This is a genomic window from Massilia sp. 2TAF26, assembly GCF_052115005.1.
Classification (GTDB): domain Bacteria; phylum Pseudomonadota; class Gammaproteobacteria; order Burkholderiales; family Burkholderiaceae_D; genus Telluria.
This window is the reverse complement of sequence record NZ_JBFRFV010000034.1, coordinates 1-45,642: the sequence shown is the minus strand read 5'-3', so window position 1 is coordinate 45,642 and position 45,642 is coordinate 1. Positions and strand designations below refer to the sequence as shown.

The 45,642-nt window shown below is 65.0% G+C and carries 31 protein-coding genes and 3 pseudogenes; 19 read left to right on the top strand and 15 right to left on the bottom strand.

The genetic code is table 11. The features are described 5' to 3' along the window. Both AB4Z32_RS24200 and AB4Z32_RS24195 read right to left on the bottom strand, forming a co-directional pair. The coding region (locus AB4Z32_RS24200; RefSeq protein WP_442124423.1) for an acyl-CoA dehydrogenase family protein at positions 1-410 on the bottom strand (410 nt) is incomplete at its 3' end. A 145-nt stretch (positions 411-555) separates the two neighbouring features. After that, positions 556-1,074: a flavin reductase family protein gene (locus AB4Z32_RS24195; protein WP_442124422.1), complete on the bottom strand. Its 519-nt coding sequence runs from the start codon at positions 1,072-1,074 to the stop codon at positions 556-558. A gap of 121 nt (positions 1,075-1,195) precedes the next feature. On the opposite strand from AB4Z32_RS24195, the gene msrA reads away from it, so the two are divergent. Further along, positions 1,196-1,729 (top strand): peptide-methionine (S)-S-oxide reductase MsrA, encoded by a 534-nt coding sequence (gene msrA / locus AB4Z32_RS24190; protein WP_442124421.1) that lies wholly within the window; start codon positions 1,196-1,198, stop codon positions 1,727-1,729. 38 nt (positions 1,730-1,767) lie between these two features. Here msrA and AB4Z32_RS24185 read toward each other — a convergent pair. After that, positions 1,768-2,978, bottom strand: a pseudogene (locus AB4Z32_RS24185) (RNA-guided endonuclease InsQ/TnpB family protein). Between the two features lie 21 nt (positions 2,979-2,999). Here AB4Z32_RS24185 and tnpA point away from each other — a divergent pair. Then, positions 3,000-3,377, top strand: a pseudogene (tnpA, locus tag AB4Z32_RS24180) (IS200/IS605 family transposase); the annotation flags it as partial. Between the two features lie 83 nt (positions 3,378-3,460). Here the strand turns inward: tnpA and AB4Z32_RS24175 are convergent. Both AB4Z32_RS24175 and pdxH read right to left on the bottom strand, forming a co-directional pair. Continuing rightward, positions 3,461-4,708 carry a class I SAM-dependent methyltransferase gene (locus AB4Z32_RS24175; RefSeq protein WP_442124420.1) on the bottom strand — a complete coding sequence of 416 codons (1,248 nt, stop codon included), beginning with the start codon at positions 4,706-4,708 and terminating at the stop codon, positions 3,461-3,463. 45 nt (positions 4,709-4,753) lie between these two features. After that, entirely contained in the window at positions 4,754-5,941 is a 1,188-nt protein-coding gene (gene pdxH / locus AB4Z32_RS24170) for a pyridoxamine 5'-phosphate oxidase (protein ID WP_442124419.1), read from the bottom strand. Positions 5,942-6,043: 102 nt separating this feature from the next. On the opposite strand from pdxH, the gene tcdA reads away from it, so the two are divergent. Genes tcdA through cysK form a run of 3 tightly spaced genes read left to right on the top strand, consistent with a single transcriptional unit; the run spans position 6,044 to position 8,476 of the window. Then, positions 6,044-6,973: a tRNA cyclic N6-threonylcarbamoyladenosine(37) synthase TcdA gene (tcdA, locus tag AB4Z32_RS24165; RefSeq protein ID WP_442124418.1), complete on the top strand. Its 930-nt coding sequence runs from the start codon at positions 6,044-6,046 to the stop codon at positions 6,971-6,973. A 36-nt stretch (positions 6,974-7,009) separates the two neighbouring features. Further along, positions 7,010-7,516, top strand: a complete 507-nt coding sequence (locus tag AB4Z32_RS24160; RefSeq protein ID WP_442124417.1) for an FKBP-type peptidyl-prolyl cis-trans isomerase — start codon at positions 7,010-7,012, stop codon at positions 7,514-7,516. 27 nt (positions 7,517-7,543) lie between these two features. Further along, positions 7,544-8,476, top strand: a complete 933-nt coding sequence (cysK, locus tag AB4Z32_RS24155) for a cysteine synthase A (RefSeq protein WP_442124416.1) — start codon at positions 7,544-7,546, stop codon at positions 8,474-8,476. A 31-nt stretch (positions 8,477-8,507) separates the two neighbouring features. Here cysK and AB4Z32_RS24150 read toward each other — a convergent pair whose 3' ends face one another. The 3 genes from AB4Z32_RS24150 to AB4Z32_RS24140 all read right to left on the bottom strand — a co-directional run bounded on the left by AB4Z32_RS24150 (position 8,508) and on the right by AB4Z32_RS24140 (position 11,869). Then, positions 8,508-9,485 carry a cation diffusion facilitator family transporter gene (locus AB4Z32_RS24150; RefSeq protein ID WP_442124415.1) on the bottom strand — a complete coding sequence of 326 codons (978 nt, stop codon included), beginning with the start codon at positions 9,483-9,485 and terminating at the stop codon, positions 8,508-8,510. Then, complete coding sequence (locus tag AB4Z32_RS24145) at positions 9,482-9,805, bottom strand: ArsR/SmtB family transcription factor (RefSeq protein WP_442124414.1); 324 nt, start codon at positions 9,803-9,805, stop codon at positions 9,482-9,484. Before AB4Z32_RS24145 ends, AB4Z32_RS24150 begins: the two co-directional genes overlap by 4 nt. Before the next feature lie 75 nt (positions 9,806-9,880). Beyond that, on the bottom strand, positions 9,881-11,869 hold the full coding sequence (locus AB4Z32_RS24140; RefSeq protein WP_442124413.1) for a hypothetical protein: 1,989 nt from the start codon (positions 11,867-11,869) through the stop codon (positions 9,881-9,883). A gap of 176 nt (positions 11,870-12,045) precedes the next feature. On the opposite strand from AB4Z32_RS24140, the gene AB4Z32_RS24135 reads away from it, so the two are divergent. Further along, entirely contained in the window at positions 12,046-14,757 is a 2,712-nt protein-coding gene (locus tag AB4Z32_RS24135) for a TonB-dependent receptor plug domain-containing protein (RefSeq protein ID WP_442124412.1), read from the top strand. Between the two features lie 14 nt (positions 14,758-14,771). Here the strand turns inward: AB4Z32_RS24135 and AB4Z32_RS24130 are convergent, their stop codons facing one another. Genes AB4Z32_RS24130 through AB4Z32_RS24120 form a run of 3 tightly spaced genes read right to left on the bottom strand, consistent with a single transcriptional unit; the run spans position 14,772 to position 19,006 of the window. Beyond that, the gene (locus AB4Z32_RS24130) at positions 14,772-17,582 is read right to left on the bottom strand and encodes a M16 family metallopeptidase (RefSeq protein ID WP_442124411.1); all 2,811 of its coding nucleotides are present in this window, start codon (positions 17,580-17,582) and stop codon (positions 14,772-14,774) included. A gap of 19 nt (positions 17,583-17,601) precedes the next feature. Beyond that, positions 17,602-18,519, bottom strand: a complete 918-nt coding sequence (locus tag AB4Z32_RS24125; protein WP_442124410.1) for a metallophosphoesterase family protein — start codon at positions 18,517-18,519, stop codon at positions 17,602-17,604. 4 nt (positions 18,520-18,523) lie between these two features. Further along, a complete protein-coding gene (locus AB4Z32_RS24120) occupies positions 18,524-19,006 on the bottom strand; it encodes a CinA family protein (RefSeq protein ID WP_442124409.1) in 483 nt (160 codons plus the stop codon). 232 nt (positions 19,007-19,238) lie between these two features. Here AB4Z32_RS24120 and AB4Z32_RS24115 point away from each other — a divergent pair, with 232 nt between their 5' ends. Both AB4Z32_RS24115 and AB4Z32_RS24110 read left to right on the top strand, forming a co-directional pair. Further along, positions 19,239-21,245, top strand: a complete 2,007-nt coding sequence (locus AB4Z32_RS24115; RefSeq protein WP_442124408.1) for an ATP-binding protein — start codon at positions 19,239-19,241, stop codon at positions 21,243-21,245. Between the two features lie 10 nt (positions 21,246-21,255). Beyond that, entirely contained in the window at positions 21,256-23,832 is a 2,577-nt protein-coding gene (locus AB4Z32_RS24110) for an EAL domain-containing protein (RefSeq protein ID WP_442124407.1), read from the top strand. 30 nt (positions 23,833-23,862) lie between these two features. Here AB4Z32_RS24110 and thiL read toward each other — a convergent pair whose 3' ends face one another. Beyond that, positions 23,863-24,837: a thiamine-phosphate kinase gene (gene thiL / locus AB4Z32_RS24105; protein WP_442124406.1), complete on the bottom strand. Its 975-nt coding sequence runs from the start codon at positions 24,835-24,837 to the stop codon at positions 23,863-23,865. Between the two features lie 178 nt (positions 24,838-25,015). On the opposite strand from thiL, the gene AB4Z32_RS24100 reads away from it, so the two are divergent. From AB4Z32_RS24100 to AB4Z32_RS24080, 5 genes are all read left to right on the top strand, one after another. Then, on the top strand, positions 25,016-27,328 hold the full coding sequence (locus tag AB4Z32_RS24100) for an NADP-dependent malic enzyme (protein ID WP_442124405.1): 2,313 nt from the start codon (positions 25,016-25,018) through the stop codon (positions 27,326-27,328). A gap of 342 nt (positions 27,329-27,670) precedes the next feature. After that, entirely contained in the window at positions 27,671-28,714 is a 1,044-nt protein-coding gene (gmd, locus tag AB4Z32_RS24095; protein ID WP_442124404.1) for a GDP-mannose 4,6-dehydratase, read from the top strand. Between the two features lies 1 nt (position 28,715). Then, positions 28,716-29,657: a GDP-mannose 4,6-dehydratase gene (locus AB4Z32_RS24090; RefSeq protein WP_442124403.1), complete on the top strand. Its 942-nt coding sequence runs from the start codon at positions 28,716-28,718 to the stop codon at positions 29,655-29,657. After that, a complete protein-coding gene (locus AB4Z32_RS24085) occupies positions 29,654-30,772 on the top strand; it encodes a glycosyltransferase family 4 protein (RefSeq protein WP_442124402.1) in 1,119 nt (372 codons plus the stop codon). The genes AB4Z32_RS24090 and AB4Z32_RS24085 overlap by 4 nt, the downstream gene beginning before the upstream one ends. A 26-nt stretch (positions 30,773-30,798) precedes the next feature. Continuing rightward, positions 30,799-31,950 (top strand): glycosyltransferase family 4 protein, encoded by a 1,152-nt coding sequence (locus AB4Z32_RS24080; protein ID WP_442124401.1) that lies wholly within the window; start codon positions 30,799-30,801, stop codon positions 31,948-31,950. Between the two features lie 17 nt (positions 31,951-31,967). On the opposite strand, the gene AB4Z32_RS24075 is transcribed toward AB4Z32_RS24080, so the two are convergent. Further along, positions 31,968-32,978, bottom strand: coding sequence for a response regulator (locus AB4Z32_RS24075; protein ID WP_442124400.1), 1,011 nt, complete (start codon positions 32,976-32,978; stop codon positions 31,968-31,970). Beyond that, the gene (locus AB4Z32_RS24070; RefSeq protein WP_442124399.1) at positions 32,975-36,292 is read right to left on the bottom strand and encodes an MHYT domain-containing protein; all 3,318 of its coding nucleotides are present in this window, start codon (positions 36,290-36,292) and stop codon (positions 32,975-32,977) included. Before AB4Z32_RS24070 ends, AB4Z32_RS24075 begins: the two co-directional genes overlap by 4 nt. 320 nt (positions 36,293-36,612) lie before the next feature. On the opposite strand from AB4Z32_RS24070, the gene AB4Z32_RS24065 reads away from it, so the two are divergent. The 6 genes from AB4Z32_RS24065 (at position 36,613) to AB4Z32_RS24040 (ending at position 45,534) form a co-directional block, all read left to right on the top strand. After that, entirely contained in the window at positions 36,613-37,332 is a 720-nt protein-coding gene (locus tag AB4Z32_RS24065; protein WP_442124398.1) for a substrate-binding periplasmic protein, read from the top strand. A 287-nt stretch (positions 37,333-37,619) separates the two neighbouring features. Continuing rightward, complete coding sequence (locus AB4Z32_RS24060; RefSeq protein ID WP_442124397.1) at positions 37,620-37,985, top strand: glyoxalase superfamily protein; 366 nt, start codon at positions 37,620-37,622, stop codon at positions 37,983-37,985. Positions 37,986-38,458: 473 nt separating this feature from the next. After that, positions 38,459-41,227, top strand: a complete 2,769-nt coding sequence (locus tag AB4Z32_RS24055) for a TonB-dependent receptor (protein ID WP_442124396.1) — start codon at positions 38,459-38,461, stop codon at positions 41,225-41,227. A gap of 18 nt (positions 41,228-41,245) precedes the next feature. Then, entirely contained in the window at positions 41,246-42,688 is a 1,443-nt protein-coding gene (locus AB4Z32_RS24050) for a YfcC family protein (protein ID WP_442124395.1), read from the top strand. A 17-nt stretch (positions 42,689-42,705) separates the two neighbouring features. Further along, positions 42,706-44,568 carry a CocE/NonD family hydrolase gene (locus AB4Z32_RS24045; RefSeq protein ID WP_442124394.1) on the top strand — a complete coding sequence of 621 codons (1,863 nt, stop codon included), beginning with the start codon at positions 42,706-42,708 and terminating at the stop codon, positions 44,566-44,568. 9 nt (positions 44,569-44,577) lie between these two features. Next, entirely contained in the window at positions 44,578-45,534 is a 957-nt protein-coding gene (locus AB4Z32_RS24040; protein WP_442124393.1) for a LysR substrate-binding domain-containing protein, read from the top strand. On the opposite strand, the pseudogene AB4Z32_RS24035 reads toward AB4Z32_RS24040, so the two are convergent. Next, a pseudogene (locus AB4Z32_RS24035) lies at positions 45,490-45,642 on the bottom strand (IS481 family transposase); the annotation flags it as partial. The gene AB4Z32_RS24040 and the pseudogene AB4Z32_RS24035 overlap by 45 nt on opposite strands.

Below are 45,642 nucleotides of genomic sequence, written 5' to 3'. Positions count from 1 at the left end.
TCGCCGGTGGCCAGCTTCGGCAGGTATTTCTGCCTGGTCTCTTCATTGCCGAATTCAAAGATCGGCACCATCACCAGCGAGGATTGCACGCTCATCATCGAGCGGTAGCCGGAATCGACGCGCTCGACTTCGCGGGCGATCAGGCCGTACGACACATAGTTCAGGCCGGGGCCGCCGTACTGTTCCGGGATGGTCGGACCCAGCAGGCCGAGTTCGCCCATCTCGCGGAAGATGGACGTGTCCATGGCTTCGTGGCGGAAGGCTTCGAGGATGCGCGGCTGCAGCTTGTCCTGGCAGTAAGCCGCGGCGGCATCGCGCACCATGCGCTCTTCGTCGGTGAGCTGCTGGCTCAGCAGCAGCGGGTCATCCCAGTGGAATTGGGCTTTGCGGGGCGAATCGGAACGGCTCATGGGGCTCCTGTCTCAGTCGGTCTTGTTGGAATGGAGGCATTATAGAAATCCTGTTCTTGTGCGGCTTTTGAAACTGCGACAGCGATTTTCACTTTTCTCACTGAAATCGCTTTGCGGCTGAGAACCGGGGTCAGAGCCCAGGCAATCAACACCGGGCTCTGACCCCTGTCGTACCGAACTGGCCGCCATGGAAGATCAGGGCCGGCTGGGGATGCACAGCGCATTCTTCGACTTCGCCGACGAAGATCACGTGGTCGCCTTCCGGATAGCGGCTGCGGTTGTGGCATTCGAACCAGGCGGTCACGCCTTTCAGGATGGGCTGGCCGGTGCGCGAGAGTTCGTAGTCGGTGCTGGCGAAGGGGTTTTCGCTGCGGCGGGAGAAGCGCCGCGCCAGTTCTTCCTGGCCGGCGGACAACACGTTGATCACGTAATGCGAGTTGCCGCTGAAGATGGGCAGGCTGTTGGCCTTGCCCGACAGGCTCCACAGCACCAGCGGCGGCTCCAGCGAGACGGAATTGAAGGAACTGGCGGTCAGGCCGCGGAAACTGCCGTCTGCAAGGCGGGTCGTAATGACGGTGACGCCTGTCGCAAACTGGGACAGGGCCTGGCGAAAATGCGCGGAATCGAAACCGCGCTCGGTGGCGCGGGGGGATCTGGTGTTCATTTTCGCCATTATGCCATCAATGACCCGGCCGCCCGGAGCCGCTCCGGAGCCGGCATGCACGGGCGTGCACTTTCGTTTACAGTGAAGCCATGAAAAATCCCTTATTTCCCGAGGACCGAGTATGAGCCAAACCGAAGTGGCGATCCTGGGCGGCGGCTGTTTCTGGTGCCTGGAAGCCGTGTACCTGGAGGCGCGCGGCGTGACCCGGGTCGAGTCCGGCTATATGGGCGGCAGCACCTCCGGCCCGACTTATGAACAAGTGTGCGCCGGCACCACCGGGCATGCGGAAGTCGTGCGCCTGGAGTTCGACCCGAGCGTGATCAGCTACCGCGACATCCTGGAAATCTTTTTCACCATTCACGATCCGACGACCCTGAACCGCCAGGGCAACGACGTCGGCACCCAGTACCGTTCGGTCATCTTCACCACCTCGCCCGAGCAGGACGCGACGGCGCGCAAGGTGATGGCGGAAATGGCGGCGGTCTGGGACGCGCCCATCATCACCCAGGTGCTGCCGGCCGAGACCTGGTACAAGGCCGAGGACTACCACCAGAATTACTTCGCGCAGCACCCCCTGCAGGGCTACTGCGCCTTCGTGGTGGCGCCCAAGGTGGCGAAGTTCCGCAAGACGTTTGCGGAACGGTTGAAGTGTTGACATCCTCTCCGCCCTAAAGGACGGAGATTCCTACGGCGCTACGCGGAGCTGCGCGTAGTCGCTTCGGCGGGTTCCTGCTTCATCGAGCGGCCCGACTGCGCCGACTCTCCACAGGCTAACAAGCGATGCCCTCGCTCTAAAATATTCATCGCGCCGACCACGTCGGCATGGTTGCCGTATCCGCAGTTGACGCATTTGAACCATGCTTGCGTCACCCGGTTTTCTTTGGCCACATGAGCACAGCACGGGCAGGTGCGGCTCGTGTCCTGAGGCGGGACGGCGAGCAGCGTGCTGCCCATCCACGGCACCTTGTATTCGAGCTGGCGCCGGAATTTGCCCCATCCTTGGTCGAGGATGGCGCGGTTCAGGCCGGACTTCTGGGCGACACGCCTGCCGGGGGCGTCGGACGAGCCCCTGGCAGACCTGGACATGTTCCTGACAAGCAGATCTTCGATACAGACGAGCGCGTGGTTCTTGCTGATCGCCGTCGTCGCCTTGTGCAGGAAATCCCGGCGCACGTTCGCGATCCGGGCATGAAGCTTCTGGATTCGTGCTTTGGCCTTTTTCCAGTTGTTGCTGAACTTGACCATGCGGCGCATGCGGCGCTGGTAACGCGCCAGGCACTGCCGGTGCCGGCCGAAACTGTTCACCGGCTCGAGGTAGCCGCCATCGCTCATGGTGGCGAAGCGGACAATGCCAACGTCGATACCGACGGCCGTTGTCGCGACAGGCACCGGCGCTTCGACCTCGCGCCGCGTCTGGATGGACGCGAACCATTTTCCAGCCGACAGCCTGACGGTGACGTTGCGCAGCTCACCCAGCACCGGCCGGCTGTTACGGTAGCGCAGCCAGCCCAGCTTGGGCAGGAAGATGCGTGCATTAGCCTGGTCGAGCTTGAACTGTTTCGGGTCCGGGTAGCGGAATTGCGACCCTTGCGCTTGAAGGAAGGGAAGGCCGCCCGCTTGCCAAAGAAATTCGTGAAGGCCCGGTCCAGGTCTCTCAACGCCTGTTGCAGGACGTGGCAGGGAGCGTCCTTCAGCCATGGGGTCTGCGAACTGTTCCGCCAGCCGGTCAGCTGCTTCGCCATCGCCACATAGCCGATGAACTTGTTGCCCGCGGCATGGTTTTCCTTCTGCAGTGCGAGCGACCGGTTGTACACGAACCGGCGCGCACCGGCGAAGCGCCGCATGGCGTGCGCCTGCCCGCCGGTTGGCATTAGCTGAAACTGAAAGGCTTGTAGACGTTCCATAACGTCGACGATAGTTGGTCCATGACCCCGGACAACGAGATCCGTCAAGGGCGACACTGCGTCTTTCTGATGCACGTACCAATGCCTTCACGGCAGAGGTGCTTGCCGAGCTGCGCGGCATCTTTGCCGGCGTCTGCCAGGACTTCGAGGCCGAGCTTGCGGAGTTCGATGGCGAGGATGATCATGTTTCACCCGCTGGTGAACTACCCACCGAAAATAGCCGTGTCCAGCCTGGTGAACAGCCTGAAAGGTGTTTCCGGCCGCGTGATCAAAAAGAAGAATTACCCCAGCATTCGAAGCAAGCTATGGGGTGGCGCACTGTGGTCGCCATCCTGCTTTGCCGACAGCTGTGGCGGGGCTACGATCGCCGTCATCCGGCAATACATCGAACCGCAGCGAAAAGGCCAGCCTGACCGCAGGGACGGCTGCGCCGTCCGCGCGCTTGCCCCCGCCCTCAAGGACGGGGTTTGCCGCGCACGGGATCAATGCCGGGTCGATAGCATGTCGATAGCCCCGCTGCCGTCGTACATGTAGCGGCGCGACCACGGGATCTGGGCCGGTTCCTGGCCCGCCTTGCCGCACACGATCTGGTACAGGCTGATCCAGTCGTGGGCGAAGGCATAGGCGCAGCCGGCCAGATAGACGTGCCAGATGCGGAAGGTCTTCGGATCGGCCAGCCGGCGGATGCGGTCGGCGTTGTTCTCGAAGTTGTCGGTCCAGATCTCGCAGGTGCGCGCATAGTGGCGGCGCAGGTTTTCCACGTCGCGCACCTCGAGCCCGCCTTCCTGCATGGTGCGGATCACGGTCGACAGGTGGGCCAGCTCGCCGTGCGGGAATACGTAGCGGTCAATGAACTCGCCGCCGCCGTAGGGGCTTGCACGCTGGTCGACGTCGGTGGTCGTGATGCCGTGGTTCATCACCACGCCGCCCGGGGCCAGCAGCTTGTTGATGCGGCCGAAGTATTCCGGCAGGTTCTGCACGCCCACGTGTTCGAACATGCCGACGCTGGTGATACGATCAAAACAGCCGTCGACGTCCCGATAGTCCTGCAGGCGGATCTCGATCCGGTCCTGCAGCCCGGCCCGTGCCACGCGCTCGCGCGCCAGCTCGAACTGCTTTTCCGACAGCGTGACGCCGACGCATCGTGCGCCGAATTGCTGCGCCGCACGCAGCACCAGCGCACCCCAGCCGCAGCCGATGTCGAGCAGGGTATGACCCGGCTGCACGCCGATCTTGGTCAGGATGTGGTCGATCTTCTTGGTCTGGGCCGTGGCCAGGTCTTCGTCGCCGTTCTCGAAATAGGCGCAGGAATACACCATCGATGGGTCGAGGAATTCCTGGTAGAACTCGTTCGAGACGTCGTAGTGGTAGCGGATCGCCTCGGCGTCCTTTTCACGGGTGTGCTGCGAGACCATGCGCAGCGCGCTGGCGACGCGACTGCTGCGCGCCGGCTTGCCGGTCGATTCGGCCAGGGAGTTGCCGATCTGGATCATGTCAGCCGCTCGCCCTTCGATCTCGAGCGCGCCTTCGACATAGGCTTCGCCCAGGTTGTCGAGGGTCGGGGACAGCAGGTAGCGCAGGCCCCCGGGGCTCGGCACGCGAATCTTCACGCGTGGTTGTTCGGACGAAAGATCAACCTGCTCGCCATTCCATAATTCCACGCGCAGCGGCAGGTTGTACTTGTTGCGGATGCCTGTGGTCCAGGCGGATAACTTCAGCTGGTCGAACACGCGAATACCTCCGGCACGTACATATTGCCAGCTTCGCAGCCGGCTTTACGGTTGCAAACGTTGCCGCGTCCAGCCGCCGTCTTCCTGCCGCGTGTACACGACACGGTCGTGGAAGCGTGAACGCCGCCCCTGCCAGAACTCGATGCGTTCCGGCACCAGACGAAAACCACCCCAGTGTTGTGGCCGCTGTGGCGTTTCGCCATACTGTCGCGCGACGTCCTCGTAGTTGTGTTCGAGGTCTGCGCGGCTTGCGATCGGCGCACTCTGATGGGACGCGATCGCCGACAGCCGGCTCTTCAGGGGTCGGCTGTTGAAGTATTTGTCGCTCTCTTCGGCGGAAGTGCGTTCGACTCTGCCTTCGATCCGCACCTGCCGTTCAAGTTCGCTCCAAAAGAATAGCAGAGCTGCAAAAGGATTGCCGTTCAGTTGCTTTCCTTTCTGGCTGTCGTAGTTCGTGTACCAGGTAAAACCCCGTTCGTCGAACTGCTTGACCAGCACGATGCGCGAGCTCGGCCGGCCTTGCTCGTCCACGGTCGACACGCCCATCGCGTTCGGCTCGTTGACCTCGGCCTTCAGCGCTTCCTCGAACCAGCGGGTGAACTGCCGGATCGGATCGTCGGCGACCTCGCTCTCGTCGAGGCTGGCCTGGCCGTAATCCTTGCGCAGGTCGGCCACCCGTTCGCCGATGGCGGCGGCCGGCGGCAAGATCCCGCGGCGGCGCTGCATGGCCTGGCCCAGCTGGGCCATCTGCTGCGGGCTGAACAGGCGCATGGCCATGGGCGCCATCGTGCTTTCCTCGCGCTCCATATGGTTCAGGTAGCGCTGGCTGAAGCGCTGCACGGTGCTGTTCGAGAGCTGGGTGCCGCTGCCATCGGCGATGGCGGTGAGCTGCTCGTGCAGGTCCTGCCACATGGCGTCCATGTCCTTGTGGTCCTGCAGGATGACCGGGGCCAGCGCCTGCAGGGTGGCGGCGTCTTCTCCCTGGGCGACGGCGCGCAGCATCGGGATCAGGTCCTGTTCCTCGTCCTCGTGGTGCAGGTGGGCGGCCTTCTCGAAATACTTCAGTACCGCGCCGGCGGCCTGGCGGGCCTGCTGGTCGGCGCCGTGTTCGGGCAGGTGGACCAGCAGTTTTTCCAGGGTGGCAAGCTGCTTGCGGATGCGTCCGTGGCAATGCTTGAGCACGGCGACCGGCTGGTCGAAATCGGGGGCGGTATCGTGGAGAAGCTCGTTCATGATGGTGACTGTTGCGGAGGCGTAAAGGAGCCTAAGAAAATGATTGACCTAAAGTTATTTTAGAGCAATGCACGCGATCCCGTCCGGTAGAATAGGGCAATCATGACGACTATTCCCACCTCTCTTCTTGCGCCCGCCGAAGGACGCATCGACGAATCTGGCGATGAGATCGATTTCGAGCGCCGCTTCGGCGGCATCGCCCGCCTCTACGGTGAGCGTGCACTGGAACGCTTTCGCAAGGCGCACGTTTGCGTGATCGGCGTCGGCGGCGTCGGCTCCTGGATCGTCGAGGCGCTGGCGCGCAGCGCGGTCGGCCGTCTGACCCTGATCGACCTCGATAACGTTGCCGAATCGAATATCAACCGCCAGATCCAGGCCCTGTCGACCACCGTCGGCATGCCGAAGATCGAGGCCCTGAAGCAGCGCATCGCGCTGATCAACCCGTATTGCGAGGTCGAGCTGGTCGAGGACTTCATCGATCCGGACAATATTCCGCAGATGGTTGCGCCCGGCAAATTCGACTACGTCTTCGACGCCATCGACAGCGTCAAGGCCAAGGCGGCCCTGATCGCCCATTGCCGCGATCACGCGATTCCGCTGATCGTGATCGGCGGCGCCGGCGGCCAGACGGACCCGACCCGCATCGAAGTGCGCGACCTGGCCCGCACCGAACAGGAGCCCTTGCTGAAGAAGGTGCGCAAGATCCTGCGCGCCCAGTACGGCTTCGCCAAGGGCGAGAAGAACAAGTACCACATCGACGCCGTGTTCTCGATGGAACCGCTGCGCTATCCGGAAGCGGGCGATGCCTGCGCGATCGATGCCAACAGCATTACCGGCCTGAACTGCGCGGGCTTCGGCTCCAGCATGGTCGTGACCGCCACTTTCGGCATGGTCGCGGCCGGCCACATGCTGCGCAAGCTGGCGGAAGCGGCGAATGCCGTCGCCGCCCCGGCCGTCGTGCCGGTGCACGTGGCCGAACCGGCGCCCGCCGCCAACGACGCTGTGCAAGCCGGGGAGGCCTTGTTATCATAGGTTCAGTTATTTTTACTGAACCATGAAAGAGGCTCCATGATCCGTCGTATCGCCTTCCTGAGCCTGCTGTTGGCGGCCACCGCCGCCAACGCGCAGGATTCGACCCAGACCCAGGCCCAGACCACGGCCGCCAACCCGGGCAGCACCCAGCAGGCGACCGACACGCCGGCACAGCCGACCGTGCAGTCCGCCGCGCCGCAGATCCAGATCATCGACACCGTCGTCGGCAAGGGCAAGGAAGCCACCGTCGGCAGCAATATCACGGTCAACTACACCGGCTGGCTCTACAAGCCGATGGCCGCCAAGCAGCGCGGCCGCAAATTCGATTCCTCGCTGAACCCGGGCCGCTCGCCGCTCGATTTCCGCCTCGGCGCCGGCATGGTGATCAAGGGCTGGGAGCAGGGCGTGGCCGGCATGAAGGTGGGCGGCAAGCGCACCCTGATCATCCCGAGCGAACTGGCCTACGGCAAGCGCGGTTCGCCCGGCGGCATTCCGCCGGATGCGGATCTCATCTTCGACGTGGAACTGCTGGACGTTAAATAAGTCAAACCAAGCTGACCTGGAGGGAACATGCGCATCGCGAACGACGTTACTGAACTGATCGGTAATACGCCCCTGGTGCGCATCCGGCGCCTCAACCAGGGAGGCGTGGCGGACATCGTCGCCAAGCTCGAGTTCTACAGCCCGGCCCACAGCGTCAAGGACCGGATCGGCTGGGCCATGATCGAGGCGGCCGAGCAGGCCGGCAAGATCGGCCCCGACACCATCATCGTCGAACCCACCAGCGGCAACACCGGCATCGCGCTGGCGATGGTGTGCGCGGCGCGCGGCTACCGTTGCCGCCTGGTGATGCCGGAAACCATGAGCAACGAGCGCCGCATGCTGCTGCGCGCCTATGGCGCCGAGCTGGTCCTTACTCCAGGTCCCGAGGGCATGCTGGGCGCGATCCGCCGCGCCGAGGAGATCGTGGCCAACGATCCGCGCTGCTTCATGCCGCAGCAGTTCAACAATCCCGCCAACCCGGAAATCCACCGCCGCACCACGGCCGAGGAGATCTGGCGCGACACCGACGGCAAGGTCGACATCCTGGTGGCGGGCGTCGGCACCGGCGGCACCATCACCGGCGTGGCCGAAGTCATCAAGCAGCGCAAGCCCGGCTTCCAGGCGATTGCCGTGGAACCGGAAGCCTCGCCCATCCTGTCGAAGGGCACCAAGGGACCGCATCCGATCCAGGGCATCGGCGCCGGCTTCATTCCCCAGGTACTGAATACGAAGGCCTACGACGAAGTCGTCACCGTCAGGAACGAGGACGCCTTCGAGACCGCGCGCGCGGCGGCCCGCGAAGAGGGCCTGCTGGTCGGCATCTCGTCGGGTGCGGCGCTATGGGTGGCGATGCAGGTGGCGAAGCGGCCGGAGAATGCGGGCAAGCTGATCGTTACCATCATTCCTTCGTTTGGCGAGCGGTATTTGAGCACCGCTCTGTACGCGAACCTGGCCGGGTAATTCCGCGTGGGCACCCCGTGCCCACGGAATTTCAATGTGCGTGGTGGGCGTGATCGTGATCATGGACATGGTCATGGTCATGCTCCCCATGTAGCGCGCAGCTGCCATGATTCGTCGTCCCTTCCTCCACCTGCAGCGTGCAGTGATGAATCGCGAAATCCTTGCGCAATTCCCCGACGATCCCGTCGAGCACGGCATCGCCCGGATACCCGCCCGGCATCACCAGGTGGGCGGTCAGCGCCGTCTCGGTGGTGCTCATCGCCCAGATGTGCACGTCATGCACCTCGGTCACGCCGTCGCGTGACTTCAGGAACTCCGTGACTCGGGGCAGGTCCACGCTGGCCGGCACGCCCGCCAGCACCATCTGCGTCGATTCCTTGGTCAGCGACCAGGTGCCGGCCACGATGATCACCACGATCACCAGGCTGACCGCCGGGTCGAGCCAGGACCAGCCCGTGTACATCACGACCAGGCCCGCCACCACCACGCCCAGCGACAGCGCGGCGTCGGCGGCCATGTGCAGGTAGGCGCCGCGCACATTGATGTCGTCCTTGCTGCCGGACATGAACAACCAGGCCGAGAAGCCGTTGACGAGGACCCCGACCGCGGCCACGATCGACACCGTGGTGCCGGCCACCGGTTCCGGATGGGCGAAGCGCAGCACCGCCTCCCAGGCGATGGCGCCGCAGGCCAGCATCAGCAGCAGGGCATTGAACAGCGCCGCCAGGATCGAGGAGCCGCGCAGGCCGTAGGTGAAGCGGCGCGTCGGCGCGGCCTTCGCCAGCAGCGCCGCGCCCAAGGCCAGCACCAGGCCCAGCACGTCGGACAGGTTGTGGCCGGCGTCGGCCATCAGGGCGGTCGAATTCGCGATGAAGCCGTAGACGAATTCGATCACGACGAAAGCCATGTTCAGGCCGATCGCCAGCTTGAAGGCGCGGCCGGCGTCGCTCGGGGCGGGATGGTGATGACCGTGCCCGTGGCCGTGGTCGTGATGGTGGTGAAGGCTCATGTGTCCAGTCCTGTTGCAGAGTCGGGTTCGGCGATGTGTTCGAACATGTTGGCGAGGAGCCCGCTGATGTGGGCATCGGCAGCCGTGTAGAACACCTGCTTGCCCTGGCGTTCGGCCTTGACGATGCGGGCCGCGCGCAGCAGGCGCAGGTGGTGGCTGACCAGGGAACTGGACAGTTCCAGCTGGGCGGCGATGTCGCCCACCGCGATCGGCTGCGCCAGACAGGCCAGTACGATGCGCAGCCGGGTCGGATCGCCCAGCAGGTGGAACAGGTCGGCGAGTTCGTCGACCAGATTGTCGATGTCGGGTGGCGTGCTCATCTTTAACATGTGAATAGGTGTTCACATGTTAATCGCAGAATCCAGGCCAGTGCAAGCTTTATTTGCCCCGGCGGCTCAATGGCGTTGCAGCAGCGCGTCCATCTCGTCGAGCGTCACGACCTTGACGAGGCCCTGGTCGGCGCGCGTCCTCAGGGCGGCGCACATGTTTTCCAGGTTGGACGTGGTGGCCCCGCCCACCATGTGGTGGTAGGAGCAGCCGCAGGCATGCTGGGCGATGCCGTCGTCGATATAGGCCACGATCTGCTGGATCGAGGGCTGGTCCGGGTTGTCGGTCTGGATGCAGTCCGGCTGCGCCAGCCATCCGCCGGGCGTGTTGGCGATGTTGGACAGGCCGCCGCCGGTCGGGTAGCCGGCCGCGATGGTGTGGGCGTGGTCGGAGGTGCCGCGGATCCATTTCAGGCCGCTGCGCATGCAGGCCGAGCGCACGTAGATGTCGGCGGCGCCTTGCGGCAGGGCGAAGAACTTTGCCCCGCTCGTGATGCCCAGTGCTTCCAGACCGGCGATCCCGGCCATGATGTCCTGGTAGATGGCGCTGTCGTCGAGGACCGCGCCAGGATAGCGGTATTGGCCGAGCCCGGTCCAGTCGGCCTTCACCGTCACGGTGGCATCCAGGCTGCCCTGATCGCTGGCGAAGGTGGCCGTGAGCGCACTGGGAATGCTCTGGCAATAGTAGGTGATGCCCGGGACGAAACCGGACGGCGCGTCGTCGACGAAGACGATCGGCATATTGATCAGGAAGCGGTGCGGATTCTCGAAGCTCACCACATTGCTGCCGGCCGCGGCGCTGACGGCACGGCGCCGGAACGATGCATTCAGGCCCCAGGCCCGCACATACTGGGCCGGCAGGGCATCGACCGGATTGCTCAGGAAATAGCCGTAGGGACCGAGCAGGCGCAGACCCGCGTTCTCGGCGCTGGACGGATGCGAAAACGTATGCGAGCCCACCGACCAGCCCGCGGCATGCATCGCCTGCGCGTCGGCCACGCTCATGAAGCTGTTCGGGAGTTTGCCGTAACCGTGGATGCCCGAGGTGCCCAGCCAGCCCGGCACGAGGAAGAGGCTGCCCTTGAAGCCGTAGCTTTCGACGATCTGCTGGCCGCTGCGTGGCGGGCCGTCGTCGATGCTGAACGGCGCATCGCCGGTAAAGCCGCTGCTGGCCACCGCGGTCGACAGCGCGGCGTCGGCGGCGAGCGTGAAGGCATCCGGCGCCGGAATCGAGCGCACCCAGTAGCGTGTTCCCGGCGCCAGTCCGGACGGCGCAATCGACGGGAACACGATGGGGGCGCCGACCACCACCGTGTGCCGCCCGGCGGTGACGAACACGCCATTGTCGGTGCGGGTGACGCGGCTGCCGGGCGGCATGAAGACGGGCGGCGCGTTGCGCTGGGAATCGAAGCCGTCGTCGAAGGTGATCGCGAACAGGGCCTGGCCCGGCACAGCGGCGTAGATGTCGCCAAACAGCAGATGGTCGCCCGGTTGCCACGCTCCTTCGGGGGTGTCGTCCTGTTGCTCGAGGCGGACGGCGCCGACGGCATCGTGGCCGGCGTTCCAGCTCGTTCCCGCCAATTGGCTTGGCGATATGGTGAGCAGGACCCACCGATCGAGCGGGTCGGCCGCGCAGTTCCACGTGAGCAGGTGCTGGCCGCTGCCGTCGAGTAGCCGCAGCCGGAAGGCCAGCGTGCGCTTGCCCGGGTTGCGTGCCCAGATCGCCACCGAGAAGCCGGGTTGCGCGCCGGGCGGCACATAGCCCTGCGCCGCCGCCAGCACGCCCTGCTGTGCGCTGGTGGGAGAGGAGGCCCAGCCGAGACGCAGGGCCATGCTGGACGGCAAAGCCGATGGCTGGTCGCTGGCTGCCACCTGCACATCGCCGCTGGACTGCAATGCCCCGGACCAGTTGGCGATGGGCACGCCATATGGTCCGGCAACGGGAGGCCCGTTTGTGCCGGACGAGGTGCTGCTGCTGGTACCACTGGGGCCGCCGCCGCCGCATGCGGACAACAGCATCGAGCCGCCCAGGATAAGGATCTCACGCCGGCTGACCATATCGTCGCTCCTGTCTGCCAAATTAGATTAGCAGTCAGCTGGTGGGTTCAACATTACCGCTTCATTACAGCCCATTGCCGGCGCACTGAAATAGTGCATAAGCATCTGAGAAATGCTTCGTTCTATTTCCAATAGGGAATTGTTAAGGTGGCGCCCCCATCAACAAGGACCCTTCAATGCAAACACGATTTAAATTGAAACCGCTGGCCGCGGGCGCGGGCGCGATCGCGCTGCTCTGCGGCGTAGCCGGCCCTACCCGGGCGCAGGCACAGGACGCGGTGGCGACCCCGGCAACGGCGGCGCCGGCCGTGGTGATCACCGGCTCGCGCATTCCACGCGCCAGCCTCGAAGGCCCCTCGGCCGTCACCGTGATCACCGGCGAGGACATCACCAGGCAAGGCTACAAGAACGTCTTCGATGCGCTCACCAACCAGTCGCAGAACAGCGGCTTCGTGCAGGGCGCCGACTTCGGCAATACCCATACGCCATCGGCCAATGCCATCAGCCTGCGCGGCCTGGGACCGAACCATACGCTGGTGCTGCTGAACGGCCGGCGCCTGGCGGACTTCCCGATCGCCTACGAAGGCACGGTCAACTTCACCAACCTCGCGAACATCCCGTCGAGCGTGGTGGAGCGCATCGAGATCCTCTCCGGCGGCGCATCGGCGGTCTACGGCTCGGATGCGATCGCCGGCGTGGTCAACATCATCCTGAAAAAGCAGGCCGAGGGTGTCGACCTCAACCTCAAGGCCGGCACCACCACGCGCGGCGGCGGCAGCGACAAGCGCGTGCAGGTCACCGGCGGCCACAGCTTCGACAAGCTCAATACCCTGTTCAGCGTGGAGCTGCTCGAGCGCGATCCGCTGTGGAGCGCGGACCGCGACTTCATGGCCAGCAGGACCGGCGTGGCGCCGACCCTGGTCATGGCCCGCAAGAACATCGGCACCGGCAAGTACGTGGACCTGGGCGATGCCTGCCAGTCGATCGGCGACCTGTTCGGCGGCAGTACCGTCAAGTACACGGCCAAGGCGGGCAGCTACTGCGCCAGCCCGAAGGTCGGCCCGACCTACTGGACCACGCAGACGAAGAACAGCAGCCAGAACCTGTTCGGCAGCGCCAACTACGAGCTGTCGCCGACCACCACGCTGTTCGCGGAAGCGTTGTATGGCCAGAACCGCAGCAGCAACAACACGCGCGGCCCGTCGTGGACCTCGCGCTCGGCCACCGACAGCTATTTCTGGAACCGGAATACCAGCGCCTACGAGGCCTGGAGCCGCACCATCTCGCCGGAAGAAATGGGCGGCGTGAACCGCTACAACCGTAGCTGGGACGACCAGGCCAGCTCGCTGTCCTTCGGCCTGCGCGGCGAGATCCCGCATACCTCGTGGAGCTATGAAGCGGGCTACACCGCTTCGCTGTACAAGAGCCAGAACCACACGCCGCGCGCGCTGGCCAATATCGACAGCTTCTTCCTCGGCCCGCAGCAGGGCGTCAACGCGGACGGCATCGCCATCCATGCGCCCGATCCGGCGCGCCTCGCCAGGCGGCTGACCCCGGCCGAATTCGACACCGTCTACGGCGAGTCGGTCAGCGACGACAAGTCATGGACCAACACCCTGAGCCTGACCGCCAACGGCGACGTCTTCAGCCTGCCGGCCGGCCCGGTCAAGGTGGCGACGGTGGCCGAGCTGGGCAAGCAGGGCTTCTCCGCCGTGCCCGACGCGCGCATCAACCAGGGCTACTTCAATACCCTGGTGCCGTCCGACGGTGCGGCCGGGACCCGCAAGCGCTTTGCCGTCGGCGCCGAGGCCAGCATCCCGATCGCGAAGACCCTGGCTGCGACGCTGGCCGGCCGCTACGACCGCTACAGCTTCGCCGGCCGCAACGACGGCAAGTTCACCTATAACGGCGGGCTCGAATGGCGGCCGGTCACGCAGCTGCTGCTGCGCGCGAACCATGCGACCAGCTTCCGCGCGCCCGACATGAACTACATCTACCAGGCGCGCGGCAGCGGCTACTACGCGTCCACCACCGACTATTACCGCTGCGCGAAAGCCGGCCAGCCGGTGTCCGGCTGCGACTACGCGAACTATTCGCCGGGGGCGGATTACGTGCAGACCGGCAGCCGCGACCTGCGTTCCGAGAAGGGCCGCTCGACCGGCCTGGGCGCGGTGTGGTCGCCGAGCGCGGACTTCGACGTCTCGCTGGACTACTGGAAGATCAGCATCGACGACCTGGTCACCAACCTGAGCGCCGACAAGCTGCTGCGTGACGAAGCCGACTGCCGCATCGCCGGCGACCTGACCTCGCCGACCTGCGCCGACGCCATCGCCCGCATCGTCCGCTATCCGGACAATGCATTGAACCGGCCGGGCGAGATCAGGCGGATCCTGGTCAATCCGATCAACGCGGCATCCACCAGGGTCAGCGGCATCGACCTGGCGGCCAAGTACGTCCTGCGGACTGCCGGCTACGGCAGCTTCACCACCAGGCTGAACTACTCGAAGACGCTGGCCCAGGAATCGCGCCAGTTCGCCGGCGATCCGCTCAACGACGACCTGCACGACCTCGGCAACGCCGACTGGCGCGACAAGCTGAACGCGAGCGTGAGCTGGAAGGCGGGCGACTGGACCAACACCCTGTTCCTCCAGCGCTACGGCAAGATCCCGAATGGCGCAGGGGAGGCCTGGCTGTCGCCGACCACCCTGGTCAACGCCAGCGTGGTCTACCGGCTGAACCAGCGCACCACGGTGTCGGCGGTGGTGAACAACCTGTTCAACCACATCAAGATGGATGCCACCGGCGGCTGGCCCTACTACCCGGTCGGCAGCTACAGCCCGGCAGGCCGCCAGGTCTGGCTCGAGCTGAACCACCACTTCGGTTCGTAAGCAGGCGGGGCGCCTCAGGGCAGCTGCCCATCGGCGTCCCGCAACTCCGGCTGCCCCAGCCCCAGGTCCTTCAGCTGCGGCAGCACCTTCGCTTTATCGCCGACCGCGATCACCTTCATCTGCTCCGGCGCCAGATATTTGCCGGCGGCCGCCTGCACCTGGGGCGCGGTGACGCGGCGGAACTGCTCGGGCAGGGTCTGCCAGTAATCCTGCGGCAGGTCGAAGATCCAGGTCTCGGCGAGGCTGGCGCCGATCGCGCTGTTGGTCTCGAACTGGCCCGGCAGCGAATACACCTGCGAGTCGCGCGCGCCCGCCAGTTCAGCCGGCGGCAGGGCCATGGCGCGGATCGCGCGCACTTCCTTGAAGATCTCGGAAATCGAGGCGCCGGTGGCGTCGGTGCGCACGCTGCCGGCGATGATGAAGGGGCCCTGCGTGCGGTCGTAGCGGAAGTTCGAGAACACGCCGTAGCTGTAGCCCTTGTCTTCGCGCAGGTTGAGGTTGATGCGGCTCGAGAAGAGGCCGCCGAGCGCCGCGTTCATCACCTGCAGGGTCGGATAATCGGGCGTCTTGCGGTTCGTGGCCAGCTGGGTCAGGCGCAGCGCGGTCTGCGGGGCGCCCGGTTTGTCGACCATCACCAGGCGGGCACGCGTGCCTTCCGGATCGCCCATCCGCACCGGCGACGGCAGCACGCGCGGCCAGCCGCCGAAGCGCGCGGTCGCCAGGGCGCGCAGGTCGTCCAGGGTGATGTCGCCGGAGACGATCAGGGCCGCGTTGGCGGGCACGTAGTGGCGGCGCCAGAACTGGAACAGGTCGTCGCGGGTGACGGCGCGGATTGCCTGCTCGGTGCCGAGCTGGCCGTAGCCGTAGGGGTGTTTGGCGCCGTACAGCGCGCCGGCACTGGCCACGGCCGCCACCGCCTCCGGGTTGTCGCGCTGCTGGGTCAGCGCGCCGATGCGGGCGGCGCGCTGGCGCTCGACTTCGGCGGTGGGGAAGGCCGGATGCTGGACCACGTCGGCCAATACCTCCAGCGCCTGCGGAAAGGTCGAGCGCAGCGACAGCAGCGAGACCGTGGACGAATCCGTGCTGCTGGCGCTGCCGAGGAAGGCGCCCAGTTGGGCGATCTCGTCGGCGATGCGCGGCGCGCTGCGGGTGGCCGTCCCTTCCTGCAGCATCTGGGCGGTGAAGCCGGACAGGCCGGGTTCGTGGTCCGGATTGGCGTCGGAGCCGCTCTTGACCACCAGCTCGGCCGCCACCAGCGGCAGCGCCGGATTGTAGTGGTGGATCACGCGCAGGCCGTTCGGCAGCTGGAAGCCATCGCCGCGCGGCAGCGTGAACTTCGGCGCCGGCCCCGGCTTCGGCGGCTGGCGGCGCCAGGCTTCGTCGCGGTTGATGCCGGTCGCGGCGACCGTCTTCGCTCCCGCTTTCGCCGGCTGTGCGGCCGGATCCGGTCCCAGTTCCGGCTTGCCCGGCACGGCCGCCGCCACCACCCGCGCATTCGGCTGCAGCCAGCTGCGCGCCACCCGCTGCACGTCGGCGGCGCTGACGCGGCGCAGGCGCGCAATGTCCTTCGGCAGGTAGCCCGGATCGCCGGTGTACTGGTTGTACTGGTTGACCTGGTTCGCCAGGCCGGCGCCGCCCAGCTTCTCGATCGAGGTCAGCATTGCCGTCTCGATCGTGTTGCGGGCCCGTTCGACTTCCTGGTCGGAAGGACCGTCGTCGCGCAGCGCTTTTAATTCGGCGTCGATCGCCGTTTCCAGGGCGGCGGCCTCAATGCCGGGCCGGGCGGTGACGTCGATCACGAAGGTCGAGGCGAGGGCGTTCGAATTCTGCGCGGCGGACGTGTCCTGGGCGATCTGGCGTTCGTAGACCAGCGATTTGTACAGCCGACCGGCCTTGCCGCCGGCCAGGATCTGGGCCGTGACGGCCAGCTCGGCGTCTCCCGGCTGGTAGGCGGGCGGCGTCAGCCAGGCCATGTAGACGCGCGACAGTTCGATCCGGTCGGCCACGGTCAGGCGGCGCTCGCGCGTGATCGGCGGCGTTGCCACGTCCGGTCTCGCCACCGGCGCGCTGCGCTTGAAGGTCCCGAAATATTTCGTCACCAGGGCGCGCGCCTTCGCCTTGTCGATGTCGCCGGCGATCACGATGCTGGCGTTGTTCGGGCCGTAGTAGCGGGTGAAGAAGTCGCGCACGTCGGCCAGCCTGGCGTTCTGGATGTCGGCGTGGGAGCCGATCACCGAGGCATAGTAGGGGTGGTTCTTCGGGAACAGCGCGTGGTTCAGCGCTTCCTCGACGATGCCGTAGGGGCGGTTCTCGACGCTCTGGCGGCGCTCGTTGCGCACCACGTCCTGCTGGTTCGACAGCGCGGCCTGGTCGAGCACGTCGAGCAGGTAGCCCATGCGGTCGGCATGCACCCACAGCGCCAGCTCCAGCTGATTCGAGGGCACGGTGTCGTAGTAATTGGTGCGGTCGTAATCCGTGCTGCCGTTGCTGTCGGTGGCGCCGGCGGCTTCCAGCAGGCGGTCCGCTTCTCCGCGCGGGATGTGCCGGGTGGCGGCGAACATCATGTGCTCGAACAGGTGGGCGAAGCCGGTCAGCCCCGGCGCCTCGTTGGCCGGCCCCACGTGGTACCAGATGTTCACGGCGACGATGGGCAGGCGGTGGTCCTCGATCAGGATCAGCTCCAGGCCGTTCGGCAGCGTGGTTTTCTCGTACGCGATCTGCGGCAGGGCGGTGGCCGGCGGCGGATTCTGGGCGGCCGCCGGCGCAACGGCGATGGCCAGCACCGTGGCCAGGGGCAGCAGGAGCGACGGCAGGCGCATGTTCATGAAACCTCCGTGGGGGCAATCAGTGGCAGGCATCGCTGCCGCGGTCGGGCTCGGGCAGGCCCAGCGTGGTGAGGCGGTCCGACTCCAGGAATTCCCATTCGTAGCGGCCGTCCAGCAGGCGCAGGCGCAGCACGCCGGTGCGGCCGCTGTCGCGCATCTCGCTGTTATCGACCGTGAGCAGGAACGGCGTCGGGTAAGCGCCGCCGGTGCCGACCACGAACTGGCGCATGCCGTGGGCGCGGTCGAGGCGGCCGTCGGCGTCCTGGGGCGCGAAGCGTTCGTAGTCGTGGTCATGGCCGGACAGCACCAGCTCGGCGCCGGCTTCCTGCAGCAGGCGCCAGGCGTCGCGCATCTTCGGGATGCTGCCGTGGCCGCCCGAGCTGTACAGCGGATGGTGCCAGAAGGCCAGCGTGCACCGGGCCGGATGGGCGGCCAGGTCGGCGCGCAGCCACTCCAGTTGGGCGGCATGCTCGGCCGGGGCCAGGTTACTGTCCAGCGAGACGATATGCCAGCTGCCCAGCGCCAGACTGTAGTAGCCGCGTCCGGCGCGCTCGCCGAAGTAGGCGAAGTAGGGCGCGGCCTTCGGCGTGTAGTACTCGTGATTGCCGGGCGACGGCCAGGTGCGGTTCTTGAATGCGCCCCAGGTCGGGTCGTAGCAGTCGGTGAATTCCCCGGCGCGGCCGTAGGGATAGGTATGGTCGCCCAGGGTCAGCACCACGGCCTCGGGGTCGGCGGCGAGGCCGGCGGCGACGGTGCGGGCGGTATCGGCCGCGCGCGAATACGCGGGGTCGGGGTAGGGACAGCGGGCGATGTCGCCGGCCGCATACACGGTGACGCCGGTGCCGGCGCCGTTGCTGGTAGCAGTGCCGGCATACGCGGAAGCGGCCAGCAGCAGGCTGCCGGCCGCCAGGCCTAGTCGCAGGGCGAGGGCCGGCATCTCCTTATTCGAGGAAGCGCAGCAGCCCGGCCAGGGCGTGCGCCACCGTCTGTTCGCGCACCGCGCGGCGGTCGCCCGAGAACACCAGGCGCTCGGTGTAGGTGGTGCCGCCCTTCGACCAGCCGAAGCAGACGGTGCCGACCGGCTTGCCCGGCACCGCGCCGGTCGGGCCGGCGATGCCGGTGGTGGACACGGCCACGTCCGCATTGCTGTTGGCCACCGCGCCTTCGGCCATGGCGCCGGCCACCTCCACGCTGACGGACCCGAACTGGGCGATCAGCGCGGCCGGCACGTCCAGCATCTCGGTCTTGGACGCATTCGAATAGGTGACGAAGCCGCACTCGAACCAGCCGGTCGAGCCGGGGATCTCGGTGATCGCCTGGGACACGCCGCCCCCGGTGCAGGACTCGGCGGTGGCCAGCAGCAGGTTCTTCGTTTCGAGCAGTTTGCCGACCCTGGCCGCAAGTTCAAGAATATCGTTCTGCATATCGTCTCCCGTATCCATTGGCGTTTACTTTTGAAGTGCGCCGGACCATTCTAGCGCGCATCGGTCCGGTGCGCGCTAAAACGTTAACGGAAAAATATTTGCTGTCGTTCCGTGCGACATCATCTTTGGGGCTGCTGCTATCCTGCACGCCTGCCGGGCTCGTCCCGGTAGCGCTCACTTCTTGATGTAGGACTGACATGCCGTTCGAACGTTCGCGCATGGCCGAGGCGGCATGATCGGCCAGCGCTCGATCCGTACCAAGCTGGTTACCATCGTGATGTCGACCACGCTGGCGGCGCTGGCGGTATCGGTCGGCACGGTGGTCGCCTATGACCTCCGCGGCTACCAGCACGCGCTGCTGAACGACCTCTCGACCCAGGCCGAACTGGTCGGGCACATGACGTCGGCGGCGCTGGCTTTCGACGATCCGCGCCTGGCCCGCGAGAACCTGGCCCTGCTGCGTTCGCGGCCCTCGGTGCGCGCGGCCGCCATCTACGACCAGAGCGGGGCGCTGTTCGCGTCCTACCTGGCGCCGGGCGAGAGCGGAACCTTCCCGCCGCATCCGCGCAGGACCGGGAAAACAATCAAACCGTATACCAGGGACGGCGACGACCTGGTGCTGTACAAACCCATCGTCGAGAACGGCGAGACGCTGGGTACGGTCTACCTGCGCTCCGCCAACCAGCTGATGGGCCGGGTGCGCGACTATCTGCTGATCTGTATCGCCACCACCCTGCTGGCGTTGCTGACAACCTGGCTGCTGGTGCGCCGGCTCGGCCACACGATCACGACCCCGATCGACGCCATCACCACCATCGCGCGCGAGGTGGTGGAAAAGCGCGACTATTCGCGCCGCGCGCCGCGTATCAGCGAGGACGAGGCGGCCGCCCTGGTCGATTCCTTCAATGCGATGCTGACCGAGATCGAGCAGCGCACCCTGGCCCTGGAAGGCTCGAAGCAGGAAGTGATGCGCCTGAACGAGAGACTGGAGCAGCGCGTGCAGGAGCGCACCATGCAGCTGGAGCTGGCCAATTCCGAGCTGGAGCTGGCGATCGAGGAGGCGCGCAACGCCAACCAGGCCAAGTCGGCCTTCCTGTCGTCGATGAGCCACGAGCTGCGCACGCCGCTCAACGCCATCCTTGGCTTCGCCCAGATCCTGGCCGCCGACAATATGCCGACCACGCCCGAGCAGAAGAAGGAATTCTCCGGTCACATCCTGAAGTCGGGCCGCCACCTGCTCACCCTGATCAACGAGATCCTCGACCTGGCCAAGGTCGAGGCGGGCGCGCTGACCCTGTCGATGGAGCCGGTCGGCCTGGCCGAGGTCCTGGCCGAGTGCCGCAGCATGATCGAGCCGCTGGCGGCGGCGCGCGGGATCCGCGTGCAGTTCCCTGCGGCCGGCGATCCCGAAAGTGCCGTGGCCCTGGTCCAGGCCGACCGCACCCGCCTCAAGCAGGTGCTGCTGAACCTGCTGTCGAACGCGGTCAAGTACAACCGCGAGGGCGGCACGGTGAGCGTGGAGTGCACCGCCCACGCACCGGACCGGCTGCGCCTGTCGGTGGTCGATACCGGCATGGGGCTGCGCCCGGAGCAGGTGGCCGCGCTGTTCCAGCCTTTTAACCGCCTCGGCCAGGAGAACGGCACCCAGGAAGGCACCGGCATCGGCCTGGTCTTCACCAAGCGCCTGGTCGAGCTGATGAAGGGCGAGATCGGCGCCGCCAGCACCCCGGGCGTGGGCAGCACCTTCTGGATCGAGCTGTCGGCCGCGGCGCCACTGGCCCAGCTGGCGGCGCCGGCCCAGCAGGAGGCCGGCCAGGCCGCGGCCGCACCGGACAGCGCGGCGCCGCGCCTGATCCTGTATATCGAGGATAATCCCGCCAACCTGCGGCTGGTGCAGGAGATCGTGGCCTTCCGCGCCGACCTGCGCCTCCTGAGCGCACCGGACGGCCATGCCGGTCTGGCGCTGGCGCATACGCACCGCCCGGCGGTCATCCTGATGGACCTGAACCTGCCGGGCATGAGCGGCTTCGAGGTGCTGGCCCAGCTGCGGCGCGATCCGGGCACCGCGCACATCCCGGCCATCGCCCTCACCGCCAACGCCATGCCGCGCGATATCGAGCGCGGCCTGTCGGCGGGTTTCGCCCGCTACCTCACCAAGCCGATCGATATCGAACAGTTGAATGCGGCCATAGACGGCGTGCTTACCCAGCGCGCCCCGGAAGAAAGGACAGCCCCATGAGGTCATCTCCATGATTTCGCCTTCGGATATCCGGCGCGCGAGCATCCTGATCGTCGATGACGAACCGGTCAACGTGCAGCTGCTCGAATTCCTGCTCAAGACCAGCGGCTACGAACAGGTCGCCAGCACCACCGATCCGCGCCAGGTGGCCACGCTGCACCTGCAGCATCGCTTCGACCTGATCATCCTCGACCTGCAGATGCCGCACATGGACGGCTTCCAGGTGATGGAAGCGCTGAAGCCGATGGAGCGCGAATCCTGGCTGCCGGTGCTGGTGGTGACGGCCGAGCCGGACAAGAAGCTGGCCGCGCTCGAGGCCGGGGCAAGAGACTTCATCGGCAAGCCTTTCGACACCGTCGAGGTGCTGACCCGCATCCGCAACCTGCTGGAAGTACGCCTGTTCCACAAGGAGTCGCGCGAGCACGGCGCCCGCCTGGAGCGCAAGGTGCGGGAACGCACCGCCGAGCTGCAGCGCTTCCGCGGCGCGATGGACGCCACCGCCGACGCCATCTTCCTGGTCGACGCCCGCAACATGGCGATGGTCGACGTCAGCGACGGCGCCTGCCGCATGCTGGGCTTTTCGCGCGAGGCGCTGCTGCGCATCGATCCGGTGGCGCTGGGCCTGGCCGAGCGGGCCCAGCTGGAACGCTACTCGGACCCCGGTTCGGCGCCGCGCGAGCACGACATCGTCGAGACCGACCTGCTGCGCGCCGACGGGCAGGGCGCGGTGCCGGTCGAGATCAGCTGGCAGCTGCAGCGGCTGGACGAGATGCGCATGCTGATCGCGGTGGCGCGCGACATCAGCGAACGCCTGCACGCGGCCCAGCGCCTGAAGCACATGTCGAACTACGACAGCCTGACCGGCCTGCCGAACCGCACCCTGTTCTTCCACACCCTGCGCGACGCCATCGAACTGGCCCAGGACAAGAACTGGCGCATCGCGGTGCTGTTCATCACCCTCGACCGCTTCAAGATCATCAACGATTCGCTCGGCCCGGCGCTGGGCGACGAGCTGCTGCGCCAGTTCAGCACCCGCCTGGTGCGCTGCGTGCGCCTGCGCGACACCGTCGGACGCCTGGGCGGCGACGAGTTCGCGCTGATCCTCACCATGACGCGCGAGCAGCAGGAAGAGGAGGCGGTCGCCGTCGCCAACGAGGTGCGCGAAGCGCTGCGCGCGCCGTTCGACCTGAACGGCCAGCAGGCCGCGCTGACGGCCAGCATCGGCATCGCCATGTACCCGGACGACGCCACCGACCCGGGCACCCTGGTCAAGTACGCCGACGTCGCCATGGTGCGCGCCCGTGAAGCGGGACGCGACGGCTACCGCTTCTTCACCTCCGGCATGAACGTGCAGGTGCTGGCGCGCCTGGACCTCGAGCTGGCCTTGCGCGGGGCGATCGACGGCGAGCAGTTCGAACTGCACTACCAGCCCAAGCTCGACCTCAACACCGGAAGGGTCAGCGGGGTCGAGGCGCTGCTGCGCTGGCGCCGTCCCGGCTTCGGCCTGGTCTACCCGGCCGAGTTCGTGCCCATCATGGAAGAGACCGGGATGGTGGTGCGGGTCGGCTCCTGGATCATCGACGAAGCCTGCCGCCAGATCGCCGCCTGGAACCGGCAGGGCGTGCGCGACGTGCGGGTGGCGGTGAATGTGTCGAGCCGCCAGTTCGTCGAGGGCGACCTCGAGGGCGACATCCGCGCGGCGCTCCAGAAGCACAAGGTCGAGCCGGGGCTGCTGGAACTGGAGCTGACCGAGAGCGCGCTGATGAGCAATGCCGAGCACACGATCGAGGTGCTGGAGAGCCTGAAGGCGCTCGGCATCCGCATCGCGATCGACGACTTCGGCACCGGCTATTCGAGCCTGGCCTACCTGAAGCGCTTCCCGATCGACAAGCTGAAGATCGACATCGCCTTCGTGCGCGACATCACGACCAATCCGGACGATGCCGCGATCGCACTGGCCATCATCAGCATGGCGCACAGCCTGCACATGCAGGTGATCGCGGAGGGCGTGGAATCGCGCGCCCAGATGGCGTTGTTGCGGCGCCATTTCTGCGACGAGATCCAGGGCTTCCATTTCTCGCGCGCGCTTGGCGCCGGCGAGCTGGGCAAGCTGGTGCTCGAGAACCGCGCCCAGCCGACCCGCCCGGCGCCGGACGATCGCAACGTCCAGACCCTGCTGGTGGTGGACGACGACGTCAACGTGCTCGCAAGCCTGCACCGCCTGTTCCGGCGCGATAACTACCGGGTGCTGACCGCGGCCACGCCGGCCGAGGGCTTCGAGCTGCTGGCGCTGTACCACGTGCAGGTGATCCTGTGCGACCAGCGCATGCCGGCGATGAGCGGGATCGAATTCCTGAGCAAGGTGAAGGAGATGTATCCGGACACCATCCGCATCATCCTGTCAGGCTATGTCGGCGTGGACACGGTGCTCGATTCGATCAACCGCGGCGCCATCTACCGCTTCTATACCAAGCCCTGGAACGACAACGAGCTGCGCGACAATGTGCGCCTGGCCTTTCGCCAGTACTGGCTGACGCATGGGCCGTATGACGACCGCAAGAAGCCGCGCGACGAGCAGGTGGCCTGAACCGGGTAGGCTGGACTCTCCGAGTCCACCCTACGCGAAGTGGTCCCAGCCGTGCAGATTCAGGGCCAGCGGTGCGCCGCCGCCATCCACCAGGCGCAGTCCGGGCTCGGTCTCGATACGTCCCACGCGCGTGACCGGCGTGCCCGAACGCTGCCCGGCCGCCAGGATCGCATCCCGGTTCGCGGCCGGCGCCGTGAAGCACAGTTCGTAATCGTCTCCGCCCGCCGCCGTGAAGCGCCGCCGCAGGTCGAGCGCCTGGCGCGCCAGCGCCGGTCCGGCCGGCAGCGCGTCGACGTCCAGCAGCGCGCCCACCTCCGAGGCCGCGAGGATGTGGCCGAGGTCACCGACCAGGCCGTCCGAGATGTCCAGCGCCGCATGCGCCAGCCGCTCGCCGGCCAGCAGCCGTCCGAGGGCCACGCGCGGCGAGGGCGCGTGCAGGCGCGGCGCCGCCTGCCGCCGGTCCGCCTCGTCCAGCGCGAGCTCGTCCAGGGAATCCGCCAGCGCCAGGCGGGCATCGCCCAGGGTACCGGAGATCCAGATGTCGTCGCCGGGACGGGCGGCGTCGCGCCGCAGCGCCGTACCGGGCGCCAGCTCGCCGAAGATCGTGATGCAGATGTTCAGCGGCCCCTTGGTGGTATCGCCGCCGACCAGTTCGCAGCCGTGGGCATCGGCCAGCGCGAACAGGCCGCGCGAAAAGCCGTCCAGCCAGGCGGGATCGGCGGCGGGCAGGGCCAGCGCCAGGGTGAAGCCGAGCGGTGCGGCGCCCATCGCGGCCAGGTCCGACAGGTTTACGGCCAGGGATTTGTGGCCGAGGTCGAAAGCATCGGCGCCGGCCAGGAAGTGCCGGCCCTCGACCAGCATGTCGGACGACACCGCCAGCTGCATGCCGGGCGTGGGCGCCAGCAGGGCGCAGTCGTCGCCGACGCCGAGCACGGTGCGGCCGGAGGCGTCAGGGCGCCCCTTACGGGTGAAATACTGTTTGATGAGGTCGAATTCGGAGAGCATGGGCGGGATTGTAATCCGGCCCGGCAGCCCGGAATACGTCTGCCTGGCATACTGGCGGCCGCTGTATGTACAACTTTTTGGCAAGGCTGTCGGTAGAAATACCTACACGATTAGAGGATTCCCTCTGATAAAATCAAAGTCCCCCAGTCCCAGTACAGTTCAGGAAGGCCTGCAAAGCATGGATTCGTCAATCGACAAAAAAGAAGAATTACGCCAACAACTGCGTGCTGCAGCGCTCGAGTATCACCAGATTCCCCGCCCCGGCAAGATTTCCGTCACCGCCACCAAGCAGCTGCTGAACCAGCGCGACCTGGCGCTGGCCTATTCGCCGGGCGTGGCCGCTCCCTGCGAGGAGATCGTCAAGGATCCGGCCAACTCCTATAAATACACGGCGCGCGGCAACCTGGTCGCCGTGATCTCGAACGGCACCGCCGTCCTCGGCCTGGGCAATATCGGCCCGCTGGCTTCGAAGCCGGTGATGGAAGGCAAGGGCGTGCTGTTCAAGAAGTTCGCCGGCATCGACGTCTTCGACATCGAGATCAACGAGACCGATCCGGACAAGCTGATCGACGTGATCGCCGCACTGGAACCGACTTTCGGCGGCGTGAACCTGGAAGACATCAAGGCGCCGGAGTGCTTCTACATCGAGCGCAAGCTGCGCGAGCGCATGAAGATTCCGGTCTTCCACGACGACCAGCACGGCACCGCGATCATCGTCGGCGCCGCCATCCTGAACGGCCTGAAGGTGGTCGGCAAGGATCTCAAGCAGTGCAAGCTGGTGGTGTCGGGCGCGGGCGCGGCGGCGCTGGCCTGCCTCGACCTTATCGTCGACCTCGGCTTCCCGATCGAGAACATCTTCGTGACCGACCTGGCCGGCGTGGTCTATAAAGGCCGCACCGAACTGATGGACCCGGACAAGGAGCGTTTCGCCCAGGACACGCCGCACCGCAGCCTGGCCGAGGTGATTCCGGACGCCGACATCTTCCTGGGCCTGTCCGCCGGCGGCGTGCTGAAGCCGGAGATGGTGGCGAAGATGGCGCCGAATCCGCTGATCCTGGCGCTGGCCAACCCGAACCCGGAGATCCTGCCGGAAGATGCGAAGGCCGTGCGCAGCGACGTGATCATCGCGACCGGCCGCTCGGACTACCCGAACCAGGTCAACAACGTCCTGTGCTTCCCCTACATGTTCCGCGGCGCCCTGGACTGCGGCGCGAGCACCATCACGCGCGAGATGGAAATCGCGGTGGTGCATGCGATCGCCGAGCTGGCCCATGCCGAGCAGTCGGACATCGTGGCCTCGGCCTATGGCATCGCCAACCTGTCCTTCGGGCCGGAATACCTGATCCCGATGCCCTTCGACCCGCGCCTGCTGACCCATATCGCACCGGCGGTGGCGAAGGCCGCGATGGATGGCGGCGTCGCCACCCGTCCGATCGCCGACCTGGCCGCCTACGCCGAGAGCCTGGAGCAGTTCGTGTACCGCAGCGGTTCCTTCATGAAGCCGCTGTTCCAGGTCGCCAAGAGCGCCCCGGCCGAGCTCAAGCGCATCGTCTACGCCGAAGGCGAGGACGAGCGCGTGCTGCGCGCGGTGCAGGTGGTGGTGGACGAAGGCCTGGCGCGCCCGATCCTGGTCGGCCGCCCGGCCGTGCTGGAACAGCGCATCGAAAAGTTCGGCCTGCGCCTGAAGCCCGGCCAGCACTTCGACGTCATCAACCCGGACTTCGACGAGCGCTACCGCGACTACTGGCAGACCTACCACCAGATGGTGATGCGCAAGGGCGTGACCCAGGACATGGCCAAGCTGGCGATGCGCCGCCGCCATACCCTGATCGGTGCCATGATGGTCCACAAGGGCGATGCCGACGGCATGATCTGCGGCACCTACGGCACCACCCACGCCCACCTGGAATTCATCGACAAGGTGCTGGGCCTGCGCCCGGGCGCCAACGTCTACGCGGCGATGAACTTCGTCATCACCGAGGAACGCCAGCTGGCGATGGTCGACACCCACGTCAACGAGAACCCGACGGCGGAAGAGCTGGCCGAGATCACGATCATGGCGGCCGAGGAGCTGGAGCGTTTCGGCATCACGCCGCGCGCGGCGCTGCTGTCGCACTCGAACTTCGGTACATCGAACAGCGAGTCGGCGCAGAAGATGCGCGCCGCGCTGGCGCTGGTGCAGCAGAAGGCCCCGAACCTGGAAGTCGACGGCGAGATGCACGGCGACGCCGCGCTGGATTCGAAGCTGCGCGCCAAGATCATGCCGCAATCGACGCTGAAGGGCGACGCCAACCTGGTGGTGATGCCGAACATCGACGCCGCCAACATCGCCTACAACCTGCTCAAGACCGCGGCCGGCAACGGCATCGCCGTCGGTCCGGTGCTGCTGGGCTGCGCGCGTCCGGTGCACATCCTGACGCCGTCGGCCACCGTACGCCGGATCGTCAACATGACGGCGTTGTGCGTTGTGGACGCCGTATCCGCACGCTGAGATTTAACATTCTCGGGACAAAAAAGGCCGTTCGCGGCCTTTTTTCATGGGTGTTTCCCTATGGTTGTCGTCCAAATGTAGAAGTTCCGTACATTTGACGAACTTGTAATGAACCTTGAGGCAGACGTAACAATGCGTAATCACGCGACGTGGTTCAACTGTTTCAGGTGATAATAGTCAAGTATATGTTGTGTCTTTGGCACGCTTTCTCCCGTGCAAAGCTGCAAGCATTGGCTCTGTTACAATGCGGGGTTTGTCGGAATTATCTGGTCCGGACTCTCCCAAACGCCAGCCGCCTGCCGCGGTGGCCTCCTCAGACCAGCACCTGGAAATACCTAGAACATGCAAACTACAAAAAGAGCCCTGATTACCGGCATTACGGGCCAGGATGGCGCTTATCTTGCGCAGTTGCTCCTGGAAAAAGGGTACCACGTGACAGGTACTTTCCGCCGATCCAGCTCTGTCAATTTCTGGCGCATCGCCGAACTGGGCGTCGAGAACCACCCGAACCTGTCGCTGGTCGAGTACGACCTGACCGATCTCTCCTCCAGCATCCGCCTGCTGGAATCGACCCGCCCGGACGAAGTCTACAACCTGGCGGCGCAAAGCTTCGTCGGCGTCTCCTTCGAGCAGCCGGTCACCACCGCCTCGATCACCGGTCTGGGCGCCGTCAACCTGCTGGAAGCGATCCGCATCGTGCATCCGAAAGCGCGCTTCTACCAGGCCTCGACCTCCGAAATGTTCGGCAAGGTGCAGGCCGTGCCGCAGATCGAGAGCACCCCGTTCTACCCGCGCAGCCCGTATGGCGTGGCCAAGCTGTATGCGCACTGGATGACCGTCAACTACCGCGAATCCTACGGCATCTTCGGCAGTTCCGGCATCCTGTTCAACCACGAGTCGCCGCTGCGCGGCCGTGAATTCGTGACCCGCAAGATCACCGACTCGGTGGCCAAGATCGTGCTGAACAAGCTCGACGTGCTCGAGCTGGGCAACCTGGACGCCAAGCGCGACTGGGGCTATGCGCGCGAATACGTGGAAGGCATGTGGCGCATGCTGCAGGCCGACCAGCCGGACACCTTTGTGCTGGCCACCAACCGCACCGAGACCGTGCGCGACTTCGTGACCATGGCCTTCCGCGGCGCCGGCATCGACGTCGAATGGAAGGGCCAGGGCGAGGGCGAGACCGGTCATTGCGGCCGTACCGGCAAGCTGCTGGTGCGCGTGTCGCCCAAGTTCTACCGCCCGGCCGAGGTCGACCTGCTGATCGGCGATCCGGGCAAGGCCGAGCGCGAACTCGGCTGGAAGGCGCACACCACGCTGGAACAGCTGTGCCAGATGATGGTCGACGCCGACCTGCGCCGCAACGAACTGGGTTTCTCGTTCTGACATGAACCGCATGGTCACGGACGAGATCGCCGGCATGGTCGAAGGGCGCGAAGGCGAGGGCAAGCGCGCCCTGATCACCGGGCTGCGCGGTTTCACCGGTTATTACATGGCGCGCGAACTGAGCGCCGCCGGCTACCACGTCCACGGCACCGTGCTGCCGGGCGAGCCGACTGGCCCGGACATCTTCGCCGTCGACCTGCTCGACCGCGCCTCGGTTGCCGCGGCCGTCGAACAGGTGCGGCCGGACGTGGTCGTGCACCTGGCCGCCATCGCCTTCGTGGCCCATAACGATGCCGACCAGATGTACCGCGTCAACGTGGTCGGCACCCGCAACCTGCTGGAAGCGCTGGCGGCCGGCGCGCACAAGCCGTCCAGCGTATTGCTGGCTTCTTCCGCCAATATCTACGGCAACGCCGACGTGGCCGTCATCGACGAAAGCGTGGCGCCGAATCCGGCCAACGACTACGCGGTCAGCAAGCTGGCAATGGAAACCATGGCGCGCCTGTGGATGGACAAGCTGCCGATCACGATCGCGCGTCCGTTCAACTATACCGGCGTCGGCCAGACCGAGAATTTCCTGCTGCCGAAGATCGTCTCCCACTTCCGCAAGGAAGCGCGCCGCATCGAGCTGGGCAACCTGGCGATCGCGCGCGACTTTTCCGACGTGCGCATGGTGGCCAGGAGCTACCGCCGGCTGCTGGCGGCGGCGCCCGCCGGCGAAGCCTTCAACGTCTGCTCGGGCCAGCCGCATTCGCTGGAAAGCCTGATCGACATGATGAGCGAGATCGCCGGCTACCGCATCGAAGTGCACGTCAATCCCGCCTTCGTGCGCGCCAACGAGGTGCTGACGCTCACCGGCAGCAACGCCAAGCTAGCCGGCGTCATCGGCAAGGTCGAGCCGACCCCGCTGCTTGACACGCTGCGCTGGATGTACACGGCGTGAGTGGAGTGAGAGTCGGCCTGGGAACGACCATGATCGAACCGGGCTTCACTGGCGGGCGGCTGGACGGCATCGGGGTGTACACCCGGGCCCTGCTGCGCCACCTGCCGGCTGCCGGCTGCGAGGTGTTGCCGTTCTCCTGGCCGGAAGGGAAGATCCCGCCCAGCGAGGGCCGGGCGCTGCCGCAATCCTTCGGGCGCGCCACCCTGATCGACCTGCTGACGCCGAGCGCGCACCGCATCCACATGCCGGCCGACGTCTTCCACGCGACCGACTACCGCGTGGCGCGGATGGATTGCCCGGTGGTGGCGACCCTGCACGACGCACTGCCGATCAAGCATCCCGAATGGTGCAATCCGCGCCTGCGCGGAATGAAGAACTGGCTGCAGCGCAAGGCGGCGCAGAAGGCCGACCACGTGATCGCCGTGTCGCAGTATGCGGTCGAGGAACTGGTCGACTGCTTCGGCGTCGACGAACGCCGTATCTCGGTGGTGCCGAACGGCGTCGACGAGGAATGGCTGGAACCGCCGGCGCCGGGCGAAGTGGCGGCCACGCTGCAGGCCTGCGGACTGCGGCCCGGCTACTTCCTGTTCGTCGGCACGCTGCAGCCGCGCAAGAACGTCGAGCGCCTGCTGGAAGCCTGGCTCGCGCTGCCGCGGGCGGTGCGCGACGAGCGCCAGCTGGTCATCGTCGGCAATGCCGGCGCCCGTTCGGAAGAGCTGCTGCGCCGGATCGCCGCCAAGGTGGCGGACGGCGCCGGCGTGATCTGGCTGAACCGCCTGACGGACGACGCCCAGCTGCGCCACGTGTATGCCGGCGCCGGCGTGTTCGTGTTTCCCTCGCTGTACGAAGGCTTCGGAATTCCCGTGCTCGAAGCCTTCGCATCGGGTGTGCCGGTGGTGACCTCGAACGTGACCTCGCTGCCCGAGGTGTCGGCCAGGGCGGCGCTCGAAGTCGATCCGCTCGACGTCAAGGCGATCGGCGAGGCCATGCTGGCCCTGGTGCGCGAGCCCTCGCTGCGGGCGCGCTGCATCACCGCCGGGCGCGCGCGCGCGGCCCAGCTGACCTGGCGTGCGACGGCGCGCCAGACTGCCGCCGTCTACCGTTCACTTATCTAAAGATTCAGTGCTCTAGCAATTTAGCCATGCGTATCCTTCACTTCTACAAGACCTACTATCCCGATTCGGTGGGCGGGATCGAACAGGTCATCCGCCAGATGTGCGTCGGAACCGGGCGGCTGGGGGTGACCAACCAGGTGCTGTCGCTGTCGCGCGAGACCGACCTCCGGCCTTTCGAGTTCGAAGGGCATATGGTGCACCGGGTGCCGCAGAACTTCGAGCTGGCATCGAACGGGGTGTCGCTGCAGGCGATTTCCGAGCTGGCGCGCATGGCGCTTGATGCCGACGTCGTGCACTACCATTTCCCTTGGCCCTTCATGGACCTGGCCCACTTCCTGGCGCGCGTGAACAAGCCCAGCGTGGTGACCTACCATTCCGACATCGTGCGCCAGAAGGCCCTGCTGCGCTTTTACCAGCCGCTGCAGAACCGTTTCCTGCAGAGCGTCGACGCGATCGTGGCGACGTCGCCCAACTACCTGGGTTCGTCCACGGTGCTGGACCGCTACCGCGACAAGACCCGCGTGATCACCTTCGGCCTCGACAAGTCCAGCTATCCGGAGCCGGATGAGGCGCTGCTGGACCACTGGCGAGCCAAGGTCGGCCCGAAATTCTTCCTGTTCGTCGGCGTGCTGCGCTACTACAAGGGGCTGCACATCCTGCTGGATGCGGTGGCGGGTACCGATTACCCGGTGGTGATCGTCGGCGCCGGCCCGATCGAGCAGGAGCTGAAGGCCCACGCCGAGCGCCTGGGCCTGAAGAACGTGATGTTCGTCGGTAAGCTGGACGACATGGACAAGGTTGCCCTGCTCAAGCTGTGCTATGCGGTGTCCTTCCCCTCGCACCTGCGCTCGGAAGCCTTCGGCATCTCGCTGCTCGAAGGCGCGATGTTCGGCAAGCCGATGATCTCGAGCGAGATCGGCACCGGCACCACCTACATCAACATCCACCAGCAGACCGGCCTGGTGGTGCCGCCCTCCGACCACGAAGCCCTGCGCGAAGCGATGCGCACCCTGTGGGACGATCCGCAACTGGCCAGCGAGATGGGACGCCGCGCCGAGGCGCGCTACTGGCAGCTGTTCACCGCCGAGCAGATGGCGGACGGGTATGTGAGCCTGTACCAGGAACTGGTGGCGCGGCGGGAGCAGGTGGGGTTGAGGCCGGCGACGCGGCTGGGGTGACGTTCGCGGGTGGTCAATCAGGCCGCTTTCAGATCCTGCGTATCTTCCGCCCAGCGCTGCCGGATCGCCCGGATCGCCGGTATCTGGCCGATGAACAGGTCCACCAGGGCCGGATCGAAGTGCTTGCCCTTCTGCTCGACCAGGAAGGCCAGCGCTTCCTCTTCGCTCCAGGCTTTCTTGTACGGACGCACCGAGGTCAGGGCGTCGAACACGTCGGCGATCGCCGTAATCCTTCCTTCCAGCGGAATCGCTTCGCCCGCCAGCCCCTTCGGATAGCCGCTGCCGTCCCATTTCTCGTGGTGGGTGAGGGCGATGTTGCGCGCCAGCGCCAGCATGCCGCTCGGGTGCTCGCCGATGATCTCGGCGCCGATGGCGGCGTGGCTTTGCATGATCTTCCATTCGTCGGGGTCGAGCGGCCCGGGTTTCTGCAGGATGCGGTCGGGGATGCCGATCTTGCCGACGTCGTGCATCGGCGCCGCGTGCAGCAGGTCGTCGGCTTCGTTCTCGCCCATGCCGGCCGCCAGGCCGAGGATGCGCGAGAAGTGGCTCATGCGGATCACGTGCAGGCCGGTCTCGTTGTCCTTGTACTCGGCGGCCAGGCCGAGGCGCTGGACGATTTCCAGGCGCGTCGCGCGCAGCTCTTCCATGCGCACCAGCGACAGGTGGGTGCGCACGCGCGCACGCACGATCGGCGGGCTGACCGGCTTGGTGATGTAGTCGACCGCGCCGGCTTCGAAGCCTTCCAGCTCGTCGTCGGTGTCGGTCAGCGCGGTCACGAAGATCACCGGGACACTGGCCGTGCGCGGATCGGCCTTCAGGGCGGCGCAGACTTCGTAGCCGCTCATGCCCGGCATCATGACGTCCAGCAGGATCAGGTCGGGACATTCCTCGCGCACCAGTTCGAGTGCGCGCGGGCCGTCCTTGGCGAAGCGCAGGCGGTAATGGTCCTGCAAAATCTGGCGCAGCAGTTGCAGGTTGCTTGCTTCGTCGTCGACCGCAAGGATCAGCGGAAGGGTGACGGTACTCATTCGGACATCTCCTGTGCCATGTCGTCGATGGCGCCCAGCACAGCGTCGAGCTGCTGCAGGGCCAAATCAAAATCAAAATCGGCGATCGCCGCGTGGACCTGGGCCGCGCGTGCGGCGAGCGGATGGCCGCTCAGCGCTGCCGCCAGACCGGCCGAGGCGGCGTCGTCCAGTCCGCCGCGGCGCAGGGCTTCGCGCAGGACATTGCCGGCGCGCTTGGCGCGTTCCAGGTCGAAGCCCGGATGGACGGCCTTCGCCTTGGCGGCCGCCGGGGCCGGCTGCGCGGCGCGGATCTCCGCCAGGCCGCCGTCGAGCAACGCTTCAAGCCGGGTCAGGGAATCGCGCAGGGTATCCTCGGCGCCCGGATAGAGCTTGCCGCTGTCGCCGTCGACCAGGCCTTCCAGCTTGCCGAGGGCATCGGCCAGCAGCTCCAGGCCGAGGTTGGCGGCGACGCCGCGCACCCGGTGCGCCAGCATGCGCAAGGCGCGGTAGTCGGCGCTGGAAGCCTGAGCCGCCAGTGCCTGGACCAGCCCGGCGTGCTGGCTTTCGAAATGCGCCAGCGCCTCCAGATAGGCGTCTTCCTTGTGGCTCCAGCGGCGCAGGCCGGCCTGGCGGTTCAGAATCATGCGTTCCTGGACCGGCAGGTCCGGGTCCGGATGAAAGTTGCCCAGGCCCAGCACGCGTGCGATCTCGTGCGACAGCGCGAACCAGTCGACCGGCTTGCTGGCGAAGCCGTCCATGCCGGCGTCGACGCTGGCGCGGCGATGTTCGGGCAGCACGCTGGCGGTCATCGCGATCACCGGCACGCGCGGGCGGCCGGCGGCTTCGGCCTGCTGGCGGATCAGGCGCGTCGCCGCGAGGCCGTCGATGGTCGGCATCTGGAAGTCCATCAGGATCACGTCGAAGGCTTCGCGCGCGGCCAGCTCGACCACCTGGACGCCGTCGCCGGCGGCGGTCATGGTGTGGCCGCGGCGCGCCAGCAGCAGCTGCAGCAGTTCCTGGTTCTGCGGCACGTCGTCGGCTACCAGCACGCGCAGCGGCGGCAGGGCGGCCGGGGTGCGTACGCGCGGCTGCTGCGGCGCGAAGCGCGCCAGCAGCAGCGGCAGCACCACGTGGAAGGTCGTGCCCTTGGCCTGTTCGCTCTCGGCCCAGATCCTGCCGCCCATGAGCTCGACCAGCTGCTTGCTGATCGTGGTGCCCAGGCCGGTGCCGCCGAAGCGGCGCGTCATCGAGGCGTCGGCCTGGGTGAAGGGATCGAAGATCGCCTGCAGGCGCTCCGGCGCGATGCCGATGCCGGTGTCCCTGATCTCGAAGTGCAGCTGTTCGTCCAGCAGCGAGGCGCGCAGGGTGACGCTGCCCTTTTCTGTGAACTTGATCGCGTTGTCGAGCAGGTTGGTCAGCACCTGGCGCACGCGCAGCTCGTCGCCGCGCAGGCAGGTCGGCAGGGCAGGGTCGTAGTGGATGTCGACGTGCAGGCCCTTGGCGCGCGCATTCGCCGCCAGGGTCGACGACAGTTCGTCGATCAGCGACAGCAGGTTGTAGTCGTTCTGCTCGAGCTCGACCGCGCCTTTTTCCAGCTTGGCGGTGTCGAGGATCTCGTTCAGCAGGCGCAGCAGCGCACGGCCGGCGCTGCGGATCGTATCGAGGTGACGCCGCTGCTCGGGCGCCAGCTCGCCGTCGAGCAGCACATCGGTGAAGCCGAGGATCGAGTTCATCGGCGTGCGGATCTCGTGGCTCATATTGGCCACGAAGCTGGCGCGCGCCGCGGCGGCCTGCTCGGCGTTTTCCTTCGCCTCGCGCAGCGCGTCTTCCATCTGGCGGCGTTCGGTGATGTCGAGGATCACGCCGTCCAGCCAGTGCAGATCGCCGGCGTCGTTGCGTACGCCGGTGCCGTTTTCCCACAGCCAGTGGACGCTGCCGTCGGCGTGCAGCAGGCGGTACTCGACCAGGTAGGGATGGTCGTCGCGCAGCGCCGTCTCGATCGCCTCCAGCACGCGCACGCGGTCGGCGGCGTGAATCAGGGCGTCGAAGCTGCGGCGCGCCGGCTTGCCGGGCTGCGTCGGCACGAAGTCACTGCCGCGGTAGCCGGTGATGCGCTCGACGGCGTCGCTGATGAAGACCAGTGGGCGGTCGCCTTCCAGCAGGCTGCGGTAGGAAATGCCGGGAATATTGCCGATCAGGGAACGGAACTGCTGCTCGCTGGCGCGCAGCGCCTGTTCCATCGCGCGGCGCTCGCTGATGTCGGTGATGAAGCAGACGAACAGCTCCTTGTCGTCCAGGCGCGCATGGCCGACCGCGCGCCGGATCGGCACGATGCTGCCGTCCTTGCGGCGGCCGGTGACGTCGGCGCTCTGGGCGCCGGCCGAGATTTCGCCGGTCTGCAGCGTGCGCAGCAGGCCGACCTGGGCCGAGGCTTCCTCGTCGCCGATCAGGACGCGGATGTGCTGGCCGAGGATTTTCTCGCGCGTCCAGCCGTAGATGCGCTCGGCCGAGGCATTGAATTCGAGGATGGTGCCGGAACGGTCGACGGTGACCACGCCGTCCACCGTGGTGGTCAGGAGGGCGCGCATCCAGGCTTCGCTGCGCGACAGTTCGCGGAACAACTGGCGGTAGCGCAGCAGGCCGTTCCCGCCCAGCACGAAGATGGTGAAGGCGACCGTGATCAGGCTGATCGCCAGCGCCAGGAAGGTATCGGATTGCGCCTTGTGGGTGGTCTGGGCGGCGCGGCCGACGAAGCGCGCGGCTTCCATGCCGGTATAGTGCATGCCGGCGATGGCGCAGCCCATCACGACGGCGGCCAGGAAGATGCGGCGGCTCTCGCTGAGGCGGTGCGACAGGCTGGACAGGCCGAAACGCACCCACAAGGCCAGCGTCGCCAGCACCACCGCGACCACGATCGACAGCAGGAACATCGGCAGGTTGTAATGCAGTTCGAGGCCCATCCGCATGCCCGCCATGCCGGCGTAGTGCATGGTGCCGATGCCGGCGCCGACCACCACGCCGCCCGCCAGCAGGCCCCAGCCGCCCAGGCGCTCGCGCGCGATCAGCCACAGCGCGGCAAGCGACGCGAAGATGCTCGGCACGCCCGAGATGATGGTGGCGACCGGATCGTAGTCGACGTCGGTGCACAGGTCGAAGGCCAGCATGCCGATGAAGTGCATCGCCCACACGCCGGTACCCAGCGCCATGCTGCCGGTGCCGAGCACGATCCAGCGCTGGCTGCGGTTGGCGGCCGCCTGGCCGGCGATCAGCAGCGCCATCCAGGAAGCGAAGATGGCCACCAGCACCGACAGGATCACCAGGCCAGGCGTATACATCCCGTAACTCAGCAGGGACGGATCGTCGGGCACGTTAAACAATGAAAACAGCATAAATTTGATGAAAATGACGGCGATTGTTGTCAATGGGCACGCAAGTATGTCACTTTCTCACAGGAAAATGTTATGGTACAAGTAGATAGTGAAGGATCAGTAGCAAATCCTGTCGCGTTGGCACCACCAATTTGACGAAAATTGTCGAGTTGTTATGAATTGCCGCAGGCCGGATGTTGCTGGTATGCTAGTTGCACAGGTCGCTGCCAGACGGCAGCGTTGGCATCGGGTGCGCTATGCGAATCGACACAATCATTGTTTCCGCAATGCTTGCCCTTGGCTGTGCCGCATCGCAGGCACAGCCGGTACCGCGTCTGCATCTCACCACCGAGGCCGCGGCGCCGCACAGCATGCAGGACGGGCCGCGCGTGATCGGCATCGGCGCCGACACCGTGCGCGAGATCATGACGCGCGCCCGCATCGATCACACGATCGAGCTGCTGCCATGGAAGCGCGCCTACACCGCGGCACTCGAGCACGACGACACCTGCGTGTTCTCCACCACCCGCACGCCCGAGCGCGAAGCCCTGTTCAAGTGGATCGGACCGATCGGCGAGGCCGAATGGGTCCTGATGGCGCGCGCCGACCGCAAGCTGCATCTGGACAGCCTGGAGGAGGCGCGCAAATACCGCATCGGCACGTATAACGGCGACGCCCGTGACCAATACCTGCGCACGCGCGGCTTCGACGTCGACCCGGCGCCGAACGACCTGCTCAATCCACGCAAGCTGATGGCGGACCGCATCGACCTCTGGGCCGCCAGCTTCCGGCGCGGCAGCGCCACCCTGTCGCGCCTGGGCTATGGCGACAAGATCGTGCCGGTGCTGGTCTTCAACCGCATCCGCGTCTACCTGGCCTGCAACCGCGGCGTGCCCGACGCCCTGACGGCGCGCATGAACGCGGCCTTCGAATCGATGGAGCGCGACGGCACCCTGCAGCAGATCCCGCACCGCTACGACGCGATCGGCATGCCGGCGCAACGCTGAGTTTCCGCGTGCGACCCGACACGGGTCGTTTATGTATGATGGAAAACCTGCAACTGAACCGCAGAGGAAGTTGTGACGGCATCCCTCATTCCGACCGACCGTTTCTCGCTTGGCTCCCTTCGCATGCTGTCCCTGCGCGACGCCCTGCCGCGTACGGGAGCGCTGAGCCACGGCGGCAGCGCGGCCTTTTCAGGAGCAGGTCGTTTAGCTTTGTTGACCATCCGATAACCCAGGGGTATCGTGGACGATCAGCCGGCATCCCGGCCGGCTCCTGACATGAGGCTCCGATGGCCACCCGTTTCCTGCGTGTGTCACCCCTGATTCCTGCCCGCGACGTCGAAGAAGCCATTCGCTTCTATCGCGACGCATTCGGCTTCGAACTCGATTACCGCGACGCCGAACCGGCCCGATTCGCGATCGTCGGACGCGATTCGGCCTGGCTGAACCTGTTTTTCAATGAAGACAAGTACCTGGCCGACCAGACCAGCCTGCGGATCGTCGTCGACGGCGTCGATGCGCTGCATGAGCGCTGCCAGGCGGCCGGCTGCGTGCATCCGAACGGCGCGCTCGGCACACGGCCGTGGGGCACGCGCGAGTTCTCGATCATCGATCCGAGCGGGGTGTGTATTGCGTTGGTGGAGCAGGCGGGTTAAGTACCTGGCCAGAATAAATGTGAATTTTGGCCAACAGAACCGGATCCGGATGCAAGGCAGGATGTCTTTGACTATATCGAGATATTCGACAATCCGAAGCGCCGACATGGTTTCAGCAACGATCTGCCGCCGGTAGAGTACGAAAAGCGGTATTTTCAACGGCTCTCGAGTTCCTGGAAAAGCCGTGGCCATTCACCTCTAAAGCCCTTGCTCGTCTGCTGAGGGCTCCCTTTGCGATCTTTTGATCTTCATACCAAACTTGCATGGCCTTATGAAATCTTGCCATAAGGTTGATGTTGTTATTGGTTGTCCATACTCTTCAATACTTGGTGCTGAACAATAGTTTGGCGGGAAAAGACAACAGTGGAGACATCGTAATGAAGCCAAGAAGTCACTGGTCAGTTTGTGCGGCAACCATCCTTGGGGTAACGGTTGTAGGGACTACCTCAGCGCAGGTGGCAGGGACCGTACCCGTGCAGGAAAATGTCCAGCCGGCGCAACCGGTTGGAAAAATTGAAGTCGTGAAGGTTACAGGCAGTCGTATCGCACGACGTGACGCAGACACGGTCGGGCCAATGGTGACGATGACAGGCGACGACATCAAGTTTGCCGCTCCGACCTCTGTTGGCGACATGCTGCAGAGCCTGCCGAACACTGGCGTGAGTTTGAATTCCAACGGCACCCAGGGCACGTCGTTCGGCGTCAGCTCCATCAACCTGCGCTATCTTGGCAGTGCCGAAGGCAGCGGCAACCGGACACTGGTACTGGTAGACGGTCATCGCTGGCCCAGTGCGGCAGGAGGCCGGGGCTTCCGCGACTTCGTCGATCTCAACTCGATCCCGCTCGGCATCATCGACAACATCGAAGTGCTGAAGGATGGCGCCTCAGCGATCTACGGCGCCGATGCGATCGCGGGCGTGGTGAACATTCACACCAAGCGCCGTCTCAATGGCTTTCAGACCGATTTTCGCGTCGGCGAAACCTCGCGCGGCGACAACCGCAACTACAATGGCTTCATCAATTGGGGAAAGAAATTCGACGATGCCTCTGTCTTCCTGTCGGCCAGCTTCAACGATTCGAAACCGATCCTGACCGCGGACCGCGACATCAGCCGTACGGCACTGGCCCCCTTGACTGCGCCGCCAACCAGCCCGCAAGGCCTGTACGTTCTGCCTGGCCTTTCGAACAACAAGTACTTCGGCACGCCGGCTGGCTTTGCGTCCAACGCTGCTAACGCTATTACCCGGAACTCTGGCGTCACGTCGATCGGAAACGCTGCAAATGCGGACGACAGCTTTCACCGGGCCGCACTGCCGGACGATTATTACAATACGCAAACCCAAGGCATTTATGCTACCGGCCCGAGCAGGACCAGTGGCTTGTTTGGCCGCCTGACCTACCGTATCAACGAAAACGTCAGTGCCCACGTCGAGGCCATGTATTCGACGCGCAGGTCGAGCCAGCTGTTCGCACCCTATCCGCTGGATATCCGTGGCAGCAATGGCTTTAGTATTCCCAGCGACCAGGCCTATAACGCATTCGGTATCGCCAATGGGGTGCCGGCGGCGAATGCGCTCGGCTTTTCCGGTTCGACCTTCCGCATCCAGCGTGTTCCGGTGGAGGTGGGCAACCGCGACAACGTCCAGCATGTAGACACGTCGCGTTTGCTGGTTGGCCTGGACGGTAGTGTGGACCTCTTCGGTCGGTGGGATTGGGATGCCACTTTGTCCCATTCGAAGGTACGGGCTACGTTCGATGCCTATAACCAGATCAATATGGAGAACGTCTACCGCGCGCTCGGCCCGGCCGCAGCTTGTGCGAGCGCGTCGGGATGCGTGCCCCTGAATATCTTCGGCGCTATCACGCCTGCCATGGCCGACTACATCCGCTTCAACGGCCATGATGAAAACAGCACGAAGCAAACCGACCTGGCTTTCAACGCGACCCGCACCCTGATGGAACTGCCCGGTGGCTCGCTGGGCCTGGCAACTGGCTATGAGTATCGCCGGGAAGGCGCAGAAGATCTGCCTGATGCTTTCGCCAACCAATTGTCGAGCGTTCTTCCACTAGTCAACGGCGTAGCACAGGCACCGACCACCGCCTCCGCCCGCGACCTGACGCGCGGCAGCTACGACCTGCACGAAGCTTATGCCGAGCTGAGCGCACCGATCCTGTCGGATCTGCCGGGTATCGAAAAATTGGAGCTGGACGGGGCAGTGCGTTATTCACGTTACTCTACCGTGGGCGGCAAGGCGACCAGCAAGCTCGGCATCCTGTACCGTCCGGTGAAATCGCTGCTGGTGCGTGGCACTTATTCGCAAGGTTTCCGTGCTCCCTCGATCCTCGAGCTGTACCAGGGGCAGCGCCAGACAAACTTCCCGACCGTCGATCCTTGCAACGGTGGCGGCGCAGGTCTGCCTGGCTGTGCGGGCGTTCCTTCCAGCTACAACCAGAGCCAATACAACGGCGGTCTCACCCGCGGCATCACTGCGGGCAACCGCTTCCTGAAGCCAGAAACTGCTGACACCTACAGCCTTGGGCTGTCCTGGACGCCGGGCGTGTTGAACGGATTTAGCCTGACCGCGGACAAATTCCTGATCAAGGTGAAGGACGCCATTGCTTCGCAAACCGCGACCCAGATCCTGCAATCGTGCGCACAGACGGGCAATTTCTGTAATCTGGTCGTTCGTGCCCCTACTGGCGAAGTGCAGCAGCTGACCCAGGCAGTGGTCAATCTGTCGCGCATCGAAGTGTCGGGCATTGACGCGACTGCTCGCTATGTAGTCCCGGTGGCTGGCGGCAAGATCGACTCCGCGCTCGACCTGTCCTATCTTGAGCGCTACCGTTCGTACGTTCCGCAACCGGACGGATCCGTGGTCATCGACGACCGGGCCGGTAAATCGGACCTGCCGCGCTCGACCTTCCCGCGCTTGAAAGGTCAGGCATCGATCCGCTATATCGCAGCGAACTGGACGGCAAGCTGGAAAGCGCGTTACATCGGCCACACTGCCGACTTGCCGGGCAATGCCATCAATGGCGGGACGGTCGGCGCTGTCACGTATAACGACCTTCAGCTGGGCTACACCCTGCCCGGCCAGAATGTGACCTTCGCGCTCGGTATCGACAACGTCTTCGATAAACAGCCGCCTGCATCGGCCGCCAACAATCCGATTAACTTCGATATGTATACCTACGATGTACGCGGCCGGTACATGTACGCGAAGATATCGAGCAAGTTCTAAGAAACAGACTGGACGTCCATGAACCACGGTACACAATACAAAGGAACGCGACGTTGGGCGCTCGATCCGGTCATGATGATGTTCGCGGCGCTCGCCGTGGCAATCGCTCTGACATGGATGATCCCATCTGGCCAATTCGAGCGCAAAGGCGGCGCGCCAAACGGGCTCGTCCTTCCCGGAACTTACCGGGAGTTGCCGAAAGCGCTGAATGGTAACGCTTTGCTGCCACCCCCGGCATCGAAAAAGGCCGAGGATGGCGGCAAGGAGCCGAAAGCCGTGGCACCGACTGCCGCCCGGCCGGTTTCTCCGGTCGCACTCGTGACTGCGATACCAGAGGGCCTGGTCAAATCGTCCAACCTGATTTTCATGATCCTGCTGTTGGGGGGCATGTTCGGCGTCCTGCGTACGTCCGGCGCGCTTGACGCCGGCATCGAACGGCTGCTTTCCTTAACAGGGGGCCGGGTCGGTATCGTTACCCCGGTCGTCATGATTGCAATATCTGCGGGCAGCACCTTCCTCGGCTTGATCTCGGAATACCTCCTGATCATCCCGATCGTCATTGCGCTTGCCGAACGCATGGGGCGCAGCAAGCTGTTCGGTTTTGCGATGCTGACGCTCGCCGCAAAGGTCGGCTATCTTGCATCGGTTACGAATCCGGTGGCCTTGCTGATCGCTCAGCCGATCGTCGGCGCGCCGGCATTCAGCGGCGCCGGCCTCCGTTTTGCGATCTGGGCTGTGTTTCTCGCCATTGCGATCGCGGTAGTGCTGCGAATGGGGAGACAGGTGGGCAAGGTGCAAGTGCACTGCGATCACCGCGCACTATCGCTTCGCCATCTCGCTGTACTGCTGGTCGTGGCCGCCACTATTCTGTTGCTGGTAGTCGGATCGGCCAACTTCGGATGGCGCGATGCACAATTCGCATCGCTGTTCGTTGTCAGCGCACTGCTGATAGGCGCTACTGCCGGGATGTCGCCGCGAGAAGGCGCGCACGCTTTCGTGGACGGCATGAAGTCGATGATGCTGGCGGCGCTGCTGGTTGGCATGGCCCGCGGTGTCGAGCTGGTTCTACGTGACGGGATGATCCTCGACACCATCATTGCTTTCGCCTCGCACCATGTAGCCATGTTGCCGCCGGTGATCGTGGCACCGTTGGTAATGTTGTTCGAAATGTTCCTGACCCTGCTGATTCCTTCGACCTCGGCCAAGGCAGCTTTGAGCATTCCGATCCTGGCGCCGATCGCGCACAGCGTCGGCGTCAGCGGTCAGACTACCGTTCTCGCCTTCTTGTTGGGTAACGGCCTGGTGAATATGTTTGCGCCCACTTCGGGCATGTTGCTGGCTTACCTGGCAACAGCGAATATCCCTTACAGCACCTGGTTCCGCTTCGTGCTCCCGGTGTTCTGCGTGTTCACTGCACTTTCAACCGCGGCGGTCATGATCGCCGTGCTCATCGACTACTGAGTTAGCAGGAAGAAGCTGTGAACGGAAAGATTTTGCACAACCTACCTGTTGTGATGCGCGATGGCTGCCGCCTTGCAGCCGACATTTATTTCCCGGATGACGGTAGCGGATGCCATCCGGTACTTCTTGAACGCACGCCGTATAACAAACTGGGTACCAACCATGCCGACCGCAGCAAGGCAGACCCGGTCGCGCGCTCGAAGCCAGAGATTGCAGAGAAATTCGCGCGCGCCGGCTACGTTTATGTGATCCAGGATTGCCGTGGACGCTACGCATCGGAAGGCGACTTTACCAAGTACGCCAATGAAAGCGAGGATGGCTTCGACACCATCGAGTGGCTAATGCAGCAACCGTGGTGCAATGGCAGGATCGGTACCCTTGGCTTGTCCTACGGCGCGCACGCGCAAAGCGCCATGGCCGCGTTGGCGCCGCCGGGCCTGGCTGCGATGTTTCTCGACTCTGGCGGATTTTCTAGCGCATTCCACAGTGGGATCCGCCAAGGGGGCGCATTCGAGCTCAAGCAACTTACCTGGGCATTCAAGCATGCCAAGCTCGCGCCTGACACTGCCAGCGATCCTGCACGCAAGGCGGCGCTGGAAGCCCAAGATATCCGCGATTGGATTGGTGTAACTCCATGGTCCGAGGGCCGCTCGCCGGTCGCAGCCGCTCCCGAATACGAAGAATATGTACTACAGCAATGGCGCAGTGAAGTGTTCGACGAATCCTGGCGTAGTCCAGCTCTGTGCGCGCAGGCGCACTATGCGGAGTGGGCCGATGTTCCAATGGTCCACATGTGCAGCTGGTTCGACCCATACGCGCTGACGGCCACTGAAAACTACATTGGATTGTCTCGCCTGAAGAAGTCGCCGGTAAAGCTGGTACTCGGGCCCTGGACCCACGGTCAGCGTTCCGTGACGTTTGCTGGCGGTGTGGATTTCGGGCCGGCCGCAACGCTCGACGATAACATCGCACCGGATTACGTTGCGTTGCGTCTTGCCTGGTTCGACCGTCATCTGCGCGGCGAGGCAGAAACGGCAGAGTACCTGCCGCAAGCCGTCAAGATCTTCGTCATGGGCGGAGGCAGCGGGCGCAAGGATAACGCCGGCCGCCTGCAACACGGCGGTCGCTGGCGCGACGAAGCAGATTGGCCACTGCCGGGAACTACGCATACGGAGGTATACTTGCATGGCAATGGGGTCCTGGCTGAGGAGTTGCCGAGAAACGAATGCGATGCTCTGGAATATGATTTCGACCCGTGCAATCCGGTCCCGACAATTGGAGGGGCGATTGCTTCCGGTGCACCCGTGATGTTCGCTGGCGCGTTCGATCAGCGAACAGATCCTGGAATATTCGGTGCCACATCTCCCTTCGGCCCCTTGGCGGATCGTCAGGACGTCTTGGTATTCCAGACTGCCCCTTTGGAGTCGGCGCTGGAAGTCACTGGTCAGATTGTCGTCAAATTGTGGGTGTCGTCGTCGGCTTTCGATACCGACTTCACGATCAAGGTGCTAGACGTCTATCCGCCCAATGAGGACTTCCCGGAAGGTTGCGCCATAAATTTGACGCATGGCATACTGCGGATGCGCTTTCGTGACTCGTTCGAACATCCGACCTTGCTGGAACCTGATGCCGTCTACCAAATTGAGATCCCGTCTTATCCTACGAGCAACCTGTTCGCTGCGGGACATCGTATCCGAGTCGATATCTCAAGCAGTAATTTCCCGCACTTCGACGTCAATCCTAACACCGGTGCGCCGGCCGGCATCGTGTCGACTCCCGTGGTGGCGCGTAATTGCGTGTTCGTTGGGCACGGCCGGCCATCGTCCGTTATCCTTCCTGTCATTCCTTCCGAAAGGGTGGTCCGCGATCCCACGATTTGAGGAGCGGATGTGGGCAACCTGAGGGACGATATCAGCTTCAGGTCCCTGCGGGCTTTCCACGAGATCGTGTCGTGCGGTTCGGTGACGGAAGCCGCGCGGCGCATGGGGATGAGTCAGCCGGCAGTCAGCCGGATGCTGGCCCAACTGGAGCAACAGATCGGTTTCGAGCTGTTCTATCGTGACCATGGAAAGTTAGTGCCAACCCAGGACGGCACACTTCTGTTTGACGAGGTCGACCAGTCGGTGGGCAGCGTCGAGCGCGTTTATACACTGATACGTGATATCGCCGACTATCGGGTAGGGCAGCTCAAAGTGGTAGCGCCACCCAGCTTCTCGGAAGGCGTGCTTCCAGATATCGTCAGCGCTTTCCTCGACCGCTTTCCCAGGGTACGCTTGTCGATCGATTCGCGCAGCATCGAGACGTCCAAAGCAATGATCGCCACGCGCGCAGCCGATTGCGGCTTCGTTAAACTACCTCTTGGGCGTTCAGATCTGCATTTCGAGCACATTGTCACGAGCGCAACCGTCTGCGTTCTCTCCTCGGGTCATCCTCTTAGTGACCGGCGCGTGCTGACACCGCAACTCTTGCGTGGCCACCCCTTGATCCTTCTCGGACTGGGGCGAACTTCGCGCGCGCAGATCGAGGCTGAGTTTACGCGCTCCGGTGTTCGACCAGAGGTACGGCTGGAAACGCATACTGTGGGCTCAGCCTGTGCATTGGCTGAACGCGGCCTTGGTGTCGCGCTGGTTAACGAGATGCTGGCGAAGCCCTACTTGCGGAACGGAGGCCTCGTGTTGCCTTTCGAGCCGCAGCTCAGCAACGACTACTCGTTCGTCACCTCAGCCTATGCGCAACCCAGCCGGTTGACACGAGCGTTCCTGGAAATAACGAAGGCGCATTTCGCGAACGAGCAGAACTCGTTACCTGTCCAGTCCCGTTTGATCGTAAACGCGTTTGACGAATAATTCTGGGCGCTTCTGCTGCCATTCCTTGAGTGCGAGGATAGGCGTTTTATTGTCGATGGCGCGTTGTGGAATGTGGTGGTTGTACAGCTTCAAGTAGTTCAGCAATGT

Bases quoted from the DNA above. Each gene is read 5' to 3' on its own strand.
- AB4Z32_RS24195 (WP_442124422.1), bottom strand. From the start codon at position 1,074: ATGAACACCAGATCCCCCCGCGCCACCGAGCGCGGTTTCGATTCCGCG.
- msrA (WP_442124421.1), top strand. From the start codon at position 1,196: ATGAGCCAAACCGAAGTGGCGATCCTGGGCGGCGGCTGTTTCTGGTGC.
- pdxH (WP_442124419.1), bottom strand. From the start codon at position 5,941: ATGAACGAGCTTCTCCACGATACCGCCCCCGATTTCGACCAGCCGGTC.
- tcdA (WP_442124418.1), top strand. From the start codon at position 6,044: ATGACGACTATTCCCACCTCTCTTCTTGCGCCCGCCGAAGGACGCATC.
- AB4Z32_RS24160 (WP_442124417.1), top strand. From the start codon at position 7,010: ATGATCCGTCGTATCGCCTTCCTGAGCCTGCTGTTGGCGGCCACCGCC.
- cysK (WP_442124416.1), top strand. From the start codon at position 7,544: ATGCGCATCGCGAACGACGTTACTGAACTGATCGGTAATACGCCCCTG.
- AB4Z32_RS24150 (WP_442124415.1), bottom strand. From the start codon at position 9,485: ATGAGCCTTCACCACCATCACGACCACGGCCACGGGCACGGTCATCAC.
- AB4Z32_RS24145 (WP_442124414.1), bottom strand. From the start codon at position 9,805: ATGAGCACGCCACCCGACATCGACAATCTGGTCGACGAACTCGCCGAC.
- AB4Z32_RS24140 (WP_442124413.1), bottom strand. From the start codon at position 11,869: ATGGTCAGCCGGCGTGAGATCCTTATCCTGGGCGGCTCGATGCTGTTG.
- AB4Z32_RS24135 (WP_442124412.1), top strand. From the start codon at position 12,046: ATGCAAACACGATTTAAATTGAAACCGCTGGCCGCGGGCGCGGGCGCG.
- AB4Z32_RS24130 (WP_442124411.1), bottom strand. From the start codon at position 17,582: ATGAACATGCGCCTGCCGTCGCTCCTGCTGCCCCTGGCCACGGTGCTG.
- AB4Z32_RS24125 (WP_442124410.1), bottom strand. From the start codon at position 18,519: ATGCCGGCCCTCGCCCTGCGACTAGGCCTGGCGGCCGGCAGCCTGCTG.
- AB4Z32_RS24120 (WP_442124409.1), bottom strand. From the start codon at position 19,006: ATGCAGAACGATATTCTTGAACTTGCGGCCAGGGTCGGCAAACTGCTC.
- AB4Z32_RS24115 (WP_442124408.1), top strand. From the start codon at position 19,239: ATGATCGGCCAGCGCTCGATCCGTACCAAGCTGGTTACCATCGTGATG.
- AB4Z32_RS24110 (WP_442124407.1), top strand. From the start codon at position 21,256: ATGATTTCGCCTTCGGATATCCGGCGCGCGAGCATCCTGATCGTCGAT.
- thiL (WP_442124406.1), bottom strand. From the start codon at position 24,837: ATGCTCTCCGAATTCGACCTCATCAAACAGTATTTCACCCGTAAGGGG.
- AB4Z32_RS24100 (WP_442124405.1), top strand. From the start codon at position 25,016: ATGGATTCGTCAATCGACAAAAAAGAAGAATTACGCCAACAACTGCGT.
- gmd (WP_442124404.1), top strand. From the start codon at position 27,671: ATGCAAACTACAAAAAGAGCCCTGATTACCGGCATTACGGGCCAGGAT.
- AB4Z32_RS24090 (WP_442124403.1), top strand. From the start codon at position 28,716: ATGAACCGCATGGTCACGGACGAGATCGCCGGCATGGTCGAAGGGCGC.
- AB4Z32_RS24080 (WP_442124401.1), top strand. From the start codon at position 30,799: ATGCGTATCCTTCACTTCTACAAGACCTACTATCCCGATTCGGTGGGC.
- AB4Z32_RS24075 (WP_442124400.1), bottom strand. From the start codon at position 32,978: ATGAGTACCGTCACCCTTCCGCTGATCCTTGCGGTCGACGACGAAGCA.
- AB4Z32_RS24070 (WP_442124399.1), bottom strand. From the start codon at position 36,292: ATGTATACGCCTGGCCTGGTGATCCTGTCGGTGCTGGTGGCCATCTTC.
- AB4Z32_RS24065 (WP_442124398.1), top strand. From the start codon at position 36,613: ATGCTTGCCCTTGGCTGTGCCGCATCGCAGGCACAGCCGGTACCGCGT.
- AB4Z32_RS24060 (WP_442124397.1), top strand. From the start codon at position 37,620: ATGGCCACCCGTTTCCTGCGTGTGTCACCCCTGATTCCTGCCCGCGAC.
- AB4Z32_RS24050 (WP_442124395.1), top strand. From the start codon at position 41,246: ATGAACCACGGTACACAATACAAAGGAACGCGACGTTGGGCGCTCGAT.